The sequence below is a fragment of the Bradyrhizobium sp. MI1.7 genome (assembly GCF_055811795.1).
The window spans coordinates 57,163-114,039 of the sequence record NZ_JBVVPO010000009.1; the positions used below are offsets into that span (position 1 = coordinate 57,163).

The 56,877-nt window shown below is 65.3% G+C and carries 50 protein-coding genes (2 of these 50 cut by a window edge); 20 read left to right on the forward strand and 30 right to left on the reverse strand.

Features of this window, described 5'->3' with window-relative positions; genetic code table 11:
- From sppA to AC0L3X_RS11680, 10 genes are all read left to right on the forward strand, one after another.
- Window positions 1-701: the 3' portion of a signal peptide peptidase SppA gene (gene sppA, locus AC0L3X_RS11635; protein ID WP_063980171.1), read on the forward strand. 280 nt of this gene lie to the left of the window's left edge; the window shows 701 of its 981 coding nt (coding positions 281-981); its start codon lies beyond the left edge, outside the window; it ends in the stop codon at window positions 699-701.
- Between the two features lie 171 nt (window positions 702-872).
- Window positions 873-1,178, forward strand: a complete 306-nt coding sequence (locus tag AC0L3X_RS11640; RefSeq protein WP_007598410.1) for an integration host factor subunit beta — start codon at window positions 873-875, stop codon at window positions 1,176-1,178.
- A 71-nt stretch (window positions 1,179-1,249) separates the two neighbouring features.
- Complete coding sequence (locus AC0L3X_RS11645) at window positions 1,250-1,642, forward strand: lipopolysaccharide assembly protein LapA domain-containing protein (protein ID WP_063985960.1); 393 nt, start codon at window positions 1,250-1,252, stop codon at window positions 1,640-1,642.
- A gap of 66 nt (window positions 1,643-1,708) precedes the next feature.
- Window positions 1,709-2,380 (forward strand): phosphoribosylanthranilate isomerase, encoded by a 672-nt coding sequence (locus AC0L3X_RS11650; RefSeq protein WP_028149799.1) that lies wholly within the window; start codon window positions 1,709-1,711, stop codon window positions 2,378-2,380.
- Window positions 2,377-3,594, forward strand: coding sequence for a tryptophan synthase subunit beta (gene trpB / locus AC0L3X_RS11655; RefSeq protein ID WP_063980170.1), 1,218 nt, complete (start codon window positions 2,377-2,379; stop codon window positions 3,592-3,594). Before AC0L3X_RS11650 ends, trpB begins: the two co-directional genes overlap by 4 nt.
- A complete protein-coding gene (gene trpA / locus AC0L3X_RS11660; RefSeq protein WP_063980169.1) occupies window positions 3,591-4,427 on the forward strand; it encodes a tryptophan synthase subunit alpha in 837 nt (278 codons plus the stop codon). Before trpB ends, trpA begins: the two co-directional genes overlap by 4 nt.
- A 112-nt stretch (window positions 4,428-4,539) precedes the next feature.
- Window positions 4,540-5,481, forward strand: coding sequence for an acetyl-CoA carboxylase, carboxyltransferase subunit beta (gene accD / locus AC0L3X_RS11665; protein ID WP_063980168.1), 942 nt, complete (start codon window positions 4,540-4,542; stop codon window positions 5,479-5,481).
- Window positions 5,478-6,821, forward strand: coding sequence for a bifunctional folylpolyglutamate synthase/dihydrofolate synthase (locus tag AC0L3X_RS11670; protein WP_063980167.1), 1,344 nt, complete (start codon window positions 5,478-5,480; stop codon window positions 6,819-6,821). The genes accD and AC0L3X_RS11670 overlap by 4 nt, the downstream gene beginning before the upstream one ends.
- Before the next feature lie 101 nt (window positions 6,822-6,922).
- Window positions 6,923-7,663, forward strand: coding sequence for a metallophosphoesterase family protein (locus tag AC0L3X_RS11675; protein ID WP_063980166.1), 741 nt, complete (start codon window positions 6,923-6,925; stop codon window positions 7,661-7,663).
- A gap of 79 nt (window positions 7,664-7,742) precedes the next feature.
- Complete coding sequence (locus tag AC0L3X_RS11680; RefSeq protein WP_063980165.1) at window positions 7,743-8,171, forward strand: SRPBCC family protein; 429 nt, start codon at window positions 7,743-7,745, stop codon at window positions 8,169-8,171.
- A gap of 74 nt (window positions 8,172-8,245) precedes the next feature.
- Here AC0L3X_RS11680 and trxA read toward each other — a convergent pair whose 3' ends face one another.
- The 11 genes from trxA to ubiE all read right to left on the reverse strand — a co-directional run bounded on the left by trxA (window position 8,246) and on the right by ubiE (window position 25,351).
- On the reverse strand, window positions 8,246-8,566 hold the full coding sequence (gene trxA / locus AC0L3X_RS11685) for a thioredoxin (protein ID WP_007598398.1): 321 nt from the start codon (window positions 8,564-8,566) through the stop codon (window positions 8,246-8,248).
- Window positions 8,567-8,635: 69 nt separating this feature from the next.
- Window positions 8,636-12,145 carry a double-strand break repair helicase AddA gene (addA, locus tag AC0L3X_RS11690; protein WP_231143735.1) on the reverse strand — a complete coding sequence of 1,170 codons (3,510 nt, stop codon included), beginning with the start codon at window positions 12,143-12,145 and terminating at the stop codon, window positions 8,636-8,638.
- Window positions 12,139-15,285 (reverse strand): double-strand break repair protein AddB, encoded by a 3,147-nt coding sequence (addB, locus tag AC0L3X_RS11695; RefSeq protein ID WP_063980163.1) that lies wholly within the window; start codon window positions 15,283-15,285, stop codon window positions 12,139-12,141. The genes addA and addB overlap by 7 nt, the downstream gene beginning before the upstream one ends.
- A gap of 232 nt (window positions 15,286-15,517) precedes the next feature.
- Complete coding sequence (locus tag AC0L3X_RS11700) at window positions 15,518-16,240, reverse strand: nucleotidyltransferase family protein (protein ID WP_063980162.1); 723 nt, start codon at window positions 16,238-16,240, stop codon at window positions 15,518-15,520.
- A 147-nt stretch (window positions 16,241-16,387) separates the two neighbouring features.
- Window positions 16,388-16,705, reverse strand: a complete 318-nt coding sequence (locus AC0L3X_RS11705) for a PilZ domain-containing protein (RefSeq protein WP_014490931.1) — start codon at window positions 16,703-16,705, stop codon at window positions 16,388-16,390.
- Window positions 16,706-16,794: 89 nt separating this feature from the next.
- Window positions 16,795-18,363, reverse strand: coding sequence for a tRNA (adenosine(37)-N6)-threonylcarbamoyltransferase complex ATPase subunit type 1 TsaE (tsaE, locus tag AC0L3X_RS11710; RefSeq protein ID WP_063980161.1), 1,569 nt, complete (start codon window positions 18,361-18,363; stop codon window positions 16,795-16,797).
- On the reverse strand, window positions 18,360-20,864 hold the full coding sequence (locus tag AC0L3X_RS11715) for a sensor histidine kinase (protein WP_063980160.1): 2,505 nt from the start codon (window positions 20,862-20,864) through the stop codon (window positions 18,360-18,362). Before AC0L3X_RS11715 ends, tsaE begins: the two co-directional genes overlap by 4 nt.
- A gap of 190 nt (window positions 20,865-21,054) precedes the next feature.
- Window positions 21,055-21,513, reverse strand: coding sequence for a dUTP diphosphatase (dut, locus tag AC0L3X_RS11720; protein WP_063980159.1), 459 nt, complete (start codon window positions 21,511-21,513; stop codon window positions 21,055-21,057).
- Window positions 21,510-22,961 carry a bifunctional phosphopantothenoylcysteine decarboxylase/phosphopantothenate--cysteine ligase CoaBC gene (coaBC, locus tag AC0L3X_RS11725; RefSeq protein WP_063980158.1) on the reverse strand — a complete coding sequence of 484 codons (1,452 nt, stop codon included), beginning with the start codon at window positions 22,959-22,961 and terminating at the stop codon, window positions 21,510-21,512. The genes dut and coaBC overlap by 4 nt, the downstream gene beginning before the upstream one ends.
- Before the next feature lie 57 nt (window positions 22,962-23,018).
- A complete protein-coding gene (ubiB, locus tag AC0L3X_RS11730) occupies window positions 23,019-24,593 on the reverse strand; it encodes a 2-polyprenylphenol 6-hydroxylase (protein ID WP_063980157.1) in 1,575 nt (524 codons plus the stop codon).
- On the reverse strand, window positions 24,590-25,351 hold the full coding sequence (gene ubiE / locus AC0L3X_RS11735) for a bifunctional demethylmenaquinone methyltransferase/2-methoxy-6-polyprenyl-1,4-benzoquinol methylase UbiE (RefSeq protein WP_014490941.1): 762 nt from the start codon (window positions 25,349-25,351) through the stop codon (window positions 24,590-24,592). Before ubiE ends, ubiB begins: the two co-directional genes overlap by 4 nt.
- Window positions 25,352-25,432: 81 nt before the next feature.
- On the opposite strand from ubiE, the gene mutM reads away from it, so the two are divergent.
- Complete coding sequence (mutM, locus tag AC0L3X_RS11740; RefSeq protein WP_063980156.1) at window positions 25,433-26,332, forward strand: bifunctional DNA-formamidopyrimidine glycosylase/DNA-(apurinic or apyrimidinic site) lyase; 900 nt, start codon at window positions 25,433-25,435, stop codon at window positions 26,330-26,332.
- Between the two features lie 176 nt (window positions 26,333-26,508).
- On the opposite strand, the gene AC0L3X_RS11745 is transcribed toward mutM, so the two are convergent.
- Window positions 26,509-27,252, reverse strand: a complete 744-nt coding sequence (locus tag AC0L3X_RS11745; protein WP_063980155.1) for a ParA family protein — start codon at window positions 27,250-27,252, stop codon at window positions 26,509-26,511.
- A 244-nt stretch (window positions 27,253-27,496) separates the two neighbouring features.
- Here AC0L3X_RS11745 and ggt point away from each other — a divergent pair, with 244 nt between their 5' ends.
- Both ggt and AC0L3X_RS11755 read left to right on the forward strand, forming a co-directional pair.
- Window positions 27,497-29,176, forward strand: coding sequence for a gamma-glutamyltransferase (gene ggt / locus AC0L3X_RS11750; protein ID WP_063980154.1), 1,680 nt, complete (start codon window positions 27,497-27,499; stop codon window positions 29,174-29,176).
- Between the two features lie 244 nt (window positions 29,177-29,420).
- Window positions 29,421-30,518: a sensor histidine kinase gene (locus AC0L3X_RS11755; RefSeq protein WP_063980153.1), complete on the forward strand. Its 1,098-nt coding sequence runs from the start codon at window positions 29,421-29,423 to the stop codon at window positions 30,516-30,518.
- A gap of 88 nt (window positions 30,519-30,606) precedes the next feature.
- Here AC0L3X_RS11755 and AC0L3X_RS11760 read toward each other — a convergent pair whose 3' ends face one another.
- Window positions 30,607-31,965 (reverse strand): serine protease, encoded by a 1,359-nt coding sequence (locus AC0L3X_RS11760; protein ID WP_063985959.1) that lies wholly within the window; start codon window positions 31,963-31,965, stop codon window positions 30,607-30,609.
- A 234-nt stretch (window positions 31,966-32,199) separates the two neighbouring features.
- Between AC0L3X_RS11760 and AC0L3X_RS11765 the strand changes: the two genes are divergently transcribed.
- A complete protein-coding gene (locus tag AC0L3X_RS11765) occupies window positions 32,200-33,003 on the forward strand; it encodes a HesA/MoeB/ThiF family protein (RefSeq protein ID WP_039155124.1) in 804 nt (267 codons plus the stop codon).
- A gap of 9 nt (window positions 33,004-33,012) precedes the next feature.
- Here AC0L3X_RS11765 and AC0L3X_RS11770 read toward each other — a convergent pair whose 3' ends face one another.
- Entirely contained in the window at window positions 33,013-34,020 is a 1,008-nt protein-coding gene (locus tag AC0L3X_RS11770; RefSeq protein WP_063980152.1) for an aldo/keto reductase, read from the reverse strand.
- 119 nt (window positions 34,021-34,139) lie between these two features.
- Here AC0L3X_RS11770 and AC0L3X_RS11775 point away from each other — a divergent pair, with 119 nt between their 5' ends.
- Entirely contained in the window at window positions 34,140-35,051 is a 912-nt protein-coding gene (locus tag AC0L3X_RS11775) for a LysR family transcriptional regulator (RefSeq protein WP_063980151.1), read from the forward strand.
- Window positions 35,052-35,054: 3 nt separating this feature from the next.
- On the opposite strand, the gene AC0L3X_RS11780 is transcribed toward AC0L3X_RS11775, so the two are convergent.
- Window positions 35,055-36,056: a 2-hydroxyacid dehydrogenase gene (locus AC0L3X_RS11780; protein WP_028149823.1), complete on the reverse strand. Its 1,002-nt coding sequence runs from the start codon at window positions 36,054-36,056 to the stop codon at window positions 35,055-35,057.
- Between the two features lie 312 nt (window positions 36,057-36,368).
- Here AC0L3X_RS11780 and AC0L3X_RS11785 point away from each other — a divergent pair, with 312 nt between their 5' ends.
- The gene (locus tag AC0L3X_RS11785; protein ID WP_039155120.1) at window positions 36,369-36,899 is read left to right on the forward strand and encodes an SH3 domain-containing protein; all 531 of its coding nucleotides are present in this window, start codon (window positions 36,369-36,371) and stop codon (window positions 36,897-36,899) included.
- Window positions 36,900-37,053: 154 nt separating this feature from the next.
- Here the strand turns inward: AC0L3X_RS11785 and irrA are convergent, their stop codons facing one another.
- Entirely contained in the window at window positions 37,054-37,545 is a 492-nt protein-coding gene (gene irrA, locus AC0L3X_RS11790) for an iron response transcriptional regulator IrrA (protein WP_063980150.1), read from the reverse strand.
- A 352-nt stretch (window positions 37,546-37,897) separates the two neighbouring features.
- On the opposite strand from irrA, the gene fabA reads away from it, so the two are divergent.
- The 3 genes from fabA (at window position 37,898) to fabI (ending at window position 40,622) form a co-directional block, all read left to right on the forward strand.
- Window positions 37,898-38,419 (forward strand): bifunctional 3-hydroxydecanoyl-ACP dehydratase/trans-2-decenoyl-ACP isomerase, encoded by a 522-nt coding sequence (gene fabA / locus AC0L3X_RS11795; protein ID WP_063980149.1) that lies wholly within the window; start codon window positions 37,898-37,900, stop codon window positions 38,417-38,419.
- Between the two features lie 40 nt (window positions 38,420-38,459).
- Window positions 38,460-39,683, forward strand: a complete 1,224-nt coding sequence (fabB, locus tag AC0L3X_RS11800) for a beta-ketoacyl-ACP synthase I (RefSeq protein ID WP_063980148.1) — start codon at window positions 38,460-38,462, stop codon at window positions 39,681-39,683.
- A 138-nt stretch (window positions 39,684-39,821) separates the two neighbouring features.
- Window positions 39,822-40,622, forward strand: a complete 801-nt coding sequence (fabI, locus tag AC0L3X_RS11805) for an enoyl-ACP reductase FabI (RefSeq protein WP_231143732.1) — start codon at window positions 39,822-39,824, stop codon at window positions 40,620-40,622.
- A gap of 106 nt (window positions 40,623-40,728) precedes the next feature.
- On the opposite strand, the gene AC0L3X_RS11810 is transcribed toward fabI, so the two are convergent.
- From AC0L3X_RS11810 to AC0L3X_RS11835, 6 genes are all read right to left on the reverse strand, one after another.
- Window positions 40,729-41,325, reverse strand: a complete 597-nt coding sequence (locus AC0L3X_RS11810) for a glutathione S-transferase family protein (protein ID WP_063980146.1) — start codon at window positions 41,323-41,325, stop codon at window positions 40,729-40,731.
- 116 nt (window positions 41,326-41,441) lie between these two features.
- On the reverse strand, window positions 41,442-42,245 hold the full coding sequence (locus AC0L3X_RS11815; RefSeq protein WP_063980145.1) for a hypothetical protein: 804 nt from the start codon (window positions 42,243-42,245) through the stop codon (window positions 41,442-41,444).
- Window positions 42,246-42,264: 19 nt separating this feature from the next.
- Entirely contained in the window at window positions 42,265-42,504 is a 240-nt protein-coding gene (locus AC0L3X_RS11820; protein WP_245328512.1) for a hypothetical protein, read from the reverse strand.
- On the reverse strand, window positions 42,501-43,073 hold the full coding sequence (locus tag AC0L3X_RS11825) for a hypothetical protein (protein WP_245328511.1): 573 nt from the start codon (window positions 43,071-43,073) through the stop codon (window positions 42,501-42,503). The genes AC0L3X_RS11820 and AC0L3X_RS11825 overlap by 4 nt, the downstream gene beginning before the upstream one ends.
- 111 nt (window positions 43,074-43,184) lie before the next feature.
- Complete coding sequence (locus AC0L3X_RS11830; RefSeq protein WP_063980144.1) at window positions 43,185-43,649, reverse strand: GNAT family N-acetyltransferase; 465 nt, start codon at window positions 43,647-43,649, stop codon at window positions 43,185-43,187.
- A 76-nt stretch (window positions 43,650-43,725) separates the two neighbouring features.
- Complete coding sequence (locus AC0L3X_RS11835) at window positions 43,726-44,652, reverse strand: hydrogen peroxide-inducible genes activator (protein WP_028150571.1); 927 nt, start codon at window positions 44,650-44,652, stop codon at window positions 43,726-43,728.
- Window positions 44,653-44,766: 114 nt separating this feature from the next.
- On the opposite strand from AC0L3X_RS11835, the gene katG reads away from it, so the two are divergent.
- Window positions 44,767-46,932, forward strand: coding sequence for a catalase/peroxidase HPI (gene katG, locus AC0L3X_RS11840; protein ID WP_283017889.1), 2,166 nt, complete (start codon window positions 44,767-44,769; stop codon window positions 46,930-46,932).
- 76 nt (window positions 46,933-47,008) lie between these two features.
- Here the strand turns inward: katG and pnp are convergent, their stop codons facing one another.
- The 8 genes from pnp to rimP form a co-directional block, all read right to left on the reverse strand.
- The gene (pnp, locus tag AC0L3X_RS11845) at window positions 47,009-49,165 is read right to left on the reverse strand and encodes a polyribonucleotide nucleotidyltransferase (protein ID WP_231143729.1); all 2,157 of its coding nucleotides are present in this window, start codon (window positions 49,163-49,165) and stop codon (window positions 47,009-47,011) included.
- 375 nt (window positions 49,166-49,540) lie between these two features.
- Window positions 49,541-49,810: a 30S ribosomal protein S15 gene (gene rpsO / locus AC0L3X_RS11850; protein WP_008131787.1), complete on the reverse strand. Its 270-nt coding sequence runs from the start codon at window positions 49,808-49,810 to the stop codon at window positions 49,541-49,543.
- Between the two features lie 2 nt (window positions 49,811-49,812).
- Window positions 49,813-50,931, reverse strand: coding sequence for a tRNA pseudouridine(55) synthase TruB (gene truB / locus AC0L3X_RS11855; RefSeq protein ID WP_063980141.1), 1,119 nt, complete (start codon window positions 50,929-50,931; stop codon window positions 49,813-49,815).
- Entirely contained in the window at window positions 50,928-51,359 is a 432-nt protein-coding gene (gene rbfA, locus AC0L3X_RS11860; RefSeq protein ID WP_063980140.1) for a 30S ribosome-binding factor RbfA, read from the reverse strand. The genes truB and rbfA overlap by 4 nt, the downstream gene beginning before the upstream one ends.
- A 156-nt stretch (window positions 51,360-51,515) precedes the next feature.
- Window positions 51,516-54,224: a translation initiation factor IF-2 gene (gene infB, locus AC0L3X_RS11865; RefSeq protein WP_063980139.1), complete on the reverse strand. Its 2,709-nt coding sequence runs from the start codon at window positions 54,222-54,224 to the stop codon at window positions 51,516-51,518.
- A gap of 72 nt (window positions 54,225-54,296) precedes the next feature.
- The gene (locus tag AC0L3X_RS11870; protein ID WP_354131701.1) at window positions 54,297-54,980 is read right to left on the reverse strand and encodes an RNA-binding protein; all 684 of its coding nucleotides are present in this window, start codon (window positions 54,978-54,980) and stop codon (window positions 54,297-54,299) included.
- A 23-nt stretch (window positions 54,981-55,003) separates the two neighbouring features.
- Window positions 55,004-56,614, reverse strand: coding sequence for a transcription termination factor NusA (gene nusA, locus AC0L3X_RS11875; RefSeq protein ID WP_028150578.1), 1,611 nt, complete (start codon window positions 56,612-56,614; stop codon window positions 55,004-55,006).
- 2 nt (window positions 56,615-56,616) lie between these two features.
- Window positions 56,617-56,877, reverse strand: the end of a protein-coding gene (gene rimP, locus AC0L3X_RS11880) for a ribosome maturation factor RimP (RefSeq protein ID WP_063980137.1). Its footprint extends 498 nt past the window's final position; the window shows 261 of its 759 coding nt (coding positions 499-759); its start codon lies off the right edge, out of view; it ends in the stop codon at window positions 56,617-56,619.

Consider the following 56,877-nt stretch of genomic DNA (forward strand, 5'->3'; position numbering starts at 1 on the left):
CCACCGCCGGTTCCGAGCAGCTTTACGATTCGCTTGTGAGGCTAAAGGCGAAGAAGCCGCTCGTCGTCGTGGTCGAAGGCCTCGCCGCGTCCGGCGGTTACATCACCGCGATCGCGAGCGACCACATCATTGCCCAGCAGAGCTCGCTGGTCGGTTCGATCGGCGTGCTGTTCCAGTTTCCCAACGTCACGGAGCTGCTGAAGACCGTCGGTGTGAAGGTCGAGGAGGTCAAATCCTCGCCGCTGAAGGCCGCGCCGAACGGTTTTGAGCCGACCAGCCCCGAGGCACGCGCCGCGCTCGATGCGCTGGTGAAGGATTCCTATGCCTGGTTCAAGGGATTGGTGAAGGAGCGGCGTGGCATGGATGACACGCAGCTCGAAAAAGTCGCCGATGGCCGCGTCTTCACCGGACGCCAGGCGATCGATCTCAAGCTGATCGATCAGCTCGGCGACGAGAAGACCGCCGTGACCTGGCTGGTCGAGCAGAAGGGCGTCAAGAAGGGCCTCACCGTCCGCGATTACAAGCTCCAGCCCCGCTTTGGCGATCTGCCGTTCCTCAAAACGGCTGCTGTCGTTACGCTGGAAGCGCTTGGTTTGGGCTCGATTGCGCATCAGATCGGGCAAACCGGCGTCACGCAGGCCGTCGATCGGCTCGGAATGGATGGAATGCTGGCCCTGTGGCAGCCGGCCGCGTCAAATTGATGGAACCGGGCGAGCTTCAGAGGCTTTTCCCGTCTGGCGGGTAGCGGGGCAGCCCGCTTTTTCGGCATTTGTCACGCATTTTCCCGACGCTCAACCTTCATTTAGCGTCTTGACAGATCACAGTATTTTCACGGAAATGGTCATCCGCACGCTTCCGGGTCCTATCTCTCGATGATCAAATCCGAACTTGTTCAGCGTATCGCCGAGCACAACCCGCATCTGTACCAGCGGGATGTCGAGAACATTGTGAATGCGATTCTCGAAGAGATCGTAGCGGCTCTCGCGCGCGGTGATCGCGTCGAGTTGCGCGGCTTCGGTGCCTTCTCGGTCAAGCATCGCCCTGCGCGCGCAGGGCGCAATCCGCGTACCGGCGCCCATGTGCCCGTCGATCAGAAGAGCGTTCCGTTCTTCAAGACCGGCAAGGAAATGCGCGAACGGCTGAACCGCGACCATCCGGATCCAGGCGCGCCAGACTGAGACCGGCGTCAGGGTTTTCCGCGGTCGCGAGCGATGCGGCCGGAAGCTTGATTCAAGGCGAGCGAAGCGAGATGCGAAAGTTCCTGACCGCGCTGATCGTGATTCCGCTGGGCCTGATCCTGGTGACCTTCGCCGTCGCCAACCGGCATTTCGTCACGGTCTCATTCGATCCCTTCATTACGAACGACCCGTCATTCTCGGTGACGCTGCCGCTGTTCCTTCTCCTCATCCTGGTGGCTGCCCTCGGGGTCCTCGCGGGCGGCTGCGCGGTCTGGTTCGGCCAGCGGCGCTGGCGGCGCGCGGCGCGCCGGAATGATGCGGATGCACGGGCTGCCAGGACCGAATTGGCCGATCTGCGGGCCCAGGCGGCCGCAGCGAAGCCCCAGCCCCAGCGCCTCCCCGTTCCCTCCGGGGTGGGCCTTTACGGGCCCATCGGACGAGACAAGCAGCGCGCGACGTTGTAGAAGCGGCCGCAACCGAAAACCCGGTTTTCCGGCCGCAGACCCGCGGCCTTCACCTGCTTCGAGACCATGTCCCTGCTCGTCAAAATCTGCGGCCTGTCCACGGGCGAGACGCTCGAAACAGCGCTCGACGCCGGCGCCGACATGGTGGGGTTCGTGTTCTTTCCGCCGTCGCCGCGGCACGTCTCTCTCGAGCTTGGCCGCGACCTCGGCCGCCAGGTGAAGCGGCGCGCGCTCAAGGTCGCGCTCACGGTCGATGCCGATGACGCCACGCTCGACAACATCATGGACGCGCTGTCGCCGGATATCCTTCAACTTCACGGCAAGGAGAGCGTCGCACGGCTGCGCGACATCAAGCAGCGGTTCGGCCGCCCGGTGATGAAAGCGGTGCCGGTCGCAACCGCCGCCGATCTCGCCGTGCTGCCTGGCTACGCAGAGGTTGCCGATCGCATCCTGTTCGACGCGCGGGCGCCAAAGGACGCGACACGTCCCGGCGGCCTCGGCGCGGCCTTCGATTGGCGCCTGCTCGAAAACCTGGAACTCAAGCTGCCGTATATGGTCTCGGGCGGACTTGACGCCCACAACGTCGCCGAGGCCCTTCGGGTCACGCGCGCCGGCGGCGTCGACGTTTCCTCCGGTGTCGAGAGCGCCTCCGGCGTCAAGGATCCCGAGATGATCAAGGCCTTCATTCGCGCCGCGCGCGCCACCCAAGATGCAAGTCAAGAGTTGAGCGTTCGATGAACATCGCCAAACCAAACTCCTACCGCAGCGGCCCCGACGACCGCGGGCACTTCGGCATTTTCGGCGGCCGCTTCGTCGCCGAAACCCTGATGCCGCTGATCCTCGATCTGGAGAAGGCCTACACGGCGGCCAAGGCCGATCCGGCCTTCCAGGCCGAGATGAACGGCTATCTCAAGAACTATGTCGGCCGGCCTTCGCCGCTCTATTTCGCCGAGCGCCTCACCGAGCATCTCGGCGGCGCCAAGATTTACCTCAAGCGCGAAGAGCTCAACCACACCGGCTCGCACAAGGTGAACAACGTGCTCGGCCAGATCATGCTGGCACGGCGCATGGGCAAGAAGCGCATCATCGCCGAGACCGGCGCCGGCCAGCACGGCGTTGCTACCGCGACGCTGTGCGCGCGCTTCGGCCTCGAATGCGTGGTCTATATGGGCGCCGTCGACGTCGAACGGCAGCAGCCCAACGTCATCCGCATGGAGATGCTGGGCGCAACCGTGGTCCCGGTGCAGTCGGGCACGCGCACGCTGAAGGACGCCATGAACGAGGCGCTGCGCGACTGGGTCACCAACGTGCACAACACGTTCTATTGCATCGGCACGGTGGCGGGCCCGCATCCCTATCCGACGCTGGTGCGCGACTTCCAGTCGATCATCGGCAACGAGACCAAGACGCAGATGCAGGAGGTCGAGGGACGCCTGCCGGACTCGCTGGTCGCCTGCATCGGCGGCGGCTCGAACGCGATGGGCCTGTTTCATCCGTTCCTCGACGATCCCTCCGTCGAAATCTTTGGCGTCGAAGCCGCCGGCCATGGGCTCACGCAACTGCATGCGGCCTCGATCGCAGGCGGCCGTCCCGGCGTGCTGCACGGCAACCGCACTTATCTCTTGATGGATGCGGACGGCCAGATCCAGGACGCGCATTCGATCTCCGCCGGCCTCGACTATCCCGGCATCGGCCCCGAGCATTCCTGGCTGCACGAGATCGGCCGCGTCAACTATCTCTCCGCGACCGATGACGAGGCGCTCGCAGCATTCCAGTTGCTGTCGCGGCTGGAAGGCATCATCCCCGCGCTCGAGCCCGCGCATGCCATCGCCAAGGTGATGGAGCTCGCGCCGAAGCGGCCGAGAGATCACCTGATGGTCGTCAATCTCTCCGGCCGCGGCGACAAGGACGTCCCGCAGGTCGGCGACATCCTGAGGGGCAAGAGCAAGTGACCACGCGTATCGACACCCGTTTCGCCGAGCTGAAGAAAGCGGGCCGCTCGGCCTTCGTCACCTATGTGATGGCCGGCGATCCCGATCTCTCGACGTCGCTCGATATCGTCAAGGCGCTGCCCAAGGCAGGCGCCGACGTCATCGAACTCGGCATTCCCTTCACCGATCCGATGGCGGATGGTCCCTCGATTCAGGCTGCAGGTCTGCGCGCGCTCAAGAACGGCATGACCTTGAAGAAGACGCTGGAACTGGTGGGCGACTTCCGCAAGGACGACAACGTCACGCCGCTGGTGCTGATGGGCTATTACAATCCGATCTACATTTACGGCGTCGACAAGTTTTTGGCCGATGCCAAGACGGCCGGCGTTGACGGCCTGATCATCGTCGATTTACCGCCGGAGGAAGACGACGAGCTCTGCATTCCCGCGCTGAAGGCGGGCCTGAACTTCATTCGCCTCGCGACCCCGACCACCGACGACAAGCGCCTGCCCGCGGTGCTCGCGAATACATCAGGCTTTGTCTACTACGTCTCTATCGCCGGCATCACCGGAGCCGCGGCGGCGGACGCGAATGCCGTCGGTGAAGCTGTCGCGCGCATCAAGCGGCATACCAAGCTGCCGATCTGCGTTGGTTTTGGCATCCGCACGCCAGAGGCGGCGCGCGCCATTGCCGAGAAGGCCGATGGTTCGGTGGTTGGCACCGCGCTGGTCGACGCGCTCAAGAACAGCCTCGACGCCGAGGGCCGGGCGACCGCCAAAACCGTTAACGCCGTAGCCGAGCTGACGGCGGCCCTGGCCCAGGGTGTCAAGGGCGCGAAAGCTGCGGCCGAATAGGCCATAATTCCGCTTCTGGGGCGGGCGAACACGGCGGCTTGCCGGGCAGAGGCCCGGCCGCCATATATCCTTCAGGCGGTCCCTCCGCGGGGCTCGCACATCGGAGCAAACCATGAACTGGCTTACCAATGTGGTCCGGCCGAAGATCCGCAACATGCTGCGGCGGGAGACGCCGGAGAATCTGTGGATCAAGTGCCCGGATTCCGGACAGCTCGTGTTCTACAAGGACGTCGAGGCCAACCAGTTCGTCATCCCCGGCTCGAACTACCACATGCGCATGGGCGCGGTGGCGCGTCTGAAGTCGATCTTCGACAACGAGACCTGGTACGACGTCGCGTTGCCCGACGTCACGCCCGATCCACTCAAGTTCCGTGACGAGAAAAAGTACGTCGACCGTATCAAGGATGCCCGTGCGCGCACCAATCTGAACGATGCGATCAAGGTCGGCTATGGCAAGCTCGAAGGCGCCGCCGTCGTCGTCGCCGTGCAGGATTTCGATTTCATGGGCGGCTCGCTCGGCATGGCCGCAGGCGAAGCGATCGTGCGCGGGCTGGAGCTCGCCGTCGAGAAGAAGTCGCCGTTCATCGTGTTCGCCGCATCGGGCGGCGCGCGCATGCAGGAAGGCATCCTGTCGCTGATGCAGATGCCGCGCACCACGGTCGCGGTGCAGATGCTGCGCGAAGCAAAACAGCCCTACATCGTCGTGCTGACCAACCCGACCACCGGCGGCGTCACAGCGTCCTACGCGATGCTGGGCGACGTCCAGATCGCCGAGCCCGGTGCGCTGATCGGCTTCGCCGGCGCGCGCGTGATCGAGCAGACCATCCGCGAGAAATTGCCGGAAGGCTTCCAGCGCGCCGAATATCTGAAGGATCACGGCATGGTCGACATGGTCGTGCACCGTCACGAACTGCGCCCGACCCTGGCGCGGCTCTGCCGCCTGCTGACCAGGGCGCCGGCGCAGGAAGGCGCATCGAAATCGGTGCAGCCGGTCGTCAGTCCGGCGCAGATCGTCTCGGCCGCCGAGACGGCGCCGGCCGCGCCGCACGCGTGAACGCGTCCTCTGACAGCGCAAAGCCGCCGCTCGGTGAATTGATCGGGCGGCTGTCGGCCCTGCATCAGAAGCGCATCGATCTCGGGCTGGAGCGGATGCACCGCCTGCTCGAGCGGCTCGACCACCCTGAACGCAAGCTACCGCCGGTGATCCACATCGCCGGCACCAACGGCAAGGGCTCGACGCTCGCTTATCTGCGCGCGACGCTGGAGGCCGCGGGCCTGCGGGTCCATGCCTACACCTCGCCCTATCTCGTCCGCATCAACGAATGTTTTCGTCTGGGCCGTGTCGGCGGCGGGGTGCTGGTCGGCGACGATGAATTGCGCGCGGTTCTGGAAGAGGTCGAGCGGGTCAATGCCGGCGAAGCCGCGACCGTGTTCGAGCTGAAGACCGCGGCTGCCTTCCATCTGTTCGCGCAGAACCCTGCCGATGTCGTGCTGCTTGAGGTCGGCCTCGGCGGTCGGCTCGATTCGACCAATGTGGTCGACACACCGGCAGCCTGCGTGATTACGCCCATCAGCATGGACCACATGGATTTCCTCGGCGATACGCTGACCTCCATCGCCGGCGAGAAGGCGGCGATCATCAAGCGCGGCGTGCCCGTGATTTGCGCCGAGCAGACGGGCGAGGCGATGGCCGTGATCGAGGCGCAGGCGAGGCACATGCGCGCGCCGCTGTTTGCCGCGGGCGAGAGCTGGCACGTCAATGTCGAGCACGGGCGTCTGGTCTATTCCGACGATCGCGGCCTGATGGATCTGGCGGCGCCGCGCCTGTTCGGCCGCCACCAGTTCGACAATGCCGGTCTTGCGATCGCGACGCTGCGCGCGATTCCGGCTTTCAAAGTCAACCAGGCGGCCTTCGAGGCGGGCATCGTCGGCGCCGAATGGCCGGCGCGGATGCAGCGCATCACCTCGGGCGAGCTGCTCGCGCTCGGACCGCAGGGCTCGGAGATCTGGCTCGACGGCGGCCACAATGCCGAAGGCGGGCGCGTCGCGGCGGCCGCGCTCGGCGATCTCGAAGAGCGGGTGTCGCGTCCGCTGGTCGTGATCGCGGGCATGATGGCCAACAAGGACGCGCAAGGTTTTCTCGCCAATTTCGCCGGCCTGACCCGTCACATCATCGCGGTGCCGATCCCCGACACCGAGAATGCGATGGCGGTCGACCGCCTCGCGGATGCCGCGCGCAGCCTCGGCATGCGCGTCGAGACCGCGCCCGGCATCGAAGCCGCGCTACGCGGCTTGGCGAAGCTCGCCTACGAGGTGCCACCGCGCATCCTGATCACCGGCTCGCTTTATCTTGCCGGCCACGTGCTGGGCATCAACGGCACGCCTCCTGCATAGAGGGGCGTAGCCCGGATGGAGCGAAGCGTAATCCGGGGCCTTGATCGCTTGCGGCGTGATCCCGGATTGCGCTTCGCTCCATCCGGGCTACAGGAATCTCAATGCGTTTCGCCGCGATCGCCGACGTTCACGGGAACCATCTCGCGCTGGAGGCGGTGCTTGCCGACATCCGCGCGCAGGGCATCGCCGACATCGTCAATCTCGGCGACATGCTGAGCGGCCCGCTCGATGCGCGCCGGACCATCGAGATCCTGATGCAGCTCGACGCCGTGCACGTGCTCGGCAATCACGACCGCTACCTGCTCGATCGCCCGCCGGAACAGATGGGATCGTGGGACCGTCCAGCCTACGAAGCGCTCAATGCCGCGCAACTCGACTGGCTGCGCGCGCAGCCGATGACGCGGGTGTTTCGCGAGCAGGTTTTCCTCTGTCATGCGACGCCCGATGACGATGAGGTCTATTGGCTCGATACCGTGCATCCCGACGGCACGGTGGCGCTCTCGCCGCTCGACCGCATCGAGCAGTTCGCGCAGGGCGTCACGCAAACGCTGATCCTTTGCGCGCACACCCATCTTGCCCGCGCGGTGCGGTTGCGCGACGGCCGGTTGATCGTCAATCCCGGCAGCGTCGGCAGCCCCGGCTATCGCGACGTGCATCCATTCCCGCATGTCGTCGAAGCCGGCACGCCGCACGCGCGCTATGCGATCCTTGAGCTCGTTGACGGTGTTTGGCAGGTGACGTTCCGGCACGTCGCATATGACCACGAGGCGATGGCCGTACTCGCGCGCCGCAATGGCCAGCCGGAGCTGGCGAATGCATTGGCGACGGGGTGGGTTGGATAGAGGCGCTTCGTCCCGGTTGCCTCGACTCCTCAATAAGCGCGCTTATGATGAGCGTACATATTAAGGAGGGCAGCGTGCGATGAACGACGACAATGTCTGGCGGGGCGAATACGCGGTCGAGACATCGGCAGCCCCGGAGACGGTCTGGAGCATCTTCCGCGATGTGCCGGGTTGGAAAACCTGGAACGCAGGTATCGAGCAGATCGACATTGACGGGCCATTTGCGGCAGGGACCTGGTTCACGATGAAGCCTCCCGGCGAGGAGGCGCTGCGCTCGCAGTTGATCGAGGTCCGCGAGAACGCGTGCTTCATCGACGAAACGCGAGTCGGCGATCTCGTCATTAAGGTCGCCCATCGCATCGAATCCCTTGGGGCAGGGCGCACACGGATCGTTTACGCCGTCGACGCGCGAGGGCCGCAAGCGTCCGAGATCGGTCCGGCTGTCGCGTCGGACTTTCCCGATGTTCTCGCCAGTCTCGCCAAACTCGCCGAAACGAGATCGGCATGATTGACGTCGAGCAAAAATAAAACGGCCGGCGTGTTGCCGGCCGTTGAAGAATTCTCAGTTACACGTGCCGCGGATCAAACCGCGGACGTGATCCACTGCTGAAGCTTCGCCTTCGGCGCGGCGCCGACCTGACGGGAGGCCATCTCGCCGCCCTTGAAGATCATCAGCGTCGGGATCGACATCACGCCATACTTGGACGCGGTCTTCGGGCTCTCGTCGACGTTGAGCTTGACGATCTTGACCTTGTCGCCCATCGCGCCGGCGATCTCGTCGAGGGCGGGTGCGATCATGCGGCAGGGGCCGCACCATTCGGCCCAGAAATCGACGACCACAGGGCCGTTCGCCTTGAGCACTTCGGCTTCGAAATCGGTATCGGAAACCTTGCCAACGGCCATTGGAGCACCTCGTACGGTTGAAAGAGAATCGGCGCGACGTGGAATCGCGCCCGGGATCATGGCGTCAACCTATGAACGGCTCCTTGCCGGGTCAAGGACGCTCACGCCGACATGAAGGGATGCCAGCGCCGCGTCCAGCGCGGGGGCTGAAATCTCCATATATTCAAGGGCCTCGGTCCAGAGCAGGACGGCCCGGATCGGCTTTTGGGGATAAAGCCGGGCCAGCACCGCCCGGTACAGCGCGAGCTGCCGGACATAGGCGGCGGGCGCCTCCGCGGCGCTTTTGGGCGCCGCCTGGTTGGTCTTGAAATCGACGATCAGAACCTCGTCCGGACGGACGACCAGCCGGTCAATCTGCCCCGACACCAGCGCTGGCGGCCGCCCCGGCCGGTCCACTCGGCCGACGATCGAGACCTCGGCACGGCTGCCGGCGGTAAACACCGGGGCAAAGCGCGGTTCGGCGATCAGGGCGAGAACCTTGTCGGCCAGCGCGGTCCGGTCGGCCTCCGTCCAGTCGGGCGCGTTGCGCGCCATGAAGCCAAGCGCGGCCTCGCGCCGGCGCTCGGGGGCGATGTCGGGGAGGGATTGCAGCAGCCGGTGCACCAGCGTGCCGCGCTGCAGCGCCACCGCGCGCGACTGCACCGATTCGCCTGGCCGCACGCTTCGGCCGTCCTCGGCCGACTGGCCGGAGGGGCGCACTGGATCGTCATCGACGCTCTCGTGCGGTAACGGCGTCCGCAGCCAGTCCGGCAATGCGATCGATTGGTCCACCGACATCGCAGGCGTGCCGAGCGCCCCGACATCCTCCGGCCGGGCGAATCGGGTCACCTTACCGAGCGGCGTCTCGATCGTCTGCTTGTCCAGGCCCGAGCCGGTGAGCCCGGTGTCGATGAGGTCATACCAGCTCAGCTTGCGGACCGTCTTCATGTTACCGGGCATGCAGCCGCCGACGATCAGCCGATCGGCCGCGCGCGTCATCGCGACATAGAGCAGGCGGCGATACTCGTCCTCGGTCTCCTCGATCATGGCCTTGCGTGCGTCGGCGACGGGCTTGGGATCGTCGGCCTTGCGCCCGGCCCAGACCACGACCTCGCCGCCATTGCCGCGCGGCACGTGGATCAGCCGGACCCGCTGCGAATCCGCGGGCGATGATGTCGTGTCGACCATGAACACGACGGAGGCTTCGAGGCCCTTGGCGCCGTGCACCGTCATCACCCGCACCTCGTCGCGCGAGATCTCCATGTCGCGCTTCACCTCGGTGTCGGCCGAGCGCAGCCAGGCCATGAAACCCTGCAGGGAGGCCGGTGCCTTGCGCTCGTAATTCAGCGCCAGCTCCAGGAACTCGTCGAGCGCGTCGTTGGCCTCATGGCCGAGCCGGCGCAGGATCCGCGCACGTCCGCCGTCGCCGCCGAGCAGCCAAGCGTAGAAGGCGAACGGAGTCTCGTCGCGCGACCGCGCCTCGCAGGCTTCAAGCCGCCGCAGTGCCGTGGCGAACGTCTCGCTTGTGGCGGCATGTTCGGCAAGCGCGCGGCGCAGCGACCCCTTGCGGCCCCAGGCGAGCTGAAACAGGTCGTCGTCATCGAGCCCGAACAGAGGGCTCTTCAGCGCAACCGCGAGCGCGAGATCGTCCTGCGGCAGCAGCAGCGCGTCCGCGAGATTCATCAGGTCGATGATCGCGATGTGCTCGGTCAGCTTCAGCCGGTCGGCGCCGGCGACCGGAACATTGGCGTGCTTCAGCGCCTGGATCACGGCGTCGAACGCATTGCCGCGCCGGCGCACCAGGATCAGCATGTCGCCGTAACGTAAGGGGCGGCGCTCGCCTTCGTGTCCCGTCAGCGTGCCGCTCTCGACCAGTTGCTTGATCTCGGTCTGGATGCGGCGGGCGAGCTTCACCTCGGGGCTGGTGGCGGCGACGCCATCGAACGGCGCGCGCCAGCCCTCGATCTCCTGCCTGTCATCGGGCTCGGCGAGATCCCACAGCTCGATCACGCTCGGGCCCGCATCGGCGAGCGCATTGTGCAGGGGATGGCCGATCTCTGCCGAATGGATGCTCTTGTAGATCTGGGGCTCGCGGAAGACGTGGTCGACCGAGTGCAGGATCGCCGCGCCCGAACGGAACGAATAGGTGAAGGCGACCGGATCGAACTTCAGCCCGGCGGCGGTGAACTTGCTGCGCAGCTCGCGCCGGCGCGCGTCGAATTCTCGGGGTTGGGCGCCCTGAAAGGAGAAGATCGACTGCTTCTCGTCGCCGACGGCAAAGACGGTGCGGTTCAACCCTTCGCGCGCGCCTTCGCCCGCGGTGAACTCGGAAATGATGTGCGCGACGATGTCCCACTGCCGCGGGCTCGTGTCCTGGGCTTCGTCGATCAGGACGTGATCGACGCCGCGGTCGAGCTTGTAATGCACCCAGCCTGAAGAGACGCGGTTCAGCATCGCCAGCGTCTTGTCGATGAGGTCGTCGTAGTCGAGCAGCCCGCGCTCCTGCTTCTCACGGCGGTAGTTTGCGGCGGCCGCGGTCGCGATGTGCAGCAGGGCCGCGGTGCGGTCACGCATGGTCACCGCGCGGCGCTTCTCGATCAATCCGCCGAGGCGCTGCCCCTCGTTCTCGAACAGGCGGGCGACGGATGGGTTGTGATCGCCAAACTTCTTCGTCAGCACCGCCTTGCGCGGCAGCTTTTCGTCGGTGAGGAAGACGCCGAGATAGGCATCGACCTGTGCGGCACCGGAGAAGACCTTCGCCTCGCGGAGGCGACTCGCCTGGTCGTTGTCGGACTTGCTGCCGTCTTCCAGCGCGAAGGCAATGTCGTCCCAACGCGACCGCGGCAGGAAGGGACCGTCGAGAATTTCCGTCTCGACGTCCTCGATCCGATCGCTCGCCTCCACGCCCAGCACCGCCGCCATCTGCTCAGCAGCTGCCCCGGCGTTGCCGGCCTCGTCGGTCCAGGCCATGAAATGATCGCGGCTGAGACAGGCTTCGCGCACGACCTCCTTGAAAGTGACGTCGGCCGCACTCGCCATCGCGGTGAGCAGCGCGCGGCCGGTGACGGTCTCCGGATCGCGCGCGGCTTCCAGCAGCACCTTCAGATTGGCGCGCTCCATCATGTCGGTCTGGTCGCGCTCGTCGATCACGGCGAAGCGCGCGGGAACATTGGCCTCGAACGGAAACTGCTGGAGCAGCCGGGTGCACAACGCGTGGATGGTCTGCACCTTCAATCCGCCCGGCGTCTCCAGCGCGCAGGCGAACAGCTTTCGTGCTTCGCGGCGCAGTTTTCGGTCCGGATGGGGAATGCCGACGTCGCGGATCGCTGCATCAAGCTCCGCATCGTCCAGCGTCACCCAATGGCCAAGCGTGGTGAAAACGCGTTCAGCCATGTTGGCGGCCGCCGCCTTGGTGAAGGTGATGCAGAGGATCTTTTCCGGCGGCACACCTGACAACAGCAGCCGGATCACGCGCTGCACCAGCACATGCGTTTTGCCTGAGCCAGCGTTGGCCGACACGAAGGCCGACGCGGTCGGGTCCGACGCGCGCCTCTGTGTGTCGCGCACAGCATTCGGGATGGGGCGTAGCGCTTTTACCATTCTTCGATCCCCAGGCCGCCGGCCGCCGACCATTCCTTGATGCGGGCGAGGTCGTCATAGGTGCCGTAGCGGTTGGTCCACATCGGCAGGTTCAGCGAGGTGTACGCCTGGTTCTCGTCCTCGAAGGCACGGATCAGCGCCTCCAGCTTGGCCCGTGCTTCGGCGGCGGCCGTGTCCGGCGGCTGCGGCTCGTCGCCTTGCCTATATTTGAGCTCGAGGATGCGCTCTTCACCGGGGGGATTGTTGCCGCTCAGGCGCACATAGACGAGCTGGCTGACGGACGAACCCGCGTCGATGTCAGGGAAGCCGCCCTCGCGCAGGATCGCCGCTTCCAGCGTGAGCTGCGGTGACAGGCCCATGCGGACCTGCTTGCCGGTCGGCGGCTGCCCGGTCTTGTAGTCGAGGATAGCATAGCTGCCGCCCTGGCGCCGCTCGATGCGGTCGGCGCGGGCGGAGAGCTGGAAGCTGCGCTCGTGGTCGAGCCGGATCGAAATCTCGCCACGCGTCTCCGCCGTGATGACCTCGATCACGTCGCGACGCGCCGTCTCCCATTCGCCAAACCAGCGCGCGATGCGCTGGAAACGCGGCCACCACAGCGCGCGCGCTTCGGGGCGCTCCATCAGCGGCTCAAAATACTTCTTACCGATCGCGTGCAGCACGCGGGCGGGATCGTCGGGCAGGCGCGCGGCGTAGCTTTCCGTGAACTCGCCGAGCGCATCGTGAATCGCCGAGCCGCGGTCGGCGGCCGACAGAGGCATGTCGACGGGGTCGAGCGCGTCGAGCCGCAAAATGTGCTTTGCGTAGATCGTGTAGGGATCACGCAGCCAGTCCTCGATCGCGGTGACCGACATCTTGAGCGGCCGCGTCGCGCGCGGCGGCCGCGGCTCGGGCTGCTTGACCGGCCTGACCTCGTCGGGCTGGTCCAGCGCGCCCGCAAACTGCACGTATTTTTCGCCCGCGCGGATGGCCGTCTTCCAGAACTCGCCGCCCGCGACCGCCTCTAACCGGTGCAGGAAGCGCGAGGCGACCGCTGGTGCGCCGCCGGCCTTCGCGGAATGGGTCAGGATCACCTCGCCGCCGCCGAGCAGTTGCGCGAAATCGTGTGCGGAGAGGCCGATACGGCGCTCCGGCAGATCGAGGCCAAGCTCGTGCCGCATCGGCCGGCTGAGCCAGGGATCGATGCGCGGCGCCGGCGGCCAGACGCCTTCGATCAAGCCGCCGATGATGATCCGGTCGGCCTGCATCAGGCGCGATTCCAGCGGGCCGTAGATCTGCAGCCGCGCGCCGGGTCTGTCCCGCCGCCGCACGGCCCGGTCGCTGAACGCGGTCTGGAAAACGTCGGCATAGTCAGACAGCGTCACCATCAACCCGCTGGTGGTGCCGCCGCGCAGGAGGTCGTCGAAGGCGGCTGCGAGCGCCAGGCCCTCGCGCTCCTCGAAAGCGAGCGGGATGCCCTGCTCGTCGCGCGACAGTTCGATCATGATCTCGCGATGCCGGTGCGCGAGCTCGGCGAAGTCGTACGGTTTCGATGACGCGAGACTCTCGATCGGCGCCAACGCTTGTCGCAGGGCATCGATCAGCGCCTGGATGCGATCGAGGTCCTCTGCCTTCAGACGCGCACGTGGCTCCGCGTGGTGGAGCGCAGAGACCTCCTTGCGCCACAGCTTTGCCAGCTCCTCGCGGAAACGATTGAATTCGCGCAGCAGGCCTGCGGTGCCCGCAGGCGGCCGCGTGCCGCGCAGGACTGCAAGCTCGAGGCCCTCGATTGCCGCCTTCCATGCGCCAGGCAGCCGGCCAAGCCGGCACAGCGGATGCTTCAGCATCGCCAATAGCGTCGGCGGCTCCAATCCCTTGGTCGCAGCCTCGGCCGCGAGGCGCGCAAAAACGCCGGCGGACGTTTCCATCAGCACGTCGCCGCCGGAATCGTCGAAGGCGAGATCCCATCGCGTCAGCGCGGCCATCACCCGCCGCGCCAGCGCGCGGTCCGGCGTCACCAGCGCCGCTGATTTGTCGAGATGGCGCGCCTCGCGCATCGCAATGGCGATCGCGAGGGCCTCCATTTCGGGATTGGGCGCCTCGACCACCGCGAGGTTTGACATGCCGCCGGCGATCTTCGCTGCGACATCCGGTTGCTTCAGCCGGTCGTGCCAGACTTCCGTCTTGGCAGATGGCCGCATCGATTCGGAGGCGAGCAGATCGCGGCCGCCGTCCGCTGCCGGTTGAAGCAGCTCGACATCGCCGCGCTTGATGCCGAAGCGATCCAGCAGCGCGTGCATAGCATATTGCGGATGGTTCGACGCCGGATGCTCGGCGAACTTGCCGAGCGAATCGCGCACGCCGCCGATGCTGCGCCAGGCGTCGTCGTCGAGGTCGGTGTCGAGGCCGGGCAGCACCACGGCACCATGCGGCAGCGATGCGACCGCATGCAGGAATTTTGCGGTGGCCGGCATCGAGCCGGTCGAGCCCGCCGCGATCACGGGGCCATGGGGATGCGCGGTCAACCGCCTGGCTTCCGCCGCGATCAGGAGGTCGCGCCGCGCCGCGGGCTCGATCCGGTTGATCTCGGCGAGATGGCCGGGCCACGCGATGCGCGCGATCCGCAAAAATTCGAGCGAGTGCTGCCAGTAGCGGTCGAGCATGTCGGGCACGAGGCCGTCGAGCGCGCTCCAGTCGACGCCGCGCGTCACCATGTCGTCGATCAGGCGCGCGAGGTCGCCGGCCAGCGCCAGCGTCGAGGCGGGGCCGCCGACCACCAGCGGGGACAGCACCGGGCCCTTGGCCCAGGCGGCGACGAGCTGCGCCAGCGTCAGCCGCCGTTCCAGCTCGCCAAGCCGCGGCGGAATGTCGAGCGGCGCTGCGCCGGAGAACTGCTCGCCCTCGTCGGCGAAAGCGAGCTCGTCCTCGTCGATGTCGCCGAGCGCGACGATGCGGGGCAGGACCACCGCATCGGCGGCCATCTCGTCGAGAAAGATCTCGCGCACGACGCGCATGGCGCGCCTTGTCGGCAGGTACAGCGTGGCATCCGCAAGCCGCGCCGGTTCCTTGCGCGCCTCGAATCCGTCGACCAGCCGGCCGTCGAGCAGGCTCGAGACGACCGTGCGCAGGAACGGAACTGAGATGGGAACGCTGAAAACGCGCATGGGCTGCCTGATTCGGGAATCAGGCGCCAATATAGGGAGGCGGATTCAAATGGATATGGGTGGAGGGGAGATAGTCCCCGCTGTTCGCCTGACTAGGATCAGGTGTCGTAGGGTGGGCAAAGGCGCACTCGCGCCGTGCCCACCATGTATCCCCGATCTCTAAGCAGAGAGATGGTGGGCACGCTTCGCTTTGCCCACCCTACGGTACTCGCGTCCGGGACACGAGAGCAGCTTACGCCACGCTCTCCAGAAACGCCTCTTCCGCCGCATGCACGGCATCGGGCGTGCCGACATGCATCCAGACGCCGTCGAGGCGGAGGCCGAACAGCCGTTCCTGCTCGTTGGCGCGGTCGAACATCTTGGTCAGCGAGAACTCGCCCGTCGGCGCGTCGGCGAAGATCGAGGGCGACAGGATCGCCGCGCCGGCATAGACGAACGGAACGACCTCTTTTTCCTTGCGCTTGCGCAGGGCGCCGTCGGGCAGCATGCCGTAATCGCCACGGCCGCTATAGCCGATGCTGGTCGCGGTCGGCGCCATCAAGAGCAGGATGTCCATGCGCTCAGGGTCGAAGTTTTCCGCAAGCCGCGCCAGGTTCGAGCGCACGCCGTCGATCCACAGCGTGTCGGAATTGACATGGAAGAACGGCGCGTCGCCGAGCAGCGGCAGCGCCTTGACCACGCCACCGCCGGTGCCGAGCACCTGGTCGCGCTCGTCCGAGATGGTCACGCGCGGATGCTGGCGGGATGCGGTGTGGTTGATGATCTGGTCCGGCAGATAGTGCACATTGACGATCGCCTCGGTCACGCCGGCGTCGCCGAGCTTGTCGAGCACATGGTCCAGCAGCGGCTGGCCGGCCACCGGCACGAGCGGCTTCGGCATCTTCTCCGTCAACGGACGCATGCGCAGCCCGAACCCCGCAGCGAGCACCATGGCTTTGGTCGGTTTGACGGACATCGTGCGCTTTCTCAGACTCGTCTTTCCCGGAATCGAGAACTTTTGAAGTTCGCGTACGCAGCAATCCTAACACGGACCGCAATTGGCCGCACCGCGTCTTAACCGCCTTAACCACCTGCCGTGACGGTTGTACGACGGGTGTGGCCGTCACGCCCCAACGGATGTGGAACGCGCCTTCTTCTTCTTGTCGCCGAGCTTGAGAAAATTGACGCCGATCTGGTCGCCATTGACCCACGCCAGCTCACAGCGCCGGTACGCAAGTCCGGTAGACGACAGCAGGAGAAAAAATTCCTTCAGATGCAGGCCCTCGACCGAGCCGTCGATGGTCAGCTTGGCGCCGCTCTCGGAGACGTCCTCCATGGTGCACTCGCGCCGCCAGGTGCCGTCGATCCCCATCATCTGGGCCGGTATCCCGCGCTCGAAAACAACCCGGCTGTTGCCACGATGGTCCGTCTTGACCGCCATCTGCCCTTGCTCCAGCCCCGTCTTTGTCCGGCTGCCTGCGGGCGATGATACCGATGCGATGGCTAACAGGCGGTAAATCGGGCCGCGAATCAGGCTTGGGGCTGCTCTTGAGGCTGCTCTTCGGACGGCTCTTGGGACGCCCCCCGGGGCGGCGGGACGTTGGCGAGATACCAGTCGCGCAGGCGAGCCAGCGCGGGATGTGCCAGCGAGCGCTGGAGGTAGGTCCAGATCCGCGGCTGGTGGCGAAGATAATGCGGCTTACCGTCGCGGCGGTTGAGGCGGGCGAAGGTGCCGAGCAGGCGCGTGTTCCGCTGCGCCGACATGATGGCGTAGAGTTCGGCGAAGCCGGCCGGATCGAAGCTCGCATCGGCCGTGCGCCGCGCCTTGATGTAGCGCGACAGCAGTGTCAGCTCGAGGGTCTCAGGGACGTCGATACGCGCGTCCTGCAGCAGCGACACTACGTCATAGGAGTGCGGCCCGAGCACGGTGTCTTGGAAGTCGATCACGCCGACGCGCGCCATGCCAGTACGATCGGCGAGCCAGATCAGATTGGGCGAGTGGTAGTCGCGGATGATCCAGGTTCTTGGCGCGGCCAGCGGCTTCTTCAGCAGCTCGCGCCACATCGCGAAGAATTCCGCGCGCTTCTCGTCGCTCAGTGGCGCGTTGCGATCGGGCAGATACCATTCCGGCATCAACCCGATCTCGATCAGCAGCGCCTCGGTGTCGAAGGCAGGAATGGTGTAGGTCTGATCCGCCAGCCGCAGCGTCTCCGGCAATGTCTTGCCGTGCAGCACGGCCAGCACGTCGGTCGCAGCTTCGTAACGTTCGGCGATCGGGCGCGGCGGATCGCCTTCGATCACGCCGTCGCTGCCGAAATCCTCGGAGATCAGGAAGCCGTGGTCGAGATCGTAATGGTGGATCGCGGGCGCTGAGACTCCCGCCACGCGCAGGCCTTCGTCGACGGCAACGAACGGCTTGATGTTCTCGGCAAGATGCACTGCCGCGCTGTAGGATTTTCCGTTGTACATCGCAGCGCCGTCGGGCCGCTGCGGAAAGTTCATGAGGATGACGATCTCGTCGTTACGCTGCAGCCGCGCATAGGAGCGGGTCGAGGCATCGCCGGCCATGTGCTTGCGCGTTGCATCCATGTAGCCGGATGCCTCGAGGAATTCCCGTAGCGCCTTCAGCCGCGCGACTTGCGCGGCGGCCTTGCCGTAACCGGTGATGTCGGCGGCGCGCGCATTCGAGCCCAGCGCCGGCCGGTGCGTCAGCGCGATGTCGATGCGGTCTTGCGGCATCGCCGACGGTGCGCGCTCCGGCCATTCGATCAGGACGAGCGTGGCATCGGGAAGCGGCGACAGGCCGATCTCCTCGAGCTCGCTCTCGTCCTCGACGCGGTAGAGATCGGCATGCATCACCGGAAACGGCGGCAGCTCGTAACCCTGCACCAGCGTGAAGGTTGGGCTCGGAACTTCCAGCGTCTCGTCGCCGGCGAGATAGCGGATCATGGCTCGCGCAGCCGCAGTCTTGCCGGCGCCGAGATCGCCGGTGAGGGTGATGACGTCGCCGGGGCCGACCAGCAGCGCAAGGTCGGCCATCAATTGCGCAGTGGCCGTCTCGTTGACAAGCGCGACGGAGAATGTGGTCGGTTCAGTCATTCGGCGGCGTCGCGATGCGCCGCCTGGTCGGTCGGGAAGTCGCAGATCACGACCGTGCCCCTGCCCACGATCGAATCCACCCGCACCTTGCCGCCATGCAGCTCGACGAAGGAGCGCACCAGCGACAGGCCGAGCCCGGCGCCGCGGTGACGCGACCCCTGCGAGCGGCTTTCGAACCAGTTGAACACCTTGTCCTTCATGTCGGCAGGTATTCCAGGCCCGGAATCTGTCACAGTGAAGACCACGCTGCGTTCGGTGCGGCGTGCGCTGATGCCGACGGTGGAATCCTGTGGAGAAAACCCGACGGCGTTGGCGAGGAGGTTATAGAGCACCTGCACCACGCGCTTCTCGTCGCCGACGAAGCTGCCGATATCGGGCGCGATCTCGACCTTGAGACGGATGCGGTCGGTGGCGAGGCGGTCCTGGATGCCCTCGGCGGCGAGCTCGATGGCCTTGCTGACGTCGACCGGGCCGAGTTCCAGCTTCATGGCGCCGGCGTCGATCGTGGCGAGATCCAGGATGTTGTTGGTCAGCGCCAGCAGGGCGTTGGTCGATTTGGTGACGTAGTCGAGATATTCGGCCTGTTTCGGCGTCAGCGGCCCGGTCGAGGGATCGCTGAGGAAATGCGCGAAGCCGATGATGGTGGTGAGCGGCGAGCGCAGCTCGTAGGAGACGTGGTGGACGAAATCCACCTTCATCTGGTCGGCGGCCTCCAGCGCCTCGTTGCGCTCGCGCAGCGCACGCTCGACATTCTCGGTGTCGGTGATGTCCTGGAACGTCAGCATGGTCGCGCCGTCATGCAGCGGACGGATCATGCCGTCGAGCACGCTGCCGTCCTTGCGCTCCAGCTTCAGCGGCACGTCGGCGCGGCTCTCGATCGAGGTGACGGCCTCGCGGATCTGGCGCCAGACTTGCGGGTCGTCGAACAGCTGATGGCACCAGCCTTCGACCGTCTGGATGTGCGGCTCGTCGCGCATGGCGTCGCTCGACAGCTTCCACATCCGGACGAAGGCCGGGTTGAACAGCTGCGCCCTGCCGTTGCTGCCGAACACCGCGACGCCCTCGGCGAGGCTGTCCAGCGTCTCGCGCTGGACGCGAATCATGCCGTCGAAGCGGCGGGCGAGCTCGAGGCTTTCGGTGACGTCGTCGAACAGATAGGTGACGCCGCCTTCCGGATTCGGGGTGGTGACGACGGAGAGCGCGCGGCCATCGGGCAGGTACCAGGTGTCCTTGGCGGCCTCGACCGCGCGATAGGCCTCGTGCAGCTTGGCCTTCCAGGCGCGGAAGTCCGGCTGCTCCGGCAGCTTGCGCGCTGCGCGGAGCTGGTCGAGCACGCTGGAATCGTCGGGATTGGCGTCGAGGAAGATGCGGTCGAGGTCCCACAGCCGGCGGTAGGAATCGTTGTAGAAGGCGAGCCGGCGCTGGCCGTCGAACACGGCAACGCCCGAGGAGAGCTGGTCGAGCGTGCGCCGATGCGCCTCCGCCATCCGCACCAGCGCCGAGCTCAGCGCATCCGCCTCGCTGGCATCGATGGCGACGCCGACATTGCCGCTGCCGACATTGACCGCGCGGACGTCGTAGATGCGCCGCTCACCGCCGATCACGATCGGCAGCCGCGAGGTGAAACTGGCCGCGTCCTTCAGGCCCCGCTCCATCGCGGTCCGGTCGGCACTGTCGAGCAGCTCGAGCTTGCGCTGCTGGGCGTCGGTGACGCTGCTTGCCTCGGTCGCGCGCACATAGGCCGGATTGGCGTAGCTCAGCGCGCCGTTCTCGGCCTTGGCCCAGATCGGCCAGGGCGCGGCGGCGGCAAAGCCGCGCAGCATCTCGGTCTCGTCGGCGAGGGCCTTGTAACGCAAATTGGTCTCGGCCAGATCGCGCCGGAGTCCGGAGAGTTCGCGAATCCTGACAATGGCCTGGCCGCCGATGGCACGGCCGATGGCCTCCAGCGTGTGGCCGTGCGCGGTGGTCAGCGTCAGCTGGAACCCGTCGCCGCGATCACGCAGCGCATCGACCGCGTGATCCATTTGGAGCGCGGGCTCCGGCGGCAGCCATGTTCCGAACGCGAGGACGCGCTGGGGGGAGGAATCGCGCGGCAGCACCATGGAGATGTCGCCGGAAATCTGCGCGCGATTGTCGCCGGCCGGCCAGGAGATCAGGATCTGCGGCTCGGCGAACAGCAACGCGCCGAAGCGATCGGACTGGAGTTGCAGTTCCCCGATCCGCGCGCGCAGCCGCGCCTCGTTGTTCGCCGTGCGCACGCGCGTGCGCATCAACAGGATCGCGGCCACGACCGAGAAGCCGAGCAGCGCGAGCGCGGTGGCCAGCACCGCGAGTTCCTGCCGGTTGAAGTCCAGCATTATGGAAAGTGTGTCGACGAGGTCGGCAGCCTCAGCCGGCGCAGCCGGCAGCAGCGCCGCGAGAGCGCCTCCCAACAAGCCGTTGCGCGCCAACGATGTGCACGACAGCAGCGTCCGACGCATCGACACGATCACGCCTGACATAGTTGCCCCAGATCGCACGAATTTGCGCGCGGCGACCCCCGTCGCGCGCGAATCAAACGACAATACCCCCACCGTGACTCCAGCGGTAAGAGTCCAGATCGTGAACGCAAAGGCGGTCCCACAAAAATGCCGGGCGCGCGGTTCCAATCCACGTCGTTCTTCGGGATGATTCGGCTGGAGTTGCCGTGTGTTAGCGGCCGGTCGAGCCGAAGCCGCCGGCGCCGCGATTGGTCGCGGACAATGTCGCCACGGGAACCAGCGCTGCCTGCACCACCGGCGCGATCACCATCTGCGCGATGCGCTCGCCGCGCTTGACCACGAAGGGCGCCGCGCCGTGGTTGATCAGGATCACCTTGATCTCGCCGCGATAGTCCGCATCGATCGTGCCGGGCGAGTTCAACACGGTGACGCCGTGCTTGGCCGCAAGGCCCGAGCGCGGCCGCACCTGCGCCTCGTGGCCGGGCGGCAGCGCGATCGCGAGGCCCGTCGGCACCAGCGCATATTGGCCGGGGGCGAGCGTCATCGGCTCGCTGTCGGGAACTGCGGCCATCAGGTCGAGGCCGGCGGCTTCGGAGGTCTGATAGGCCGGCAGCGGAAGGCCTTCGGCGTGGGCCAGTTGCTGCAGTTCGACCGTGACTTTCGTGCTCAAGATGCCGGCTCCCGGGATTTGTCGGTCACGCTCTTGACGACATGCGCGACCAGCTCGATGGCGACCTGTTCCTTGGTCATCACCGGCCAGGAATCAACTGCGATCTCGCCGTCCTCCTCACCATTCTTGCGACTGATCAGATGCACGGTGTTGCGGTCGCCGCCCATCACGCCGGTGGCCGGCGAGACGTCGTTGGCGACGATCCAGTCGCAGCCCTTGCGGGCCAGCTTGGACTTGGCGTTGTCGATGAGGTGCTCGGTCTCGGCGGCAAAGCCGATCACCAGCGGCGGGCGCCGGTCGGTCAGCTTCGAGATCGTGGCGAGGATGTCGGGATTCTCGACCAGCTGAAGCGGCGGCATGCCGGCCGAGGTCTTCTTCAGCTTCTGCTCGCCCTCACTGGCAACCCGCCAGTCCGCGACCGCGGCCGCGAAGATCGCGATGTCGGCGGGAAGCGCCGCCTGCACCTGCTCCAGCATCTGCCGCGCCGATTCCACGCGCTTCACCGTCACGCCCGGGGGATCGCCGAGATCGACCGGGCCGCTGACCAAAATCACCTCGGCACCCGCAGCTTGCGCGGCGGCGGCGATGGCAAAGCCCTGCTTGCCGGAGGAGCGGTTGGCGATGTAGCGCACCGGGTCGATCGGCTCGTGGGTGGGACCTGCGGTGATCAGCACGCGCTTGCCGGCGAGCGGGCGCGGCACCGGCGGCCGCAGCAGGCGCTCGGCGGCGGTGGCGATCTCGATCGCCTCGGACATGCGGCCGATTCCGGCTTCGCCCGCCTCGGCCATCTCGCCTGAATTCGGGCCGATCAGCACCATGCCGTCACGCTGAAGCTGCGTGACGTTGCGGCGGGTCGCGGCATTGTTCCACATCAGCGGATTCATCGCCGGCGCCAGCAGCACCTTGCGGTTGGTTGCGAGCAGGATGGCGCTGGCGAGATCATCGGCGTGGCCATTGGCCATCTTCGCCAGGAGATCGGCGGTCGCGGGCGCGACGACGATCAGGTCGCACTCGCGCGCCAGGCGAATGTGCCCGGCGTCGAACTCGCTCTGCGGGTCGAACAGGTCGGTGTAGACGCGTTCATGCGACAGCGCGCTCACGGCCAGCGGCGTGACGAATTGCTGAGCCGCCTTGGTCAGGACGCAACGGACCTCGATCCGGCGCTCCTTGAGCCGGCGGATCAGGTCGAGCGACTTATAGGCCGCGATGCCACCGCCGATGATCAGGGTGACGCTGGCCTCGGGAAGGGCGCCGGTCCGTTGCGGCGTGGGGGCGGTAGATTGGGCCGGCGGCAGCGCAAACGGCGTCAGCGGCTCCTCGCGGCCCTCGATCAGCTCCCCGAGGATGACCCGGACCTCTTCCTCGACCGACCTGCGGTTCCTGGCCGAGCGCAGGCGCAAATAGGTTTTGACGCCCTCGTCGAGCTTGCGGATGGTCAGGCTTGCCATGACGCCCCTCCAGCACGGAATGATAGCGATGCTATCGTTTTCGTGATTGCAGTGCAATCACAGATTCCGAACGGCGATCAGGATTCCGATGAAGGTGGCGGCGATGATCCAGAGCGCCACGGTGCGCCAGCGATTCTTGCGGCCTTCGCTGCGGCCCATCGCGGCGATGCTCTCCGGCGACAGCCGGATGCCTTCCCGCGTCATGGTCTCGAGCTGCTCGAGCACCGCGACCGAGCGCTGCGCGATGTCGGGCAGGCGCATCAGCACGCGGGCGAGGTCGCTGCCGCCGGAGAGCGCGCCCTGCACGCGGCCGATCGGGCCGAGATTGCGCTCGATCCATTCGCGCACCACGGGGTCGGCGACCTTCCAGATGTCGAGCTTGGGATCGAAGGCGCGCGCCACGCCCTCGACCACCACCATGGTCTTCTGCAGCAGGATCAGCTCGGGCCGCGTCGTCATGTCGAACAGGCCGGTTACCTCGAGCAGCAGCGTCAGCAGCCGCGCCATCGAGATCTCTTCCGCCGTGCGGTTGTGAATGGGCTCACCGATGGCGCGGATCGCTTGCGCGAAATTCTCGACCGAGTGATGCGCCGGCACATAGCCCGCCTCGAAATGCACCTCGGCGACGCGGCGATAATCGCGCGTGATGAAGCCGAGCAGGATCTCGGCGAGGAAGCGCCGCTCCTTCATCCCGAGCCGGCCCATGATGCCGAAATCGACCGCGACCAGACGGCCGGCGTCATCGAGGAACAGATTGCCCGGATGCATGTCGGCGTGGAAGAAGCCGTCGCGGAGCGCGTGGCGCAGAAAACTCTGGATCACCTTGCGGCCGAGATCGGGCAGGTCGACCTGCGCCTCTGCAAGGCGCTTGTGATCGTTCAGCGCGATGCCGTCGATCCACTCCATCGTCAGCACGTTGTGCGTGGTGCGGTCCCAATCGACGGTTGGCACGCGAAAATCAGGATCGTCGCCCGTGTTCTCCGCCATCTCCGACATTGCAGCCGCTTCCAGCCGCAGGTCCATCTCCATCGCGACCGAGCGCGACATGGTGTTGATGACTTCGATCAGGCGCAAACGCCGCGCCTCGCTCGAATAGGTCTCGGCCTTGTGCGCGACGTAGAAGAAATCGGAGAGGTCGCGGCGGAATCGCGAGGCCACGTTCGGCCGCAGCACCTTCACCGCGACAGGCTTGCGGACACCGTCGCGCGACACCTCGCCGCGATGCACCTGCGCGATCGAGGCGGCGGCGACCGGCGGGCCGAGGCTCGTGAACACGTCCTTGAGCGCACGCTCCAGCGAGCTCGCGATCGCGGCTTCCGCTTCGGCTTGCGAAAACGGCGGCAAGCGATCCTGGAGGCTTTCCAGATCACGCGCCATGACGACGCCGACGACGTCGGGACGCGTGGCCAGAAACTGCCCGAGCTTGAGATAGGCTGGGCCCATCCGGGTCAGCGCGCGCGTCAGCCGTGGTCCGTGCTTTGGACCGCGCCGTTCGACGAGGCGCGCAAGCTTCAGCGCGAGTTGCCCTGGCGGCGGCACCAGGGTCGGATCGACGGAACCGAACACGCCCTCGCGCGCAAACACGAACGCGGCGCGGATCAGGCGCGAAATGTGGGTAATGGAAGAAATCACAAACGCCAGCCCGAATGCAGTGCGACGATGCCGCCGGACAATGTCTGCCAGCCGACGCGGGCGAAGCCGGCGTCGCGGATCATGTCGGCGAAGGCGTTGGGTTTCGGAAACTTGCGGATCGATTCGACGAGATACTGGTAGGACTCGGCGTCGCCCGTGACCATGCGGCCGAGCGGCGGGATCACCTTGAACGAGAACAGGTCATAGATCCGGTCGAGCCCGGGCATCTCGACGGTGGAGAATTCCAGGCACAGGAAGCGGCTGCCGGGCTTCAGCACGCGATAGGCCTCGCGCAGCGCCAGGTCGATCCGCGGCACATTGCGAATGCCGAAAGCGATCGTATATGCGTCAAAGCTGCGGTCGGCGAAGGCGAGCGCTTCGGCATTGCCCTCGACGAAATCGACCTGGGTCTCGAGATGCCGCTTCGCGGCGCGCTCGCGGCCCACGGCCAGCATCTCGGCGTTGATGTCGCAGACCGTGGCATGGAAGCCGGGACCTGCCGCCTTGGCAGCGCGGAACGAGATGTCGCCGGTGCCGCCGGCAACATCGAGCAGCGCGAACGGCCGGTCACCCCTCGGCGGGTTGAGCGCGTTGATCATGATGTCCTTCCAGACCCGGTGCAGGCCACCGGACATCAGGTCGTTCATCAAGTCATAGCGCGACGCCACGCTGTGAAACACATCGTTCACCAGCGTCTGCTTGTCCCCCAGGGGAACGTCCCTGAAGCCAAAATGCGTGGTTTCGCCCGGCCGATCCATTACTCTACTCCACTGGGCGGACCATAGCGCGGCCGCCGCAATGGCGCTATCACACCGCCCTCATAAGGTGAATGCCTGACCATGCCTGAATTGCCCGAAGTCGAGACCGTCCGCCGCGGCCTTCAGCCCGTCATGGAGGGTGCGAAAATCCTCGTCGCGGAGGCCCGCAGGCCGGATCTGCGCTTTCCGTTCCAGCCCGATTTCGTGGCCCGGCTCCAGGGGCAGGTCGTCACGGGGCTTGGCCGCCGTGCAAAATATCTCATGGCCGATCTCGCCTCCGGCGACGTGCTGCTGATGCATCTGGGCATGTCGGGCTCGTTCCGCGTCATCAAGCCGGACAACGAGGCCGCGCCGGGCGAGTTTCACTACCCACGGGCTAAGGACTCCACGCACGACCACGTGCTGTTTCGGATGTCCTCCGGCGCCGACATCGTGTTCAACGACCCGCGCCGCTTCGGTTACATGAAAGTCATCGCGCGCAACGCGCTTGAAGACGAGCCACTGCTGCGCGATCTCGGTCCCGAGCCGCTCGGCAACGAATTCGACGCCGCGATGCTGGCGCGGTCGTGCGAGGGCAAGACGACGAGCCTGAAAGCCGCGCTGCTCGACCAGCGCGTGGTCGCCGGGCTCGGCAACATCTATGTCTGCGAAGCGCTGCATCGCTCGCATCTGTCACCGCGCCGCATTGCTGCGACGCTCGCGACCAAGGGTCGCAAGGGTGTTGGCGGCGGCGAGCCGACCGATCACGCGAAGCGGTTGGTGAGTGCCATTCACACCGTGCTGAACGACGCGATCAAGGCCGGCGGCTCCAGCTTGCGCGACCATCGCCAGACCTCGGGCGAACTCGGCTATTTCCAGCACTCCTTCAAGGTCTATGACCGCGAGGGCGAGACCTGCAAGACGCCAGGGTGCGGCGGCACCGTGAAGCGATTCACCCAGAACGGGCGCTCCACCTTCTGGTGTCAGAAATGTCAGAAGTGAAGATCGGGCCTGCCGCCGATAGGCCGTGAGTCTCGGCGAAGGCGACGACCCCACCACGCCGTCATTGCGAGCGCAGCGAAGCAATCCGGCCGGGCTGGTGGCCGGATTGCTTCATCGCTTGGACTCTTCAACCGGATAAGTGAAGAGGCCGCCTGTCGTCCGAGCGATCGCCCCGCTCAGGACGCCAGTGTCGTGGTCTCGTCCGCCGCGTGTTTGGCGGCGACGCGCAGCATCCCGTCCGCGACCGAGATGACCTGGTCGATCAGGACATTGGTCGTGGCTTCGAGCTCGAGACGGGTCTCGATCCAGCGCCAGAGGCCGCGGATCTCGTCCGCCGACTTGCCGTTCGGCGCGAATTCGCTGACGGCGAGGCCGCTCGCGAGCGAGTCCTGGTGGTCGTTGCGCATCACAATCAGCGGGCGCGCGAGCACCTCGGCGAGATCGAGCGCGGCTTCCTCGGCGAGCGTGTTGGCGGCGTTGTCGATGCGCTGGCCGCGGATTGGCGCCTGGTTCAGCACGAAGCCGTAGGGCCGCTTCCAAGCGCGCGCGACGCTCAGCGTCGAGACGGTCGCCTCGATGTCGGCAACGCTCGGGCGAGCCGGAATCAGGCAGAGGTCGGAATGGCGGATCGCGGCGGTGGTCGCGGCGCTGAGGCCGGCCGCGGTGTCGACGATCGCGAGCTGCAAGCCGCTGTCGGCCAGCATCTTCAGGCGCGGCGCGATGTCGGCGGCGTGATAGATCGGCTCGACGACGAGATCGTCAGCGTGGCGGCGACGCAGCCAGTTGGACAGGGTACCCTGCGGGTCGGTTTCGATCAGGCGGACGGTGAAGCCGGCCTGCTTGGCCGCCAGCGCGAGGCCGATGGCAAGCGTGCTCTTGCCACTGCCACCCTTTTGGGTGGCCAGTACGATCGTGTGCATGGAAAGTTGAATCCTTTGGAATGCTTGGGTCTGTGGGGTAACGCCACGCGAACGTGCATCGCTTCTCGATGCTGAGCTCTACTCGCTCAGGACGTGCCCTGCCCGATCCAAAGGGGACCGCGGATGTCCGAATCAACGCTAACGATGATGGCAGAATCGGGAATGCCAGCTAATCCGTACCAATACTGGACCCGTCATCGCGCGTATGATGTGCTTGCCGCCGTGAATAAAAGGGGCAGGCGGCATGGGCGGAAACTGGCGCGACCGGACGGCAACGATCTTTGAATGCGAGAAGATGCCGGCGGTCTCGAGCCGCGGCATGGTGGTCAGCAACCATCCGCTGGCCTCCAGCGCCGGCGCCGAGATGCTGGCCGCGGGCGGCAACGCCATCGACGCCGCGATCGCGACCCTGTTCACGCTGACCGTGGTCGAGCCGATGATGGTCGGCATCATCGGCGGCGGCATGGCGCATATACGTCTGGCTGACGGCAGCCACCGTTTCATCGACGGGCAGAGCACTGTGCCCGCGGCGGTACGTGACACCAGCTATACCTCCGCGCCAGGCGCGGCGCATGACGTGTTCGACACCGTCGGCAACGAGAACCTCAACGGCCCGAAGGCGGTCGCCACGCCGGGCTCGCTGAAAGCCTGGTGCGAGACGCTGCGCCGCTTCGGCACCATGAGCCTCGCGGACGTCATGCAGCCCGCGATCAAGCATGCCGCGCGCGGCTATGCGGCGACGCCGTATTTGCACGAATGCATCAGCGAGAGCGCTGCCGAGATGCGCAAGGACAAGCCAATTGCGGCGATCTATTTGCCTGATGGCGAGCCGCTCAAGGTCGGCGAACGCGTGGTGCAGGCCGAATATGCCGAGACGCTCCGCACCATCGCCGACCACGGCGAGACCGCGCTCTACGAGGGGCCGCTTGGTGACATCCTCGTCGACTACATGGAGAAGGCCGGCGGCTTCATCCGCCGCAACGATCTGACCGGCTACAAGACCGTCGAACGGCAACCGATCCGCGCCGACTATCGCGGCTGGACCATCCTTGGCCCGCCGCCGCCCGCGGCCTCCGGCGTGCACATCGCGCAGATGCTGAACATTCTGGAGGGTTATGACATCGGAGGCCTCGGCTTCGGCACGCCGGAGACGATCCACTATCTCGCCGAAGTCCTGAAGATCGCCTTTGCCGATCGCGCCGCGGCCAGCGGCGATCCGGATTATGTCGGCGTCCCCGTGGAGCGGCTGACGTCGAAGGCCTATGCCGAGGAACGCCGCCGCGCCATCGATCCGGCGCGGGCCCAGGCCTGGGGCGCCGGCGTCTCGCAGCTCGAAGGCGCGCACACCACGCACATGACAGCGGCAGACGCGTTCGGCAACGTCGTCGCGACCACGCAGACCATCAACAATCTCTTTGGCGCCAAGATCATGATTCCGGGCCTGGGCGCCATCGCCAACAACTACATGAACCTGTTCGATCCGCGTCCCGGCCACGCGCTGTCGCTGGCGCCGGGCAAGCGCGTCACCACCTCGATGTCGCCGATGATGGCGCTGCGCGACGGCAAGCTGCGCTATGCGCTCGGCCTGCCCGGGGGAAAACGTATCTTCCCCAGCGCGATGCAGGCGCTGGTCAATCTGATCGACCACGGCATGAGCCTGCAGGAAGCGGTCGAGGCGCCGCGCATCTGGACCGAAGGTAACGCGCTCGAAGTCGAGCAGAAGGTGCCGGAGGCCGTGCGCGCGAAGCTTGCGGGCCTCGGCCACAAGGTGCAGCCCGTTGCGACGGTGGCGGGCGGCATGAATGGCATTGCCTTCCACGACGACGGCACCATGACCGGCGCCGCCTGCTGGCGCGCGGACGGCACGCCGGTCGGGATCTCTGGAGGGCTTGCGCGGAGCGGTGTCAGGTTCAGGTTGAGCTGACCGCGCATTCACAAGGACGGTGCGCTCGTACCTCTTGTGCAACTGACGTCGTCCAATCGCCGGCAGGTGTCGCGACCGCAAATCCAGCGGTTCGCGGTTTTCGAACCTCCGCGGTATTTTTCGGTGCGAGGCAGATGTCGCCTATGCGGCCCGATCCGCGCAGATGACGGCACAAGTTCGGCAATGTAGGGTGCGGAACACTGGCGGCAGGCTCGTCGATCAGCGTCTGAGTAAGGCTGTGCGTATGGGCGGCGATATAAGCGGCGACTTCCTGGCCGGCGGCGGCGAGATGGGCGCTTTGACGCGAGCGTTTGACTGGTCGAGCACATCCGTGGGCTCTCCGGACACTTGGCCCCAAAGTCTTCGAGTTACAGTGCGGCTCGTTCTCACCTCGCGGCACCCGATGTTCATTTGGTGGGGACCAGAACTCATCCAGTTCTACAACGATGCATACCGGGAGACGATGGGGCCGGAAAGGCACCCAAGCGCTTTGGGCGCGCGCGGCCGTGAGTGTTGGGCCGAGATCTGGGACATCATTGGTCCCCAGATCGAGTACGTCATGTCGGGCAAGGGGGCGACCTGGAATGAGGACCAGCTGGTACCGGTGACTCGTCACGGGCGCCGCGAGGACGTTTGGTGGACGTACAGCTTTGGTCCAATTGATCTTGAAGGCAAGGTGGGCGGCGTGCTTGTCGTCTGCAGGGATGTCACGTCCGAGCATATGGCAAGGGAAGCGCTGAACCTCATCAATGAGGAGCTGAAGCACCGCGTCAAGAACACGCTCGCAGTGTTGAGCGCGGTAGCTGCCCAGACATTTCGTGACCCGACGAGCAAAGCCGATCTCGAAAAGTACCAGGCACGGCTCGGCGCGTTTGGACGAGCGCAGGATCTGCTGACCGCATCAAATTGGGCGGCCGCGCCACTCCACGATGTGATCGGCACTGCTCTTGCACCTTATCGGACAGGCGAAGGCCGCTTCATCGTCTCGGGTCCTCCACTCGTCGTGAAATCTCGACAAGCGCTGGCTCTGTCATTGGCGCTCCACGAGCTCGCGACCAACGCTTCGAAGTACGGCGCTCTGACCGTAGCGGGAGGCTGCGTATCGATTACATGGTCAACCGAGGCTCAGGATGGCGAGTCAAAATTTGTCTTTGTCTGGCAGGAGATTGGCGGTCCGTCCGTATCGAAACCCGTCGGCACAGGCTTTGGCTCCAGGCTGATTTCCCGGGTGCTGAAGGACGATTTCAGCGGTTCCGTTGACGTTTCGTATGGCGCAGCCGGGCTTACATGCAGGCTGACCGCGCCCCTCGAAAATCTGGGACCTTCGCCAAAGAGCACGTGAGACCGTGTAGGAGCTGCGTGGCTCAACGGAGAGGGCATTGCGTTCCGCACCGCGTCCGGGACACGAGAGAAGTGTTATTCTCTCTCGCCTACTTCCGCACGCAGATCACGCGGACGACGGCCGCCTTCGCATCCGTCGACGTGCCGTTCGCCGTGACATCGTTCGCCTTCAGGAAATTACGCACCGCTTCTGCAGACACCATCACCGCCTGCGACGCCGGCACCGATGTCGCGGGCCCCGCGACCATCGCCGGCTTCAACAGCGCGACGCCGGCGAACTTGCCGTCGCCGTCGATGGCCGGGCTGCCCGAGAAGCCGACCGCCGGTGGAGGCGACAGCGCGGAATCGCTTGCTGTGACCGGCGCCAGCGCGCCCTTGAGGCTCGATACGCCCGCAGCTCCGCCCTGGCTCTGCGGATCGGCAATGCCGATGACATCGACGCTCGTCTTCGCTGTGCCACCGGTGAGGCTGAGCGGCTTCAGGCCGCGCGCGCCGTAGATGTGCAGGAGCGCGAGATCGTGCTCCTTGTCCTCGGCGAGACGGTCGGCGCTGCCATAGCCGGCAATCGTGATCGCGAGACAGCTATCGGTGACGAGGCGGTCGGTGACAATCGCACCATCGTCGCTGACGACGACGCCGGTGCCGTATTCGACGGTCTTGCGCGGCGGCGGCCCGGCCTGCGGGCCCGTCGGAAACGCATTGAACGCGCTCGACATCGCGATCACGACCGGCTCGACGGTGTTCTCGGTCGCCTGGTCGTAGAGGATCGTCATGGTGCGGACTTCGTCGCCCTTAAAGGTGCCTCGCACGTAGAATTTCTTGAGGCCCTGCAATCCCGACAGCACGAAGAAGTCGGGCTTCACCACGGTGTAGTCGACCTTGCGCCCCGACGGCTCCTTCTCCAGCTCGGCGAGTTTCGCCGTGGTCGGGTTCGCTTCCTTGCGGCGGCTCAGCAGCACCTGCACCGTGCCGGTCGGCGAAGTCCATTTCGAGCCGTTGGCGTCGGTCGCCTGCTGCGGCACCAATTTGCCGGGGATGCCGAGCCGGGCGCCGCTGGTCGGCTCCATCACGATTTTCCAGCCGACGCTCTCCTGCTTGCGCCGCGCGGTCTCGGCGAGCGCAGCGCGCTCCTGCGGATTGAGCACGCCGGTCGGCTTGCCACCCTTGGCCTTCTGATATTCCTTGATCGCCTCGACCATGCGCGCGCTGACGTCGCCGGTGATGGCGCCGTTATATTGGCCGACCCAGGCGAGGTCGGACTGGAGCGACAGCCGTTCCGCCTGCGCCATCGCATCGGCCGTCGCCGACGGCGTCTGCAGTGCGGGAGGCCGGATCGGCACGGTCTGGACCGGCTTCGGCTTGGTGCCGGGGATCTCTGGCGTCGTCATCTGGGCGCTAGCGCCTGTGGCAGCCGCGAACATCAGTGTTGCCGCAAGCATCGATCTCATGACAAATCCAGCCAGCCCATTGAACGTGCTACCATTGAAGCACATCTCGTTGGTCGCGAACAATGTTGGGGTGGTTCAGGCAAAGAGCTGAGCCACACACCCAGGTCCTCATCCTGAGGAGCGGTCGAAGGCCGCGTCTCGAAGGATGGCTGCAGGCGAGATCGAGGCCTTCATGGTTCGAGACGGCGCTTTGCGCCTCCTCACCATGAGGGTTTGAGAGAACGAAGGACGACGATGCTGAGCCCGGACGAACTGGAACGCTATGCCCGCCATATCGTGCTGCGCGATGTCGGCGGGCCGGGTCAGGCCGCGCTGAAGCGGGCCTCCGTGCTGGTGATCGGCGCCGGCGGGCTCGGCGCGCCCGCGCTGATGTATCTGGCGGCCGCCGGCGTCGGCACGCTCGGCGTGGTCGATGACGACGTGGTCTCGCTGTCAAACCTCCAGCGCCAGGTGATCCATACGACGCCCGATATCGGCCGGCACAAGGTCGAGAGCGCGGCCGAGCGGATCTCCGCGCTCAATCCGCATGTCCGCTTCGTCGGCCACGCCACCTGGCTCAATGCCGACAATGCGCTGAGCATGATCGGAGACTACGATCTCGTGCTCGACGGCTCCGACAATTTCTCGACGCGTTATCTGGTCTCGGACGCCTGCTTCTTCGCGAAGCGGCCGCTGATCACGGCGGCGCTCGGTACCTTCGACGGCTCGCTCACCACCATCCGCGCGCATGAGAAGAACGAGCAGGGCGTGTTCAATCCGACCTATCGCTGCCTGTTTCCGGAAGCGCCGCCGCCCGGCACGGTGCCTGCCTGCGCCGAGGCCGGCGTCATGGGCGCGCTTGCTGGCGTGATGGGCTCGATGATGGCGCTGGAGGCGATCCGCGAGATCGTCGGCTTCGGCGACGGCCTCGTCGGCCGCCTCCTGATGATCGACGCGCGCGCGATGCGCTTCGAGACGCTGCGCTACGCGCGCGATCCGGCCAATCCGCTCAACGGCGATGGGCCTGTGATCACCGATCTCAGCGCCCATCGCACCTGATCGCCGCCGCTACCGCGTGGCCGGCTTCTCGCTGTCGAGATGCGCCATCTGCTCGGCCGCGTAGCGCGTGCCGGAAGCGACGTCGGGCGGAAATGCTTTTGCAAGCGCCGCGAGATGAGCCGGCGTCAGCGTTACCTTCGCCGCGCCGAGCGCTTCGGTGAGACGGTTGCGCGTGCGTGCGCCGACCAGCGGCACGATCTCCTTGCCTTGAGCCGCCACCCAGGCGATTGCGACCTGCGCCGGCGTTGCGCCGATCTCTGCGGCGATCGCCCGCAGGGATTCCACCAGCGCGAGATTGGCGTCGAGATTTGCGCCCTGGAAGCGCGGCGTCATCAGCCGGTAATCCCTGCCGGTCTTGCCGGAGTCCTTCGACCAATGGCCGCTGATCAGGCCGCGCGCCAGCACGCCGTAAGCGGTGATGCCGATGCCGAGTTCGCGGCAGGTCTTGAGGATGCCGCGTTCGATGCCGCGCTCAATCAACGAATATTCGATCTGGAGATCGGCAATCGGATGCATGGCGTGCGCGCGGCGGATGGTGTCGGAGCCGACCTCGGACAGGCCGATATGCCTGATGTAGCCGGCCTTCACGAGATCGGCGAGGCCGCCGATGGTCTCTTCGATCGGGACGTTGGGATCGAGACGCGCGGGACGGTAGACGTCGATGTAGTCGGTGCCGAGGCGTTGGAGCGAATAGGCGAGGAAGTTTTTGGTCGCGGCCGGCCTTGTGTCCATGCCGGAGAATTCGCCGGCGGGACCGCGCAGCGCGCCGAACTTCACGCTGATCTGCACTTTTTCGCGCGACACATCCTTCAGGGCCTCGCGCACCAGCATTTCATTGTGGCCCATGGCGTAGAAATCGCCGGTGTCGAGCAGCGTGATGCCGGCATCGAGCGCCGCATGGACCGTGGCGATGCTTTCGCCGCGGTCGGCGGGGCCATAGACCTCCGACATGCCCATGCAGCCGAGACCAAGGGCGGAGACGGTCGGACCGGTTGAACCGAGTTTGCGCTGTTCCATGATGGCTCTCCTCAAAAGGCGGCAGGCTGATCGCGCCGCGTGACGAGGCCAGATATGCGCCTGACCGATTAGGCCGATAAGCTGGACAATCCAGAATAGCTTGTTCATCATAGCGAACAATGACCGAGCCCGATCTGCGTGATCTCGACGTCTTCGTGGCGGTTGCCCGCACCCGCAATTTCCGGCGTGCGGCGGTCGAAATTCGCGTGTCGGTGTCGAGCCTTAGCCAGCGGCTGCGGGATCTGGAGGAGCGCCTTGGCGTCCGCCTGATGAACCGCACCACCCGCAGCGTCGCGCTGACCGAGGCGGGCGAGCTGCTGTTGTCCCGCATCGCTCCGGCGCTGCGCGATGTCGGCGATGCCCTGGATCAGGTCCGCGGCTTGCGCGAGGTGGCCTCGGGCCGCCTGCGCATCAACGCGCCGCCGCCGGCGGTGGACCTCGTGCTGGCGCCGATGGTCGGGCCGTTTCTCGCGACCTACCCGCAGGTCGATCTCGACATCGTTTCCGAAAGCGGCTTCGTCGACATCGTCAGCGCGGGCTACGATGCCGGCGTGCGTTATGGCGAGCACCTCGCGCAGGACATGGTGGCGATCCCGCTGAGCGGTCCGCAGACCTATGTCGTCGTCGCATCGCCTGCGTACATCGCGCGCCGCGGCACGCCGAAGCATCCGAAGGATCTGCTCGACCATGACTGCATCCGCGCCCGCTACTCGAGCGGCGTCATGCATGATCTGGAGTTCGAGAAGGCTGGCCAGATCGTGAAGGTCGATCCGCCCGCAAAGCTGATCTCGACCAACATGGGCCTTGCCATGCGCGCTGCGCTCGACGGCGCCGGTATCTGGGCGACGCTCGATGGCTACGTCCATGACGCGGTGAGGTCCGGCGCGCTGGTCAGCTTGATGGAAGATTGGTGCGAGCCGTTTCCGGGCCCGTTCCTGTACTATCCGAGCCGGCGCCAGACGCCGCCCGCGCTACGCGCGTTCATCGATTTCGTCGCGGATTGGCGCAAGCGCGAAACGCGCGGCAAATAAACCTCAGAGCATGCTCGGCAGTACGCGGTCCGGCGGCTTGTGCGCGTCGAGGAAGGTGCGGATGTTGATGATCACCTTCTCGCCCATCTCGACGCGGCCCTCGATCGTGGCCGAGCCCATATGCGGCAGCAGCGTCACCTTGCCGGCCTTGGCGAGCCGCACCAGCTTTGGATTGACCGCGGGCTCGTGCTCGTAGACGTCGAGGCCCGCGCCGCCGATCTCGCCGCCCTCGATCAGCTTGATCAGCGTGTCCTCGTCGGTCACCTCGCCGCGCGCGGTGTTGACGATGTAGGCGTCCTTGCGGATCAGCTTCAGCCGCCGCGCCGACAGCAGATGATAGGTCGCCGGCGTGTGCGGACAGTTCACCGAGATGATGTCCATCCGCGCCAGCATCTGGTCGAGGCTTTCCCAATAGGTAGCCCCTAACTCTTCGGCGATCTTCGGGGCCACGGGGCGACGGTTGTGATAGTGGATCTGGAGGCCGAAGGCGCGGGCACGGCGCGCGACCGCCTGGCCGATGCGGCCCATGCCGATGATGCCGAGACGCTTGCCGCCGATGCGGTGGCCGAGCATCCAGGTCGGCGACCAGCCGGGCCAGGGCTTTCCTTCGGTCAGGATCGAGGCGCCTTCGATCATCCGGCGCGGCACCGCCAGGATCAGCGCCATGGTCATGTCGGCGGTGTCTTCGGTCAGAACTTTTGGTGTGTTGGTGACGGTGATGCCGCGGGCATGCGCGGCCTCGACGTCGATGTTGTCGACGCCGTTGCCGAAATTGGCGATCAGGCGGAGCTTGCAGTCGGGCTGGTTGACGATGTCGGCGGTGATGTGGTCGGTGACGGTCGGAACCAGCACGTCGGCGGTGCGCGCGGCCTCGGCGATCTGCTCGGCCGACATCGGTGTGTCCTCGAGATTGATCCGCGCGTCGAACAGCTCGCGCATCCGGGTCTCGATCGAGTCCGGCAGCTTGCGCGTCACCACCACGAGGGGCTTTTTCTTCACCGACATGTCATGCCCTCATGAGGCGCCGCAAGCCGCCTCTGTTACCAAAGGCCGGCCGTTGAGGCCTCATTAACCCGGTTGTTCGACACTGCCTTTGCCGTGTCGTCCCCGGCGCTTCCTTCAAGCTCTCCCGACATTTCCGGCTGGAAAATCGGGGCAAACTGGTTGTTCAAGTGTCCGTCCTCTCTAGCAGAAGGCCGGGCCAAGACAAGAACCACGGGTTAAGGCTTCGGGAACACTGGCGAGGGGCTTGCGCGGCAGGTTCGGAATTTAGGGTGAGGGCCCGGCGCGGCGGGGCCCTCGACAGGAGACGGGTTGATGGCGTTGGGGCGTTTTTGTTCGGTGATGGCGCTCGTTTGCACCTGGTTGAGCGCCTCGGTCAGCCCCTCCCATTCGGCGAAGGACAGCACCCCCCAGACCGCGAGCGGCCTGCCGGTGCCGCGTTATGTCAGCCTCAAATCGGACCACGTGAACGTCCGCGCCGGCCCGACCAAGGACAATGACGTCGCCTGGGTCTACACCCGCGCCGGCCTGCCGGTCGAAATCACCGCCGAGTTCGAGAACTGGCGCCGGGTGCGCGATTCCGAAGGCGCCGAGGGCTGGGTCTATCATTCGCTGCTGTCGGGCCGCCGCACCGCGGTCGTCACCATGAAACACAAGGACGAGCTCGCGCCGATCTACGACCGGGCCGATCCTGACAGCGCGGTTGCGGCCAAGCTCCAGGCCGGCGTCGTCACGCAGGTCAAGAAGTGCACTGCAAACTGGTGTCGCGTCACCGGCAACGGCTTTGACGGCTGGATCCAGCAGGAGCGCCTCTGGGGCGTCTATTCGGACGAGCAGGTCAACTGACGCCGTAGGCGTCATCCCGGGGCGATGCGCAAGCATCGAACCCGGGATCTCGAGATTCCGGGCCTGGTCCTTCGGACCATTCAGGAATGACCGTGCAAATAGCAATGGCCGGGACAAGCCCGGCCATGACGATCAACTCAACAATGTTGGATATTCAGCGCTTCTTGCGCAGGCGCACGACCATGTCGATGCGCGCGATCTCGTAACCCTCGGGCACCTCCGGCATCTTGGACAGTGCCAGATGCGGATCCTCGATATCGACCAGCTCGTGGCTGTTCTCGAGGTAATAATGGTGGTGGGTGGTGACGTTGGTGTCGAAATAGGTCTTGGTGCCGTCGACGCTGACCTGGCGCAGCAGGCCGGCATCGGTCAGCTGGTTCAGCGTGTTGTAGACGGTCGCGAGCGACACCGGCACCTTGGCCAGCGTCGCCTCCTCATAGAGCATTTCAGCCGTGAGGTGGCGAGCACCCTTGCCGAACAGGAGCCAGCCGAGCGCCATGCGCTGGCGCGTCGGACGAAGCCCCGCGGACTGGAGCATTTCGTTGACGTCGTGCCACGGGCAGCCGGTCAAGGCCGGCTGGCGGCCGGACAGGAGGGCGGCGGAATGGACGTCGTCGTCGTGATGGGGCGCGGGATTCTCGCTCATTTCCAGATTTCGGGCACGCGTGGACACTGCATCTATATGCAATATATGGACAGATAGATGCAGATGCAAGTTTCTCGCAACTAGAGAGGTTCTAATGAGAAATGGAACCGGGCGAGCAGGTGGTCACTTTACCTTCATGAGATCGCTTTGCCACCCGAAATGCCTGTGTTAGAGAGCCCGCGGTTCCGCTTGGCCGATTATGGCGCAGCCGGGCATTGAGGCCCGGCCCGCAGTCCATCCTGGCTCGTGGCAGTCGCGCCTGATGACGGGAATTGGCGCGGCTTTCCGAACGAAACGGGGCCCATTTTCGCCAGAAACGCCGCTCAATCGGGATTTGAACAGAGGCTTCCGCATGCTGAACAGGCGCAACGGCTACGAATACGAAGATCTGCTGGCATGTGGCCGCGGCGAAATGTTCGGCCCGGGTAATGCCCAGCTGCCGCTGCCGCCGATGCTCATGTTCGACCGCATCGCGGAAATCAACGACAATGGCGGCGAGTTCGGCAAGGGAATGGTGCGGGCCGAGCTCGACGTGAAGCCCGACCTCTGGTTCTTCGGCTGCCACTTCAAGAACGACCCGGTCATGCCCGGCTGCCTCGGCCTCGATGCGCTGTGGCAGATGGTCGGCTTTTATTTGGGCTGGAGCGGCGGTGAAGGGCGTGGCCGCGCGCTTGGCCTGAACGAGCTGAAGTTCAGCGGCCAGGTGCTGCCCGAGGCCCGTAAGGTTGTGTACAACATCGATATCAAGCGCGTGATGCGTTCAAAGCTGGTGCTCGGCATCGCCGACGGATGGCTTTCGGTCGATGACCAGATTATCTATCGCGCGAAGGATCTGAAGGTCGGCCTGTTCAAGCAGGGCGTGAGCCTGGGCTGAGCGCATCACCAAGAAAGACAATGATTTAGGCGAGGCTGTCATGAGGCGGGTTGTGGTCACCGGGATGGGTATCGTCTCGTCCATCGGAAACAACACCCAGGAAGTGCTTGCGAGCCTTCACGAGGCGAAGTCAGGCATTACGCGGGCTGAAAAATATGCCGAACTCGGCTTCCGTTCGCAGGTGCAAGGTGCGCCGACGATCGATCCCGCGACGGTTGTCGACCGGCGTGCGATGCGCTTCCTCGGCCAGGGCGCGGGGTGGAATCACATCGCGATGGAGCAGGCGATCCAGGACTCCGGTCTGTCGCCCGAAGAAATCTCCAACATCCGCACCGGCATCATCATGGGTTCCGGCGGCCCGTCGGCCCGCACTATCGTCGAATCCGCCGACATCACCCGCACCAAGGGGCCGAAGCGCGTCGGACCGTTTGCCGTGCCGAAGGCGATGTCGTCCACGGCCTCCGCGACGCTCGCGACGTGGTTCAAGATCAAGGGCGTGAACTATTCGATCTCCTCGGCCTGCGCGACGTCGAACCATTGCGTCGGCAACGCCTATGAGACGATCCAGATCGGCAAGCAGGACATCATTTTCGCCGGCGGCTGCGAGGAGCTGGACTGGTCCCTCTCGGTGCTGTTCGACGCCATGGGCGCGATGTCGTCGAAGTACAACGATACGCCCGCCACCGCCTCGCGTCCCTATGACGTCAACCGCGACGGCTTCGTGATTGCCGGCGGCGCCGGCGTGCTGGTGCTGGAAGAGCTCGAACATGCCAAGGCGCGCGGCGCGCGCATTTACGGCGAGATCGTCGGCTACGGCGCGACGTCGGACGGTTACGATATGGTCGCGCCCTCCGGTGAAGGCGCCGAGCGCTGCATGCGCATGGCGATGTCGACGGTGAAGACCAAGGTCGACTACATCAATCCGCACGCGACCTCGACGCCAGCAGGCGATCCGCCGGAGATCGACGCGCTCCGCAGGGTGTTCGGTGCCGGCGAGAAGTGCCCGCCGATCTCGGCGACCAAGGCGCTGACCGGCCATTCGCTCGGTGCGACCGGTGTGCAGGAGGCGATCTACTCGCTGCTCATGATGAACAACGGCTTCATCTGCGAGAGCGCTCACATCCAGGAGCTCGATCCCGTGTTCGCCGACATGCCGATCGTGCGCAAGCGCATCGACAACGTCAAGATCGGCACCGTGCTGTCGAACTCCTTCGGCTTCGGCGGCACCAACGCCACGCTGGTGTTCAGCCGGCTGGATGTGTGAGCCCAGCACTCTGTCATGCTCCGCGAAAGCGGGGCATCCAGTACGCCGCGGCATCTCGGCCTATAACTGCTGTCTCTGGAATACTGGATCGCCCGCCTGCGCGGGCGATGACGTCGGAATGATGGGAGCCGCTGGGCAATGGAAGGACTGATGAAAGGCAAGCGCGGTCTGATCATGGGCATCGCCAATGATCATTCGATCGCCTGGGGCATGGCGAAGGCGCTGCATGCCCACGGTGCCGAGCTTGCCTTCACCTTCCAGGGCGAGGCACTGGGCAAGCGCGTCAAGCCGTTGGCGGAGCAGCTCGGCGTGGAATTGGTGCTGCCTTGCGACGTCGAGGACATTGCCAGCGTTGATGCGACCTTCGCCGTGCTGCGCGAGAAATGGGGCAAGCTCGATTTCGTCATCCACGCCATCGGCTTTGCCGACAAGAACGAGCTGAAGGGCCGCTACGCCGACACCAGCCGCGAGAACTTTTCGCGCACCATGGTGATCTCCTGCTTCTCGTTCACGGAGGTGGCAAAGCGTGCCGCCGAGCTGATGACGGAGGGCGGCAGCATGATCACGCTGACCTTCGGCGCCTCGGAGCGCGCGATGCCGAACTACAACGTGATGGGCGTCGCCAAGGCGGCGCTGGAGGCCTCCGTGCGCTACCTCGCCTCCGATTTCGGACCGCGCGGCATCCGCGTCAACGCCATCTCCGCAGGCCCCATCCGTACGCTCGCCGGCTCGGGCATCGGCGAGGCGCGTGCGATGTTCGGCTTCATGCAAAAACATTCGCCGCTCCGCCGCGGCGTCACGCTCGACGAGCTCGGCGGCTCGGCGCTGTATCTGTTGTCGGATCTCTCCGGCGGCGTGACCGGCGAGATCCACTATGTCGATTCCGGCTACAACATCGTCCTGATGCCAAGGCCGGACGATCTGAAGGCGTCAGAGTGATTTCGTAGGGTGGGCAAAGGCGCAGAGCGCCGTGCCCACCATCTCTCCATGACCGCAGAAAGACGTGGTGGGCACGCTCCGCTTTGCCCACCCTACGAGAGTTGGTTTATCCCGCGGCGATCTGCTCTGCACGCTGGAACGCCGGCCGCGCCATGCAGCGCGCGAGATAGGCATCGAACGCCGGGCGGGACGGCACCATCTTGAACAGGCGCACCGCAAAATTCAGGCCGGAGCCGACCGTGATGTCGGCGGCGGAAAATTCCTCGCCGAGGATCCACGGTCCCTTCGCGAGCGCAGCTTCCAGCACGTCGAACACCTGCGTGGCGCTGCCCCAGGCCGCCGTCGAGGTCGGGATCTCGATCTTGGTGAAGATCTGGATGATGGCAGGCTCGATGCAGCCAGGCGAAAAGAACAGCCATTGCAAATAGCGCGCACGACGCGGATCGGTTACCGCGGGCGCGAGCTTCGCTTCGGGATAGCGGTCGGCGATGTAGGCGCAGATCGCGGCGGCCTCGCCGAGCGCGGCATCGCCGTCGGCGAGCGCCGGCACCTTGCCCATCGGATTGACCTTGAGGAAATCCGGCGCCTTCTGCGCGCCGGTCGAGATGTCGGTCAGCACGCGCTCATAGGGCAGGCCGCTCTCTTCCATCAGCCAGAGCGTCGTGAACGAGCGCGAGCGGGGTGACCAATAGAGCTTGATCATGGCGAGAACTTTCCATTGGCGTAACGGCGGGCGAGGGCAGATTCATTGCGTGTTTGCGCCCGATGCGCAACGCACTATGCCTAGATGGATGCGCCGTTCTGCGAGCGATATCTTGGTCAACGTGACGGCGACGGACGTTGCAGCAGGGCCGGCAGCGTCTTGTCGAGACTCTTCGTCAGCATCGTGCGTACCCCGTCGCGCAGCACCGGGTTGTTGACTGCGTCCGCCGGCTTCTCCGGAAACATCGCGCGATCCAGCTCGCTTGACGGACCGCCGAGCGGATTGTGCAGCAAGCGCTCTACATACGTGTCCTCGGTCATCAAGGCGGGTGCCTCCTTGATCAACGCGAAGGTGGTACCGTCATAGACCCGGATGTACATCATCGCGAAGAGATGGACTGGCCCACCGTAAGGGTATTGTGAGATACCGATGCCGGATTCCCGATGCGTTCCGTGATTCCGGTGGACGACGATGTAGCGCTCACACCGCAGTTTGGGCGCGAGGAAGCGAACGAAGTTTCCGATGTCGGTCGCTGCGCTGTAAAAAAACGGATGCTGCTTTTCGCGACCACCGGACTTGAGCTCTTCGACGGTGTAGGGGATTCTCTTCACGGAACTGCCGGCCGCAGCGGCGCGAACGCGCGAGACGACGAGGTCGTCGAGTGCCCACGCCGCAATCGAGACCCGCGCACGTTTGTCCATGAACGTGAAAGGCCCAAACTTCTCGACCACGAATAGGTCACCGCCGACCGGTATCACGCCGATTTGGCACGGGCCGCTTTCAACCGGTCCGCTTGGCTTGACGCCTGCCGGTTTCCTGATCGCGGGCTTGACCACTTCCGGCTTTGGCGCCGGTTGCACCTGCCCGCCTGTCGGCGACAGCAGCGCGTATGATACCAATGCGCCGGCAAGCAGATTCATCGTCGTACGCCAACGCGCCTTATTGCGCGAAATACGGCGGCAAGATCTTGTCCAGCCGTTTGGTCAGAAAGTCGCGGGTGGTGTCGCGCAGGGCGGTGTTGTTGGCGGAGTCCGCGGCCGTCTCCGGAAACATGGACTTGTCCACCTTCTGCAAAAGCTCGTTCGAAACGAAGTTGTCAGCCATATGCTTCATGACACCTTCGAACGTTACGGCGGGGCCTTTCATGATTTCGAAGGTGCGGCCGTCGACCCACGTCACGCCGATATAGGAGAAGACATATGCATATGAGATGAGACCGACACCCCGGCTGAAGATGCCGACGCCGCTGAGCGACTGATTGGTCCCGTCAAGCTGTCCTTCGCTGCGCATGACGACGAGATAGCGTTCGCAACCAGCAGTGGCGCGACCTGCCGGATCAGGTTCGACAGCTCCTCGCGCTGATTGCGAAACAGGCCGGATTTGGGGTGGTAGCAGGAATCGAGTGCACCCTTGGCATAAGTGATCCGTCGCACCGGCGTGTTGCCTGCTGCGGCCCGCACCCGCGCAAAGACAAGATCGTCAAGGCCCCAGGATACCGGGACTTCGGCATAGTCGTTGCCGAACACGGTCAAACCGATCTTCTGGACGACGAAGATGTCCCCGGTCCCCGCAATCACGCCGGCGCCGCAAGGACCGGCAGTCGCCGACTCCGCAGGCTTCGGCGTCGCCTTCGCCGTCGCTTTCTTGGCTGTCGGCTTTGCCGATGGTGCGGTCTGAGCGGCGGGAGCGGTGGTTGCGGGAGGGGTTTGCGCTGCTGCCGAAGTCAGGAAGGACAGCAGGATGAGCACCGGGGCAGCAAGTCGAAACATGGATTCCAAGGATCAGAGGCGGGAGGTCATCGGACGCGCCACACTAGGGTGGGATCGCGACAACCGCAAGCTGCACCCGGAGGTCGCCGTCTATTCGGTGGGCCGCTGCCGCTTCCACCGATAATACTTCATCACGAACCCATTCGACGGCTCGATCTCTTCCTTCTCGAACACAAAGCCTTCGCGTTCGTACCAGCGCCAGGCTTTTTCGTTCTCGCGCACGCAGCGCAGGTGCATCTCGTCGGGCATTTCCGTGCGGGTGAAGGCGAGCAATTGCCGTCCGAGCGATTGCCCCTGGTAGGCGGGCCCGACGAAAAGCATGTCGAGATAGAGTTTTGGCAGATGCAGCGCCAGCATGGCGGCGATCGTGCCGTTGTCGTCGGCGACGAACAGGCTCCAGCCGTTCTCGATCTCGCGCCTGATGCGTGCGCGCAGATTTGCCAGCAGGAACTCGCTCGCCTCGGCGAGGCCGGTCGAGGCCCAGCTTTCCATCCAGACGCGGCCGATCTCGTCATATTCGTCGGTGCGCGCGGGACGGATGACGGGATCAGACATTGGTGCTCTCAGTTCGATCTGCCGCCTTGCGCCGGGGCTCGCTTGAATGATCCCGGCTATTCAGGAAAATTCCCGCCTACCCACGTTGGCCGCGCGTGGCTTGCCGCGGGCGCGCCTTGCCGGCCGACAGGCACACCACCTCGGAGATCTGCAGCAGCTGCCGCGCCAGCGGGCTGGTCTTGCGCCAGACCATGCCGATGGTGCGCGAGGGCTCGGGATCGCGGAAGCGCGACAGCGAGACCGAGGCCGATCGCGTCTCCACCGACACCGCCATTTCCGGGATCAAGGTGACGCCGATTCCGGCGCTGACCATCTGGACCAGCGTCGACAGCGAATTCGCATCCAGCATCTCGCGCGGCGGCGCCGATTGCATGTTGCAGAACGACAGCGCCTGATCGCGGAAGCAGTGCCCTTCTTCAAGCAGCAGCAGCCGCATCTCGCGCATCATCTCGCGCGATGGCACCGGTGTGCCTTCGTCGGAGCCCGGCCGCACCAGCAGGAATTTTTCGTCGAACAGCGCGACTTCGGTGAGCGAAGGCTCGGACACCGGCAGTGCGACGATGGCCGTGTCGAGCCGGCCTTCGACCAGTTCCTGGATCAGCCGCGGCGTCATCGTCTCGCGCACGCGGATGTCGAGCTCCGGATGCATGCGCGTGAGATTCTTGGTAATCTTCGGCAGCAGATAGGGCGCGATCGTCGGGATCATGCCGATCCGCAGCCGGCCCGCAAACCGGTCCTGCGAGGCGCGCGCGAAATCGCCAAGCTCATCGACCGAGCGCAGGATGTCGCGGACGCGCGGTGCGAGCTCCTCGCCGAACCGGGTCAGCGCCACCTGCCGGGCGCTGCGCTCCAGCAGCAGGCCGCCAAGCGCCTCCTCCAGTTCCTTGATCTGCATCGACAGGGCCGGCTGGGAGATCGAGCTTGCCTCCGCCGCGCGGCCGAAATGGCCGTGACGCGCCAGCGCGTCGAAATATCTGAGCTGGCGCATCGTCACGTTGGCCATCAGAAAATCCTATCGCAGCGATCATTAAAGTCAACTTCCCCTGATCGAATGCGAAGCCTAGAGTAATTCTACCTGGTCAAAGGCGCGAGTTCGACGCCACCAGAGGAGGTATTCATGGATGACACTTCGAAGTGCCCGTTTTCGGGCGGAAAACCCACGCGCGTGAACCGCGACTGGTGGCCGACCCAGCTCAGCATCGAGATGCTGCACAAGAATTCGACCCTGTCCGACCCGATGGGCAAGGAGTTCGACTATGCCAAGGAGTTCAAGTCGCTCGACCTGAATGCCGTCATCAAGGACCTGACGGCTCTGATGACGGACTCGCAGGAATGGTGGCCTGCCGATTTCGGCCACTATGGCGGCCTCATGATCCGCATGGCCTGGCACAGCGCGGGCACCTATCGCACCACGGACGGCCGCGGTGGCGCCGGTGCCGGTCAGCAGCGTTTCGCACCGCTGAACAGCTGGCCTGACAACGCCAATCTCGACAAGGCGCGCCGTCTGCTCTGGCCGATCAAGCAGAAATACGGCCGCAAGATCTCCTGGGCCGATCTGATGGTGCTCGCCGGCAACGTCGCGCTGGAATCGATGGGCTTCAAGACCTTCGGCTTCGCCGGCGGCCGCGCCGACGTGTGGGAGCCGGAAGAGCTCTATTGGGGTCCTGAAGGCACGTGGCTGGGCGACGAGCGCTACAGCGGCGAACGCCAGCTCGCCGAGCCGCTCGGCGCGGTGCAGATGGGCCTGATCTACGTCAATCCGGAAGGCCCGAACGGCAAGCCTGACCCGGTCGCCGCGGCCAAGGACATCCGCGAGACGTTCGCCCGCATGGCGATGAACGACGAGGAAACCGTCGCGCTGATCGCCGGCGGCCACACCTTCGGCAAGACCCACGGCGCGGGCGATCCGTCGCTGGTCGGTCCGGAGCCGGAAGCGGGCGCGCTCGAGGATCAGGGCCTCGGCTGGAAGAGCAAGTACGCTTCCGGCCTGGCGGGCGATTCCATCACCAGCGGTATCGAGGTGACATGGACGACGACGCCGACGAAGTGGAGCAACAACTTCTTCGAGAACCTGTTCAAGTACGAATGGGAGCTGACGAAGAGCCCAGGCGGTGCGAATCAGTGGACGGCTAAGGGTGCCGACGCGATCATTCCTGATGCCTTCGACAAGTCGAAGAAGCACCGGCCGACGATGCTGACGACCGACCTCTCGCTGCGTCTCGATCCGGCCTACGAGAAGATCTCGCGTCGCTTCTTCGAAAACCCGGATCAGTTCGCGGACGCCTTTGCCCGCGCCTGGTTCAAGCTCACCCACCGCGATATGGGTCCGATCCAGCGCTATCTCGGCCCGCTGGTGCCGAAGGAAACGCTGATCTGGCAGGATCCGATTCCGAAGGTGAACCACGAGCTGGTCGGCGACCAGGACATCGCTGCGCTGAAGACCAAGATACTGGCTTCGGGCCTCTCGGTCTCCGAGCTGGTCTCGACCGCCTGGGCGTCGGCTTCGACGTTCCGCGGCTCCGACAAGCGCGGCGGCGCCAACGGCGCGCGCATCCGTCTGGCCCCGCAGAAGGATTGGGAGGTGAACCAGCCGGCTCAGCTCTCCAAGGTTCTCGGCAAGCTCGAAGCGATCCAGAAGGACTTCAACGCATCGGCAGGTGCGAAGAAGGTCTCGCTCGCCGACCTCATCGTCCTCGGCGGTTCTGCCGCGGTCGAGAAGGCCGCGAAGGATGCCGGCGTTGACGTGAAGCTTGGCTTCACGCCGGGCCGCATGGATGCTTCGCAGGAGCAGACCGACGCGGAATCCTTCGCCCCGCTGGAGCCGCGGGCCGATGGCTTCCGCAACTACGTCGGCAAGAAGCATCAGTTCCTGCAGCAGGAGGAAGCTCTTGTCGATCGCGCGCAGCTGCTGAAGCTGTCCGGTCCCGAGCTGACCGCGCTCGTCGGCGGTCTGCGTGTGCTCGGCGCCAATGCGGGCGGTTCGAAGCACGGCGTCTTGACCTCGAAGGTCGGAACGCTGAGCAACGACTTCTTCATCAACCTGCTCGACATGAGCGCGCAGTGGACGCCGGCGGCTGACGGCACCTACGAGGCCCGCGACCGCAAGACCAACGCGGTGAAGTGGACCGGCACGCGCGCCGACCTGATCTTCGGTGCGCACTCGCAGCTCCGCGCCTTCGCCGAGGTCTATGCCTCGTCGGACGCCAAGCAGCAGTTCGTGCAGGACTTCGCCAAGGCCTGGACCAAGGTGATGAACCTCGACCGGTACGACCTCGCGGCCTGATCCCCGGGCTTAAGCAAGCGACAAACAAAAAGGGCGGCCGCGAGGCCGCCCTTCGTGTTTCTGATGTGCGGATCGATTACTCGCCGGCGGCTTCGCGCGGGGTCTTCTCGCCGTCGCCGCCCTTGCCTTCGAGGTCTTCGCCGGTGGTCTGGTCGACCACCTTCATCGACAGCCGGGTCTTGCCGCGGTCGTCGAAGCCGAGCAGCTTGACCTTGACCTTGTCGCCTTCCTTGACGACGTCGGAGGTCTTCTGCACGCGCGCCGAAGCGAGCTGGCTGATGTGGACGAGGCCGTCCTTGGAACCGAAGAAGTTCACGAAGGCGCCGAACTCCATCACCTTGACGACGGTGCCGTCATAGATCTGGCCGACTTCCGGATCGGAGGCGATCGACTTGATCCACTTGATCGCGGCCTTCATCGCCTCGCCATCGGAGGAGGCGACCTTCACGGTGCCGTCGTCCTCGATGTTGACTTTGGCGCCGGTCTTCTCGACGATCTCGCGGATCACCTTGCCGCCGGTGCCGATCACTTCGCGGATCTTGTCGGTGGCGATCTTGAAGGTCTCGATGCGCGGCGCGTACTCGCCGAGCTCGGCGCGGGCGTTGGTGAGCGCCTTGGCCATTTCACCGAGGATGTGGATACGGCCATCCTTGGCCTGACCGAGCGCCACCTTCATGATCTCTTCGGTGATGCCCTCGATCTTGATGTCCATCTGGAGCGAGGTGATGCCTTGCTCGGTACCGGCGACCTTGAAGTCCATGTCGCCGAGATGGTCCTCGTCACCGAGGATGTCCGAGAGCACCGCGAAGCGCTTGTCCTCGAGGATCAGGCCCATCGCGATACCCGCGGTCGGCCGCTTCAACGGCACGCCGGCATCCATCAGCGCCAGCGAAGCGCCGCAGACCGAAGCCATCGAGGACGAGCCGTTCGACTCGGTGATCTCCGACACCACGCGCGTGGTGTAGGGGAACTCGTGATGCGGCGGCAGCACCGGGTGGATCGCGCGCCAGGCCAGCTTGCCGTGGCCGATCTCGCGGCGCTTGGTGCCGCCGAGGCGACCGGTCTCACCGACCGAATAGGGAGGGAAGTTGTAGTGCAGCAGGAACGTCTCTTTGTACGTTCCGGACAGCGCGTCGATATACTGCTCGTCCTCGCCGGTGCCGAGCGTGGTCACGACCAGCGCCTGGGTTTCGCCGCGGGTGAACAGCGCCGAGCCGTGGGCGCGGGGCAGCACGCCGACTTCGGCGATGATGTTGCGCACGGTCTTGCTATCGCGGCCGTCGATGCGCTTGCCGGTGTCGAGAATGTTCCAGCGAACGATCTTGGCTTCCAGCTCCTTGAACACGCCGGAGACGCGCAGCTTGTCGTATTTCGGCTCCTGCCCTTCGGGGAAGTAATGGGCGATCACCTTTTCCTTGACCTTGCCGACCGCGGCGTAGCGATCCTGCTTGACCGGAATGGCGTAGGCGGCGCGCAGCTCCTGCTCGACGAGGCCGAGCATTTCCTTCTCGAGCGCCGAATTGTCGATCACCGTGACTTCGCGCGGTTCCTTGGCGGCCTTCTCGGCGAGCTCGATGATGGCGTTAATCACCGGCTGGAAGTGGCGGTGACCGAACATCACGGCGCCGAGCATGATGTCCTCGTTGAGCTCCTTGGCTTCCGATTCCACCATCAGCACGGCGTCGGCCGTGCCGGCGACGACGAGGTCGAGCTGGGTGTCGACCATCTCGTCGAGCGTCGGGTTGAGAATGAACTCGTCATTGGCGAAGCCGACGCGCGCTGCGCCGATCGGGCCCTTGAAGGGCGCGCCGGACAGGGTCAGCGCAGCCGATGAGGCCACCAGCGCCACGATATCGGGATCGTTCTCCATGTCGTGCGACAGCACGGTGACGATCACCTGGGTCTCGTTGCGCCAGCCGTCGACGAACAGCGGACGGATCGGACGGTCGATCAGGCGGGAGACCAGCGTCTCCTTCTCGGTCGGACGACCCTCGCGCTTGAAATAGCCGCCGGGAATGCGGCCGGCTGCGTAGGTCTTCTCCTGGTAGTCGACCGTCAGCGGCAGGAAGTCGACGCCTTCGCGCGGCGCCTTCGCCGCGACGACGGTGGCGAGCACCACGGTCTCGCCATAGGTGGCGACGACGGCACCGTCGGCCTGACGCGCGATCTTGCCGGTTTCAAGCTTGAGAGGGCGTCCACCCCAGTCGATCTCGACTGAATGCTTATTGAACATAGATGTCTTCTTTCATGGGTTCTCGAAAGAAGGACGGCCCGAAAAACAAAAACCATGCGCAAGATTGCGGGACGTTGATCGAAGCGGGCGATCAGCGTCCTGCGATCCTGCCATGGTTTTCGGATTTCGGATGGCGTCCATCCTTTCGGGTCATACGGGCGCCTTGCCCGTTGTGCCCAGCCGCCGGATTGCTGCTGGACTGTCAGTCGGCACGAACGCGAACACCGGATTGCGGTCCTCGCCCATCGTGCCCGGGTGCTAGCCGTCAACGGCTCGCACCCGACGCGCACGCAGCCTCGATCAAAAACCTTTAAACAAACGCTTTCGCTCGAAACCGCGCACGAAAACGCGCGCCAGTGGCGCGCGCAGGAACACTTAACGACGAATGTTGTGCTTCTCGAGCAGCGCCTTGTAACGCGCCTCGTCCCTCTTCTTGAGGTAGTCGAGCAGCGAGCGGCGGGTCGAAACCAGCTTCAAGAGGCCGCGACGCGAATGGTTGTCCTTCACGTGGGTCTTGAAATGGTTGGTGAGGTTGTTGATGCGTTCCGACAGGATCGCGACCTGAACCTCCGGCGAGCCGGTGTCGCCGGCCTTGTTGGCATTCGTCTTGATGACTTCCGCTTTGCGTTCTGCGGCAATCGACATCGTCAATTTCTCTCGTTGCGACCGGTGCTGGCAGTCAGACCGGTCAGGTTGAACACACGCTTGGGGATGATTTCGCCGTTGCCGACTTCAGCAAGCGCCAATAGACGGCCTGCCACCGTGACATAGACTGTGCCGCTACTAGTGGGCGCATCCCGTCCGCGCAATAAAACGGCCTGGCCCCGATGGAGCCTTGCCGCATCAGCCCGAGTGACGGCCAGTGCCGGGATGTCGTCCAGCGCGGTCTCAACGGGCATAAGCGCGTCGGCGAGGCTGCCCTCGCCGGACGCGGCTCTATCGCATAAAGCCTCCAACTGATCCAGCGGAATCATGTCGTTCTCGTCAAATGGGCCGACCAGGGTCCGCCGCAGCGCGCAGATGTGGCCGTAAGTGCCGAGAATCCGGCCCATATCGCGGGCCAGCGCCCGGACATAGGTGCCCTTGCCGCACTCCGCCTCGAACACTGCCCGGTCGCTATCCGGTTGATCCACAAGGGTTAAATGATGAATTTCGACGGGACGGGGGGCCAGTTCCACAACCTCGCCGTCGCGGGCGAGGTCGTAGGCGCGCTCGCCCTGGACCTTGATCGCGGAATAGCGCGGCGGGATCTGCTCGATCACCCCGGTGAAGCGGGGCAGCAGGGCCAGGATGGCCTCCTGGGTCGGGCGCTGGTCGGAGGTCGCGGTGACCCGGCCCTCGATATCATCGGTGTCGCGCTCCTCGCCCCAGCACACGGTGAACTGGTAGCGCTTGCGGCCGTCCATCACGAAGGGAACGGTCTTGGTGGCCTCGCCGAGCGCAATCGGCAGGCCGCCGGAGGCGAGCGGGTCGAGCGTGCCGGCGTGTCCCGCGCGCTTGGCGTTGAACAGGCGCTTGAGCACGGCGACGGCTTGCGTCGAGGTCATGCCGATCGGCTTGTCGAGCACGACCCAGCCATGGACGTCGCGGCGGTCGCGGCGCGGCTGGTTGCCCTTCTGCTTGTTGGCGCGGGGATCGTTGTTGACGCGGCGCGGCTCCTGATGCGGCTGCGAATCGCCGCCGAGATCCGCAAAATTATTTTTCTGCACGTCGCGCTGATCGGTCTCTTCGCCGCCGATCGTGCCGTGAGCCGGGTCCATCGTCATCGCTCTTCTTCCCGATCCGAATCCGGATCCTGTTCCAGGTCCTTCTGCACCGCAGGTGTTCGCAAAAGCTTCTCGATCCGTTCCGCTTCGTCGAATCGTTCGTCGACGCGGAAACGAAGGTCAGGTGCAAATTTCAGGTTAACGCGCCGCGCGACTTCGCCGCGCAGGAATTTCTTGTTGCGCTCGAGCGCAGCGATGATGACCTCGGTGTCGCGGCCACCGAGCGGCATCACGTAAACCGTTGCGAGCTTCAGGTCGGGCGACATCCGAACCTCCGGCACGGTGATGATGTGACCTTCGAGGTCCACATCATGCACATTGCCTTGCGCCAGAATCTCGGCCATCGCGTGGCGAACCTGCTCGCCGACACGCAACTGGCGTTGCGAGCCGCCCGGCGCGGAACTTTTCTTCTGATGGTGGCGGGGCATGGTTGAAAATCACCTCGTCGTGCCCGCGTTTGGGACACGAGCATTGTCATTTGTCCTGTTGAAACGAATGCGGCGCGGATGGCCGGAATAAATCCGGCCATCGCACTCCCGCAATTTCAGCTCAAAAAGATCCGGGCGCTTCGGTAAGATTTGGACTTACAGGGAGCGCTGGATCGTCTCCACGCGATAACACTCGATCACGTCACCGGCACGCATGTCGTGGTAGTTCTCGAAGGCCATGCCGCACTCCTGACCGGACTGGACTTCCTTCACTTCGTCCTTGAAGCGCTTCAGCGTCGACAGCTTGCCTTCGTGCACGACGACGTTGTCGCGGATCAGGCGCACATTGGCGCCGCGTTCCACGGTGCCGTCGGTGACGCGGCAGCCGGCAACCTTGCCGACCTTGGAGATGTTGAAGATCTCCAGGATCGCGGCATTGCCCAGCATGGTTTCACGCAGGGTCGGCGCGAGCAGGCCGCTCATCGCCTTCTTCACGTCGTCCACGAGGTCGTAGATGATGTTGTAGTAGCGGATCTCGATGCCGTTGCGCTTGGCGGCCGCAGCCGCCTCCTTGTTGGCACGAACCGAGAAGCCGATGATCGCGGCGTTGAAGCCTTCCGCGAGCGTCACGTCCGATTCCGAGATGCCGCCGACGCCGGCATGCAGGATGCGGGCTGCGACTTCATCGGTGCCGAGCTTCTCCAGCGAGCCGAGGATCGCTTCCAGCGAGCCTTGCACGTCGGCCTTGATGATCAGCGGGAATTCCTTGCGGCCCGCCGTCTTCAATTGCGACATCATCTGCTCGAGCGAGCCGCGCATGCCGGAGATCGAGGCAGCCGCGTTCTCGCGCTTCTGGTGCGCGCGATAGCTGGTGACCTGGCGGGCGCGGGCTTCGTTCTCGACCACCGCGAGACGATCGCCGGCCTCCGGCGGACCGTTGAAGCCGAGCACCTCGACCGGAACCGAAGGACCGGCCTCATGCACCGTCTCGCCCTGATCCGAGATCAGCGCGCGGACGCGGCCCATCTCGGCGCCGGCGACAATGATGTCACCGACACGAAGCGTGCCGCGCTGGACCAGCACGGTCGCGACCGGGCCACGGCCGCGATCGAGCTTGGCTTCGATCACGGTGCCTTCGGCCGGACGCTCCGAATTGGTCTTCAGGTCGAGGATGTCGGCCTGGAGCGCGATCATCTCGAGCAGCTTGTCGAGATTGGTCTTGTTCTTGGCTGACACTTCGACGTCGACGACTTCGCCGCCGAAGGATTCGACCTGCACCTCGTGCTGGAGCAGCTCGGTGCGCACGCGCTCGGGCTTCGCATCGGGCTTGTCGATCTTGTTGATGGCAACGATGATCGGGACCCGCGCCGCCTTGGCGTGGTTGATGGCTTCGATCGTCTGCGGCATGACGCCGTCATCGGCAGCAACCACCAGCACGACGATGTCGGTCACCTTGGCGCCGCGGGCGCGCATCGCGGTGAACGCGGCGTGGCCGGGCGTGTCGATGAAGGTGATCTTCTTGCCGCTTTCGGGCGACAGCACCTGATAGGCGCCGATATGCTGGGTGATGCCGCCGGCTTCGCCGGAGACGACGTTGGCATGGCGGAGCGCGTCGAGCAGCGAGGTCTTGCCGTGGTCGACGTGACCCATCACGGTCACGACGGGCGAACGCGTCTCGGTGTCGGTGGAATCGTCGGTGGCGTCGAACAGGCCTTCTTCAACGTCGGACGCGGCAACGCGCTTGACGGTGTGACCAAGCTCTTCGGCGATCAGCTGCGCAGTGTCGGCGTCGATCACGTCGGTGATCTTGTGAATCGCGCCCTGCTTCATCAGCATGCGGATGATTTCCACCGCGCGCTCGGCCATGCGGTTGGCGAGCTCCTGGATGGTGATCGCTTCCGGAATGACCACCTCGCGGATGAGCTTTTCCTTCGGCTCGTTCGCGGCATGGCCCTTCAGGCGCTGAGTGCGGCGGCGGAACGAGGCGATCGAGCGCTCGCGCACGTCGTCGGCATTGAATGCGGTCACGACCGTCAGGCGACCGCGCTCCTTCTGCGGGCCGGGTTTGTGGGTGGGCTTGGGGGCTACCACAGGACGCGCGGCGCCGCCGGGACCGCGACGGATCTGGCGCGGACCATCGTCCTCGTCCGGTCCGGCTGCGACCGCGGGAGCGCGACCCAACGGGCCGCCTCCCGGCCTCGCGGTGGTCGTTCCAGGGCGCGCGGTGGTTGTTCCCGGGCGTGCCGTGGTCGTGGTGGTGCCGGGGCGTGCTGCGGGCGCGCCAGGACGTGGCGTGGGAGCGGCCGGGGCGGCAGTTGCAGGGCGCGCGGCTGACGCCGGCTGTTCGCCTTCGCCAAAACGCTTCTTGGCCTCGGTTTCGGCCTTGCGCTTGGCTTCCTCTTCGTGGCGGTGGCGCTCATCCTCGGCCTTGCGGCGGGCCTCGGCGGCTTCGCGCTCGACGCGTTCGGCGGCTTCGCGGACAGCGCGGCGCTGGGCTTCGTCTTCGGCCTGGCGGCGCTCTTCGACTTCGCGCACCTTGGCGTCGGCCAGCGCGCTGGCGCGGGCGGAACGTTCGTCCTCGGTCAGCGTGCGCAGCACCACGCCGGAGCCGGCGTTGCGCGGCGGAGCCGGGCGTGCCGGAGCGGGAGCAGGCGCGGCCGGTGCCGGCTTTGCAACAACCGCGGGAGCTTGCGGTTCGGGGCTGCCGTCGACGCGGCGCTTGCCGCGCTTCTCGACCACGACCTGCTTGCTGCGGCCATGGCTGAAGCTCTGACGCACAGTGCCCGTTTCGACGCGCGGCTTGAGCGATAGCGTCTTGCTCGGAACGCTCAGCTTCTTGTCGTCAGGGGTCTTGGTATCAACCATTCAGCAGTCCTAATCCTGATCTTTGTTAACGTTGTGCGTTGCCGCACCGTCCTATCGGGTCGTCGTTGTCTCTCAGAAATCCTGGCCGGGCTTTTCGGCAGTCTTGTCATCGTCCGCCATCCGGTATCGGACCAGCATCTGGCTACGTGACAGGAATGACTTGCTCGCCGGGCCCGCGAGCAGGGCAGCATGTATCACATTTGACCGGGTAAGTGCCAAATCCAATTCTATCGATTTCAACGCAGTGACGACGGGAATCTGCGGCTTGGCGCCGCGATTCCCGTCATTTTGACGTGCCAGCATGTCCAATTTGCGGATTCCGTCCGCGGCCCCGTCGCTGGCATGGATCAGGACCTCGGCCGTGCCTTCCCGCAGGGCGCTTTCGACCTTGCCGAAGCCGGCCACAATCTGGCCCGCCTTGGCGGCAATCCCAAGGGCTTCCGTCACACTCCGAACCAGGAGCGCCTCGATGTCGGCGGGAAGCGTCTGGGGAGTGCGCAGCTCGCGCTTGAAGGCTTTGCTAAATTGGTGACGCCGCACGGCTTCCGCAACCACCTCGCGCGAGGCGGTGACCCACATGCCGCGTCCGGGCAGCTTGCGCTTGAGATCGGGAACTATGTCGCCGTGCGGCGAAATGACGAAGCGGATCAGCTCGTCGATCGGCCGGACCTCGCGACTGACCGCGCACATCCGCATGGTCGCGGACCTTTCGGTCCGCGGTCCATGGTCGAGATCGTGGTCAGTATCTGCGAGCATCCGGGCGACATTCTCCTTCGTCCTTAAGCCGGCTGATCTTCGGTCGCCTCGGCCTCTTCGGCGGGCTTCGCGAGATCGGCTTCGGTGATCCAGCCGGCTTTGACGCGGGCCTGCATGATCATGGCTTCGGCATCGTCACGGGAGATCTCGATACCGTCGAGCGCACCAGGGAATTTGGTCTGCTCGCCGCCTTCCTTGCGCTCGGTCCAGCCGACCAGATCGTCAGTGGCGCAGCCGGCGAGGTCTTCGACGGTCTTGATGTCGTTCTCGCCGAACTTGACCAGCATCTTGGAGGTGACGCCCGGCACGTCCTTGACGGCGTCCTCGACACCGAGCTCCTTGCGCTTGGCCTCGATCTCGGCCTCCTGCTGCTCGAGATATTCGCGGGCACGGTTCTGGAGCTCTTGCGCGGTCTCCTCGTCGAAGCCTTCGATGCCGGCGAGTTCCTTGAGGTCCACCATCGCGAGTTCCTCGACCGAGGTGAAGCCTTCGGACGCCAGCAGCTGGCCGACCACCTCGTCGACATTGAGCGATTCCATGAAGACGCGGGTGGAGTTCTCGAAGTCGGCCTGGCGGCGCTCCGATTCCTCCTGCTCGGTCAGGATGTCGATGTCCCAGCCGGTGAGCTGCGAGGCCAGACGCACGTTCTGGCCGCGGCGGCCGATCGCCAGCGAGAGCTGGTTGTTGGTGTCGGGCACGACGACCTCGATGCGCTCGCGGTCTTCGTCGATGACGACCTTGGAGACTTCGGCCGGCGCCAGCGCGTTGACCACGAAGGTCGCGATGTCGGGCGACCACGGAATGATGTCGATCTTCTCGCCCTGCAGCTCGTTCACCACCGCCTGCACGCGCGAGCCGCGCATACCGACGCAAGCGCCGACCGGATCGACCGAGGAATCGCGGGAAATCACGCCGATTTTCGCGCGCGAGCCGGGATCGCGGGCCACCGCCTTGATCTCGACGATGCCGTCATAGATCTCAGGCACTTCCTGCGCGAACAGCTTCGCCATGAACTGCGGATGGGTGCGGGAGAGGAAGATCTGCGGGCCGCGGGTCTCGCGGCGGACGTCGAAGATGTAGGCGCGGACGCGGTCGCCGTTGCGGAACACTTCGCGCGGCAGCATCTCGTCGCGGCGGATGATGGCTTCACCGCGGCCGAGGTCGACGATCACGCTGCCATATTCGACGCGCTTGACGACGCCGTTGACGATGTCGCCGATGCGGTCCTTGAATTCCTGATATTGCCGGTCGCGCTCGGCCTCGCGCACCTTCTGCACGATCACCTGCTTGGCCGATTGCGCGGCGATGCGGCCATATTCCAGCGGCGGCAGCGTATCGGCGATGGTGTCACCGACCTGGGCGCCGGGATTGGCGCGCTGCGCATCCACCAGCGAGATCTGGTTGGAATGATTTTCGACCTTCTCGACCACCAGCATGTGGCGCGACAGCCGCAGCTCGCCCTTCTTCGGGTCGATCTCGGCATGAACGTCAGTCTCGCTGCCGTAACGTGCCCGTGCCGCCTTGGCGATGGCGTCTTCCATTGCCGCGATGACGATGCCGCGGTCGATCGATTTCTCGCGCGCGACGGCATCGGCGATCTGGAGCAATTCAAGTCGATTGGCGCTGACTGCCATGGCTAGTCTCCTTCGTCAGGCTCGATCTCGCCCCGCCGCGCGCGTTCGGCGGCCAGGCGGTGCTTCTTCGTATTGGTCGGTGCCGGCTTCTTTTTTTGCGGCTTGGTGTTCTTGGTGATCTTCGCACTGATTTCCGCGTGCGGTGCAGCCGGCGGCTCGATGCCGAGATCGCGGCGCATCTGGCGCTCCTCGGCCTTGCCGCGGCGCATGGATTCCGCGATCAGCTCGTCGGTCAGCACCAAGCGTGCCTCACCGATGTCTTC

What these genes read in the sequence shown, in the direction of transcription:
- AC0L3X_RS11650 (WP_028149799.1), top strand. Translation starts at nt 1,709, where the DNA reads ATGTCCCTGCTCGTCAAAATCTGCGGCCTGTCCACGGGCGAGACGCTC.
- fabB (WP_063980148.1), top strand. Translation starts at nt 38,460, where the DNA reads ATGAGGCGGGTTGTGGTCACCGGGATGGGTATCGTCTCGTCCATCGGA.
- rpsO (WP_008131787.1), bottom strand. Translation starts at nt 49,810, where the DNA reads ATGTCGATTGCCGCAGAACGCAAAGCGGAAGTCATCAAGACGAATGCC.
- trxA (WP_007598398.1), bottom strand. Translation starts at nt 8,566, where the DNA reads ATGGCCGTTGGCAAGGTTTCCGATACCGATTTCGAAGCCGAAGTGCTC.
- pnp (WP_231143729.1), bottom strand. Translation starts at nt 49,165, where the DNA reads ATGTTCAATAAGCATTCAGTCGAGATCGACTGGGGTGGACGCCCTCTC.
- ggt (WP_063980154.1), top strand. Translation starts at nt 27,497, where the DNA reads ATGGGCGGAAACTGGCGCGACCGGACGGCAACGATCTTTGAATGCGAG.
- AC0L3X_RS11835 (WP_028150571.1), bottom strand. Translation starts at nt 44,652, where the DNA reads ATGGCCAACGTGACGATGCGCCAGCTCAGATATTTCGACGCGCTGGCG.
- tsaE (WP_063980161.1), bottom strand. Translation starts at nt 18,363, where the DNA reads ATGACTGAACCGACCACATTCTCCGTCGCGCTTGTCAACGAGACGGCC.
- AC0L3X_RS11870 (WP_354131701.1), bottom strand. Translation starts at nt 54,980, where the DNA reads ATGCTCGCAGATACTGACCACGATCTCGACCATGGACCGCGGACCGAA.
- AC0L3X_RS11770 (WP_063980152.1), bottom strand. Translation starts at nt 34,020, where the DNA reads ATGGAACAGCGCAAACTCGGTTCAACCGGTCCGACCGTCTCCGCCCTT.
- AC0L3X_RS11645 (WP_063985960.1), top strand. Translation starts at nt 1,250, where the DNA reads ATGCGAAAGTTCCTGACCGCGCTGATCGTGATTCCGCTGGGCCTGATC.
- fabI (WP_231143732.1), top strand. Translation starts at nt 39,822, where the DNA reads ATGGAAGGACTGATGAAAGGCAAGCGCGGTCTGATCATGGGCATCGCC.
- irrA (WP_063980150.1), bottom strand. Translation starts at nt 37,545, where the DNA reads ATGAGCGAGAATCCCGCGCCCCATCACGACGACGACGTCCATTCCGCC.
- rbfA (WP_063980140.1), bottom strand. Translation starts at nt 51,359, where the DNA reads ATGCCCCGCCACCATCAGAAGAAAAGTTCCGCGCCGGGCGGCTCGCAA.
- trpB (WP_063980170.1), top strand. Translation starts at nt 2,377, where the DNA reads ATGAACATCGCCAAACCAAACTCCTACCGCAGCGGCCCCGACGACCGC.
- AC0L3X_RS11775 (WP_063980151.1), top strand. Translation starts at nt 34,140, where the DNA reads ATGACCGAGCCCGATCTGCGTGATCTCGACGTCTTCGTGGCGGTTGCC.
- addB (WP_063980163.1), bottom strand. Translation starts at nt 15,285, where the DNA reads ATGCGCGTTTTCAGCGTTCCCATCTCAGTTCCGTTCCTGCGCACGGTC.
- AC0L3X_RS11640 (WP_007598410.1), top strand. Translation starts at nt 873, where the DNA reads ATGATCAAATCCGAACTTGTTCAGCGTATCGCCGAGCACAACCCGCAT.
- AC0L3X_RS11705 (WP_014490931.1), bottom strand. Translation starts at nt 16,705, where the DNA reads ATGGCGGTCAAGACGGACCATCGTGGCAACAGCCGGGTTGTTTTCGAG.
- AC0L3X_RS11810 (WP_063980146.1), bottom strand. Translation starts at nt 41,325, where the DNA reads ATGATCAAGCTCTATTGGTCACCCCGCTCGCGCTCGTTCACGACGCTC.
- mutM (WP_063980156.1), top strand. Translation starts at nt 25,433, where the DNA reads ATGCCTGAATTGCCCGAAGTCGAGACCGTCCGCCGCGGCCTTCAGCCC.
- ubiE (WP_014490941.1), bottom strand. Translation starts at nt 25,351, where the DNA reads ATGGATCGGCCGGGCGAAACCACGCATTTTGGCTTCAGGGACGTTCCC.
- AC0L3X_RS11755 (WP_063980153.1), top strand. Translation starts at nt 29,421, where the DNA reads ATGGGCGGCGATATAAGCGGCGACTTCCTGGCCGGCGGCGGCGAGATG.
- AC0L3X_RS11830 (WP_063980144.1), bottom strand. Translation starts at nt 43,649, where the DNA reads ATGTCTGATCCCGTCATCCGTCCCGCGCGCACCGACGAATATGACGAG.
- AC0L3X_RS11715 (WP_063980160.1), bottom strand. Translation starts at nt 20,864, where the DNA reads ATGTCAGGCGTGATCGTGTCGATGCGTCGGACGCTGCTGTCGTGCACA.
- AC0L3X_RS11700 (WP_063980162.1), bottom strand. Translation starts at nt 16,240, where the DNA reads ATGTCCGTCAAACCGACCAAAGCCATGGTGCTCGCTGCGGGGTTCGGG.
- katG (WP_283017889.1), top strand. Translation starts at nt 44,767, where the DNA reads ATGGATGACACTTCGAAGTGCCCGTTTTCGGGCGGAAAACCCACGCGC.
- AC0L3X_RS11785 (WP_039155120.1), top strand. Translation starts at nt 36,369, where the DNA reads ATGGCGTTGGGGCGTTTTTGTTCGGTGATGGCGCTCGTTTGCACCTGG.
- AC0L3X_RS11680 (WP_063980165.1), top strand. Translation starts at nt 7,743, where the DNA reads ATGAACGACGACAATGTCTGGCGGGGCGAATACGCGGTCGAGACATCG.
- AC0L3X_RS11745 (WP_063980155.1), bottom strand. Translation starts at nt 27,252, where the DNA reads ATGCACACGATCGTACTGGCCACCCAAAAGGGTGGCAGTGGCAAGAGC.
- nusA (WP_028150578.1), bottom strand. Translation starts at nt 56,614, where the DNA reads ATGGCAGTCAGCGCCAATCGACTTGAATTGCTCCAGATCGCCGATGCC.
- AC0L3X_RS11675 (WP_063980166.1), top strand. Translation starts at nt 6,923, where the DNA reads ATGCGTTTCGCCGCGATCGCCGACGTTCACGGGAACCATCTCGCGCTG.
- coaBC (WP_063980158.1), bottom strand. Translation starts at nt 22,961, where the DNA reads ATGGCAAGCCTGACCATCCGCAAGCTCGACGAGGGCGTCAAAACCTAT.
- AC0L3X_RS11760 (WP_063985959.1), bottom strand. Translation starts at nt 31,965, where the DNA reads ATGAGATCGATGCTTGCGGCAACACTGATGTTCGCGGCTGCCACAGGC.
- infB (WP_063980139.1), bottom strand. Translation starts at nt 54,224, where the DNA reads ATGGTTGATACCAAGACCCCTGACGACAAGAAGCTGAGCGTTCCGAGC.
- AC0L3X_RS11815 (WP_063980145.1), bottom strand. Translation starts at nt 42,245, where the DNA reads ATGAATCTGCTTGCCGGCGCATTGGTATCATACGCGCTGCTGTCGCCG.
- AC0L3X_RS11780 (WP_028149823.1), bottom strand. Translation starts at nt 36,056, where the DNA reads ATGTCGGTGAAGAAAAAGCCCCTCGTGGTGGTGACGCGCAAGCTGCCG.
- addA (WP_231143735.1), bottom strand. Translation starts at nt 12,145, where the DNA reads ATGGTAAAAGCGCTACGCCCCATCCCGAATGCTGTGCGCGACACACAG.
- fabA (WP_063980149.1), top strand. Translation starts at nt 37,898, where the DNA reads ATGCTGAACAGGCGCAACGGCTACGAATACGAAGATCTGCTGGCATGT.
- AC0L3X_RS11765 (WP_039155124.1), top strand. Translation starts at nt 32,200, where the DNA reads ATGCTGAGCCCGGACGAACTGGAACGCTATGCCCGCCATATCGTGCTG.
- truB (WP_063980141.1), bottom strand. Translation starts at nt 50,931, where the DNA reads ATGACGATGGACCCGGCTCACGGCACGATCGGCGGCGAAGAGACCGAT.
- accD (WP_063980168.1), top strand. Translation starts at nt 4,540, where the DNA reads ATGAACTGGCTTACCAATGTGGTCCGGCCGAAGATCCGCAACATGCTG.